Consider the following 57,671-nt stretch of genomic DNA (forward strand, 5'->3'; position numbering starts at 1 on the left):
CACGCGTTCCCATACCGAACACGACCGTTAAGCCTTCCAGCGCCGATGGTACTTGGACCGAAGGGTCCCGGGAGAGTAGGACGTCGCCAAGCGAAAAACCACTGTCGATGTAATCGATGGTGGTTTTTATTTGTTTTTTATGAGAATTTTTTTTGGATATTTAGATGAAATGCAGATTTAGAGATTGTCCGACTAAGGATATATGCTGTAGCGTGATGTCAGCAGCTTCTCTGTTATATAACATAATCATAAAATTGACGTAAACAGATGAAAATTTTGTTACCGATACCATGCCAAAAATCAGTATAATTGAATTAGGCAAAATCGGGTAGTGATTACCGATTTGCGCAGGCTGTAGGAAATAAGGCCTGATTGGAAGGTTCTCCATTAACCAACCAACTACGAATACTCATCTGGAGACCGGTTATTGTGGGGGAAGGAGGACAATTACATGTTGTGTAAACGTGGTCTGCATGTGGCAGAGATGATCTGTGCGGTTACGATATTGTTGATCGGATCCGGATGTGGGGCATCCGCAGAACCAAGCTGGGAAACCTTTGACGGCGCGGCGAATGTGAAGTCATTCCCGGTTCCGAAGGAAGCGAATAAAACGGAGCAAACAACAGGCAATAGTGACTTGGATTATGTACGGTATGCGCTTCCTGGCTTAAAGGGAGACGACAGCATCCCTGAAGCCTACCTGGAAGAGATTGAGTCCTGGGGATGGAAGCAGAAGGAAGTTGAAGATGAAGGTTCTTCGTTAGTATTTGAAAAAGGGAAAAGTATCGTCCACCTATCGGTGCATGACGATTTTCTTATAATTACGGTTCCGAGTCAGCTTAAAAAACAAGCCATACAAGGATTGGAAAGCAATAAAGCCAATAAATAAAGACCTCTTCCCGACTTCGGAATGAGGTCTTTATTCATTGATGAACGAAAAATAGGGTTTATAGCGCCATGTAGTGATGGACGCAGAACTCTAATATTATTGCTGGTAGTAGGAGATGTCCTGCTCATTCATTTTCAACATGCCATCTTTACGCTGGCCGCTTAGACGCAGCATGGTATAGCCGCGCGGGAGAAGGAACCACAGATGCCAGACCAGAAGCGCGATGGCAAAAGGCAGCGGTGACCAGAAGGCCATGATAGCGCTTAAGACAATCCCTACCCAACAGGTATAGAACTGCACTAAATTAAATACGCGACGGCTGACGTGTTGATCCGGTATATAACCAAGCCAAGGCAACCTCAGACGGAAGCGCCAACGTTTCCGGTAGCTTGTTCCCAATAGGACGAGCACGGTATGCCCGACGACATATTGGATCCATAACATAAGCGGAAAGGCGATTAGCAGATAGAGCAGGAAATACGGTGACACCCAAAATGTCCCTGCGGCCGCAGCAAGCCAAGGCAGAGTTAAGTAGAGGATGAGCAAGCTTTTGGAAAGTTGGATTTTCTTAATTAATCGATAGTGATAAAAGGTGGCTTGACCATGTGGATCTGCCATTGGGCTATACTGTCCCCCTTTAAGTAGAAGTAAATTACGATAGACGGGAAATTTAAGTCTTTTATGTTTTTATCGGACAAAATCATATTTTTATTAAGCTGAAAAAAAGGTACAGACACAAGGCCACCAAGGGGTACATATACATAAAGCGTAGACCGATATCCTATGAAAAGGTTTAAAATAATAGAAACTGTGTCATACTAATAGGAAAAGGATCAAGGTGGGATGGTTATGGAAGAATTGACCGAACACGTGTGTATCATATGCAATCAGACGAAGACAGAGGGGATTACCATTGTTTCGCAATTCGTATGTGAGGAATGTGAATCCGAAATCGTTCATACCAGCGCGGAAGATGCCAAATATCATTTTTTCATCCGTCAATTAAAACAAATTGCCATGCCGAAAAATGCATAGGCGCGGGTACACGCGTCAAATGGGCCTGAATAAAAGGCCTTTTTTTGTTTAGAGGGGACTTTCCGTGCTTGGAGACGTAGGCGTAGGTTTCAAATTGCGTTAAAATAGGTTAGAGAATGTAATCCGAAGGGATATATCGATGACTACACATAGAGAGCGTGCCCCACTAGCAGAGGCTATAATGTTGTATCGAGAACGTGGGGCTTCATCTTTTCATGTACCTGGTCATAAAAATGGCAGGGCATATGCGGGAGAAGGTAAGACTACGGAGATGCTGCGAGAGGCCATGCGCATTGATGTGACGGAAATTACCGGAACCGATGATTTATTTCATCCTGAAGGCGTTATTCAGGAAGCGCAGGAACTGGCCGCAGATTGTTTTGGTGCAGAGGAAAGCTTCTTCCTAGTGGGCGGGAGTACAGCCGGCAATTTGGCATTAGTTCTGACGGTTTGCCGTGAACCTGGCGATATCGTGCTTGTACAGCGGAACGTACATAAGTCCGTGTTGAACGGATTGATGCTGGCCGGTGCCAGGGCGGTGTTTCTTCAACCGGAGCTGGACAAGCAGAGCGGTTTAGCCGTTGCTCCCTCTGCAGCTACACTTGTAGCGGCTCTTGAGGCTTATCCAGAGGCCCGGGGGGCGATCATCACGATGCCGAACTACTACGGGATGGGGAGCGACTTAAAGCCGCTAGCGAAAGCTTGCCATGAGTTCGGCATTCCACTACTCGTGGATGAAGCGCATGGAGCTCATTACGGACAGCACCCCCAGTTGCCTATGAACGCTTTGTCATGCGGCGCGGATGGTGTGGTTCAATCCACACACAAGATGTTAGCCGCCATGACGATGGGAGCCATGCTGCATGTACAGGGCGGGCTGCTCGACCGCAGCCTGCTGCGCCAGCGGCTGGCTATGGTGCAGAGCTCCAGCCCCTCGTACCCGCTCATGGCTTCGCTGGACTTGGCGCGGCGCCTGCTGCACACACAGGGCGCAGCCGCCTTCACGGGTGGCCTGGCCGCCGTGAAGGCCTTCCGGCGCGGCCTCGCGAAGCTGCCGCGGTTCGGGCTGCTGCAGCCGCCGCAGCCCAGGGGCTACGCCGCGGGCACAGCCGCAGCGGCGTATACCCGCCAGGACCCGTTCAAGGCGGTCATATATGACCGCACCAAGTCCCTGAGCGGGTATGCACTCCAGCGCGAGCTCGAGGCGCGCGGCTGTGTGCCGGAGATGAGCGACGAGTTGCACGTCGTCTTATTGTTTACGCTGGGATCCACTCGGGAAGATGCGAATCACGTCTTATGGGCTCTTGTGCATATTGTAGAGCAGGGGGAGAAGACAGAAGGGATCGGAACCGAATCAGGCACTACGGCAGAGAGCACGGAATTACTGATCCGGACATTGCGGGATCAGGGGGATTTCGTGAATTATGAGCCGCGAGTAGACCACAAGAAAATGGATTCTATCCATTTCGATGTCGATTCTAAATTGTTAACTGAAGCAAGACCAGTCTCCGATGTTTCCACGTGGAACAATTTGCCCTCGGAGATTCCTTATTCGGCCCCAATTCCTTTCTCACTGAAGCCGATTGACAGGGAGAGGTTAGAATCGGTGCCGTTAGAGAAGAGTGCTGGGCGTAAGGCAGCGGAGATGGTTATTCCCTATCCGCCAGGTATACCGATCTTATACCCAGGTGAAGAAATCTCAGCGGGAATGAAACAGAGGCTCCTGGCATTAAGGAATGCAGGGGCGAAATGCCAGGGGATATCCGATCCAGCACTGGAAACCATTGTCGTTTATAAGGAAACGTGAAGGAAGAGACTCCACTATACGTTGGTAAATATACCGGAGCGTATAATATTGAGCTCCACGATCAACAAATGATGAAAGCAGGGTACGCTATGACTAATCGCAGACCACTATTTATTACCATCGAAGGAGGAGACGGATCCGGTAAAACGACTATGATGGGCAGACTCGCCGCTTTTATGCAGAATCATTCGATCCCGTATCTGATTACACGCGAGCCCGGCGGCATTGAGATTGCGGAGAAGATCCGCTCTATTATTCTCGATCCGCAGCATACCGCGATGGATGCACGTACTGAAGCATTGTTGTATGCGGCTGCCCGCCGCCAGCATCTTGTGGAGAAGGTGGAGCCAGCTTTGAGTCAGGGCTTGACTGTGCTGTGTGACCGATTCGTGGACAGCAGTCTGGTTTACCAGGGATATGCACGCGGACTGGGCATGGAGGAAGTATGGAACATCAATCAATTTGCGATCGATACCCGCATGCCGGATCTAACGCTGTTGTTCGATGTGGAGCCGAAGATTGGCATGGCACGGATCACGGCGAATGCAGAACGGGAATTAAATCGGCTGGATATGGAGAACATGGCATTTCACGAGAAGGTTAGGGAAGGCTATCTATTGGTAGCAGAGCGTAATTCGGATCGAATTCGCATTGTAGATGCTTCCAAGACGCCGGCTCAGGTGGAAAGAGAAATGATTCGTCACTTGGAAGACGCGATATTAAAGGATTTTTGAGGTTGTTTGTCAAATAAGTAGTGTTAAGGACATATGATGTCCAAATAAACAAGGAGGGTTTACCATGAAATTGATTGTTGCGATTGTCCAGGATAAAGATAGCAACCGTCTCTCCGCCGCATTGGTCAAAGCTAATTTTCGGGCAACAAAGCTTGCAAGTACTGGCGGCTTCTTGAAGGCGGGGAACACCACCTTTATGATCGGGGTAGACGATTCACAGGTTGAAAGTGTGCTCAGCGTCATTCGCACAAGCTGTAAGGTTCGTGAACAGCTGGTCACTCCGGTAACCCCAATGAGTGGTACAACCGATTCCTACTTGCCGCTTCCGGTCGAAGTACAGGTTGGTGGCGCAACGGTGTTTGTCCTCCCTGTAGAACGATTCGAGCATTTCTAAATTCATTTTCTGGATCTGCGATAGATACGTAACGGATGTTTTTATTGGGATATTTGACGGCTGTGTTCTCCTGTAACCCAAGTCTTCTGAAGCACTTCTGTATCATAATAAAAATAGTTACCGTAGATCGCTGCACTCGGGAGATGCTTTTAATAGATGGATGATCTCGATGGATTCCGGAAAATCGCCCAATTCATCGATAATTATCGATGAATCGCTTGACAAGCAAACCATTTCAAGGTACGTTCACGTGAGGCATAGGTTTGTTCGATATGAACGTACCAGGTGCCTCCGTTTTATTAGATGCAAAGAATACGCAACAGGCGGTGGATCAGATGAAAATCAATCCGGGCTTTCGGCCCATGAAAAGTGAACTCACGGTGCCGGATGGCAACGCCAGACCGATTCAGCAGCGATCGTTCTCGGATATGATGCAGCAGCAGGGAGAACGCGCGACCCATGAAGAGTTGAGTCGTCAAATGCGTGAAATTGCAATGCAAGGCGATCGTTTGGCAAAAGTGATGACCGTTCGGGAGCTAAAAGCGTATAAATTGATGGTTCGCCGATTCCTGGAGGAAACGGTTCGTCGCGGTGTGAAAATGAAGGAAACGCGCGGCTGGGACCGCCGGGGACGCGGCAAGCGTTATAATGTAATTGATGAAGTCGATTCTGCGCTGCTCGCGATGGCGGATGAACTGCTGGATACGGAGCAGGGGAGAATTGATCTATTGAACAAGGTTGGAGAAATTCGAGGCATGCTGATCAATCTTGTATTCTAATCGCAAGAAGCAAGGAAGCGGATCGTGATTCATGACTGCTAAGTCTGGAGGATCATGAGGATTGATAGAAAGTGAGGACTTATGTCTTTTAATGATATCGTAGGTCAAGAGACTGCGAAGCAACTGCTGCAAAATGCCTTGCGCCGTAATGCGGTCAGTCATGCCTATCTGTTTAGCGGCCCCCATGGTGCCGGACAGATGCAGACGGCGCTTACGTTTGCCAAGGCATTGTTTTGTACGGAACTTGAAGACGATGCCTGCGGGCAGTGTTTGGAATGCCGCAAGGTAGATCATGGCAATCATCCCGATCTGACGTTGGTTGAGCCTGATGGAGCCAGCATTAAGATCGATCAGATCCGTGATCTTCAGCGTATATTCTCCTATCGATCGGAGAATCGAAATCCCAAAGTCTATATTATTGACCGGGCGGAGAAGATGACCACGCAGGCAGCCAACAGTCTGTTGAAATTTCTGGAGGAACCCCAGGCGCCGGCTGTAGCTATTCTGATTGCCGAGAATGGACAAGCCCTTCTGCCTACCATTCAATCGAGATCCCAGCAGGTTCCGTTCCGGGCTTTGGATCCGCAGATGATGGAGAAGGTTCTTGTAGGGGAAGGTTATCCTGCCGCACTTGTACGCTGCGCAGTTCATCTTTCGTCAGGACTTGATGAGTGCAGGAAAATATTGAGTGAGAATTGGTTTGCAGAAATTAGAAACCTAGTGTTACAATTAGGTAAGGAGTCTTTGAACCGCAGTGGCTCAGCAATTATCACAGCGAGTCAAAAAGTGTTCAAAACCGAGCTCTCTGATCATCTGGACCTATTGTTCAGTATGTTTCATTTATGGTTTAAGGACATGATCCATGTCCAGTATGGAAGGAAAGAGTCTCTCGTTTTCATAGATCAGGCAGAGTATATCTCTGGTCATGCATCAGCCCGCAGCACAGCACAGTGGGTGTCATACATGGATTTGGCCGCAGAGTGTCAGAAGAAGTTACGCTATAATGTCAATGGACAGCTCAGTTTAGAGCAGTTATTGATGGGTTTGGGCGGTAACACTCCGGCGTGAGCACACCCCCAGGCCCGCAGAATGGCCATTATGTACAGGCACAAGGGGGTTTATTTTTGTACAGTGTAGTAGGTGTCCGCTTTAAGAAAGCGGGCAAAATATATTACTTTGATCCGCTCGACCTGCCCGTGGAGAAGGAACAATCCGTCATTGTGGAAACCGCGAGAGGCATTGAGTATGGTCAAGTTGTGATAGGAAAGAAGGAGGTCGGTGAATCGGACGTTGTCCTTCCACTCAAGAAGGTCATTCGGATCGCTGGTGATTCTGATGCCCGTGTGGTTGAAGAGAACAAACAAGCGGCCAAGGATGCATTCACCACCTGTTTAAATAAAATTCGGGATCACGAACTGAAAATGAAGCTGGTTGATGTGGAATTTACGTTTGACCGCAACAAAATCATTTTCTACTTCACGGCCGAAGGCCGTGTGGATTTCCGTGAACTGGTCAAGGATCTGGCCAGTATATTCCGTACAAGAATCGAACTTCGCCAGATTGGAGTTCGTGATGAAGCGAAAATGCTCGGCGGTCTTGGACCTTGCGGACGCGTACTGTGCTGTTCCTCATGGCTTGGTGATTTTGAGCCGGTATCGATCAAGATGGCAAAGGATCAAAGCCTATCGCTCAATCCGACTAAAATTTCCGGGCTATGTGGAAGATTGATGTGCTGCCTGAAGTTTGAGCATGATAATTATGAAAGCGTGAAAGAAGAGCTTCCATCCGCGGGAAAATTGGTCATTACTTCGCTTGGAGAAGGCAAAGTAGTCGGACTGAATGCGGATAAGCGGACGGTTCATGTTCAACTGTTTGAAATTGGAAAGGTTAAGGAACTTCCAATGGACGACGTTGTCATCAAGTAGTCCAATAGAATGTTTATTTTCGGGGTGTAGACTTGGAGAAGAAAAACATTTTTGTGCTCATTCAAGAGTTGGAAACACAGATGGGAAATATACACAGTGAACTGGGTGGACTTAAGCTGGTCATCAAGGAACTGCTGGAAGAGAACCATCGCCTCAGTCTTGAAAATGAACAGCTCCGGAAAATTTTAAAGCGGGAAGTCAATCCGGCAGAATTGGAAAACCCAGTGGCTTTACAACCTCAGCCTCATGTGAAGGATGAGGCACATGAAGATGTGGTCGGCGAGGGGTATGATAACCTGGCTCGGCTGTATCATGAAGGCTTCCACATCTGCAATGTCTATTATGGACATCTGCGGACGGAAGGGGATTGCCTGTTCTGCTTGTCTTTTTTGAATAAATAAGAAGCCGTAGGAGAAACTGCCTACGGTTTTTTTCTAGAATGGAAAGGTTATACTGTAAGGATCGCGATTGAACAAATACCGGCTGCTTGTCATGCAATGTGAAGAGCAGCCTTTTGTGTATTTCATTTTATCAGGTACTATGTAGAGAGCCGATACACCAAAAACGCGTGTTTGGAATTTTGGAGATAAAGGGTTGAAACTATGAAATTGAAAGAAGTGTTATTGCAATCATCCGAGCGGATTGATGATCTGCTCACCCATGAGCTTGGCATCATCCAGAGTGAGGAGGTATTCAGCTTTTCCATGGACGCCGTCCTGCTCGCCAGGTTTGCCAGCATACCGCGCAGGGGCCGTATTTTGGATATGTGCACGGGAAACGGGGTTGTTCCAATTCTGCTGTCGACTCGTACAGGTGCGCTGATCGAGGGGATTGAGATTCAGCCCAGACTTGCGGACATGGCCAGACGGAGCGTCGAGATGAATAATCTCCAGGACCAGATCACGATCCATGAGGGCGATCTGCGGGAACTATACAAGGAACAAGGATATGGAGCGTACGACCTGATTACGGTCAACCCGCCTTATATGCCGATGAATGGCAGCGACTTGAAGCTGAATGAGCACCAGGCGATTGCCAGACATGAAATCCACTGTACGCTTGAGGAAGTGATTGAATCCTGTGCAAAGCTGCTTCGCCAAGGCGGAAAGATGAGCATGGTCCACAAGCCCCTACGACTAGCGGAGATCATCACCTTGATGAGCAAATACCGGATTGAGCCCAAAGTCATCCGATTTGTCCATCCGCGCGTGAATATGGAAGCAAACATGGTGCTTATCGAGGGTATTCGGGACGGGAAGCCTGAGGTTCGGCTGAAGCCCCCGCTGATCGTATATGATGAGCAAGGAAACTACGGACCAGATTTTATGGAAATTTACTATGGAACACATAAGGATGAGACGAAAGAATGAGAAATCTTGTGCAACAGAGTTATGCCGATCAGGGAGAGGGAAGCCCGGGTTCTCTGTATTTGGTGGCAACACCGATTGGTAATTTGGAGGATATGACCTATCGCGCTGTACGCATTCTCCAGGAATGCGATATTATCGCGGCAGAGGATACACGGCAGTCACGCAAGCTGCTGACCCATTTCGAAATTCCGGCTAAGCCGCTGTTTAGTTATCACGAGCATAATAAGGCGGCTAGTGGACCTGAAATTATACGTTATATAATAGAAGGAAAAAATGTGGCACTCGTCAGCGACGCCGGTCTGCCGGCGATTTCGGACCCTGGCAGTGATCTGGTTTCACTTGCGATTGAGGCGGGAATTTCGGTCATTCCGATCCCGGGGGCCAATGCCGCCCTTTCCGCCTTAATCGTGTCGGGTTTGCCGACCGAACGATTCACGTTTATCGGCTTTTTGCCGCGGGAGCGTAAAGATATCATTCAGCAGCTGCAAGCTTTGCAAACGGCGCAGGGAACGCTATTATTTTATGAATCTCCGCATCGCGTGAAAAAGACGCTGGAGATCTTGCAGGAGGTACTGGGAAATCGGAAGGTGACCTTGGCTCGTGAACTGACTAAACGCTATGAGGAATTCTTGCGCGGGAGCATTTCCGAATGCCTGGACTGGCTCACGGAGCATCCGCCGCTGGGGGAATATTGTTTGGTGGTCGAAGCCGGTAGTGCAGAAGAGGAGCTGAAGGAGAAAAATGCCTGGTGGCAGGAGCTTTCGCTGGAGGAGCATGTGGAACATTATGAGCGGGAAGGACTAAGCCGCAAGGATGCCATGAAAAAAACCGCGGGTGATCGCGGTGTATCGAAGAGGGATATCTATAATGCGCTCCTGACGGAATAGTGATAATACTTAACTTGGTGCAGGGGGATAACAAAATAGCCCCACAAAGTGGAGCCTATGCTTCGATGTTTATTCCAAATACTTTGCGGGGACCCCCAAAACCAATAAATGAGAATAAAGAATGGCTTACGCTTCGCTGAAAACTTATAAATTCTTTAAGCTCAAAAAAAGACCCTCCTGCGGCCGGGTTCATAGCCGAGGAAGGCACCAAGGAGATATGAAAAAGGTTAGAATTAACAAAATGTAATAATGCTATTATATACTAAAAATCTTAATTTGTCACAGGTGTAGGGATTTCCGAGATACATTCATGGCAAACAATTTTACCTTTGAAGTAAGTGACATTCTCAGCGTTACCACAGAAGATGCAGGCAGGCTCATATTTCTTAAGCATGATGCGTTCGCCGTCTACATAAATCTCCAATGCATCTTTCTCACCAATTCCGAGCGTACGGCGTAATTCGATCGGAATGACGACCCGTCCAAGCTCATCGACTTTCCTTACAATTCCTGTTGATTTCATCATAACTTATAAATGCCCCTCTCGCCATAATTTAAAAAAGTCATAATTCGACATAGTTCTAGTTTTTATGTTATTTATAGTACCAACGATTCCCAAAACAGTCAACCTATATTTTTGAAAAATCGGAACCTGTTTACGAAAGTATAGTGAACAAAACCCTTGTATAGCAACGTAATTACCATAATCGAACCAATTTTTGCTGCGATTTTTGATTTGTCGATTTGGAAAGCGCAATTTCCCCTTATTCGACACGGTTCGACATTAGATGTCAAAAGAAGTGTTTATCGGCTAAAACCCAATTGAAACGATAAGGAGTTGAGATGGAATGTATTCACCAATTTCGGAAGAAAAAGTGTTTAAGGATCCCGTCCACAATTATATTCATGTGCAAGACGACATCATCTGGCGATTAATCGATACCCCGGAATTCCAGCGACTCCGCCGGGTTAGACAGCTTGGGACCTCTTTTCTGACCTTTCATGGGGCCGAACACAGCCGATTCTCCCATTCACTGGGAGTCTATGAAATTACGAGAAGAATCATCTCTCAATTCGAACGGAGGGGGTATTCCGATTGGCCTGCCGAGGAAAGGCAAGTTGCGCTCTGCGCGGCTCTGCTGCATGATTTGGGGCATGGCCCTTTCTCTCATTCTATAGAAGAAGCTTTTCATATGAATCACGAGGATTGGACATGCCGGATCCTGCTCGGGGATACTTGCGTCAATCAGGTACTGCGAGAGCTCGGAGCGGATTTCCCCGAGAAAGTGGCTTCCGTGATTAACAAAACCTACGATAAGCCGATTGTGATAAACCTGGTCACTAGTCCGCTGGATGCAGACCGGATGGATTATTTGCTAAGGGATGCGTATTATACGGGAGTTAATTATGGAACGATTGATATTGACCGGATCTTGCGGATGCTGCGGCCATACCGCGATCGGGTCGTTGTGAAGGAATCGGGCATGCACGCCGTGGAGGATTACCTGATGTCACGGTATCAGATGTACTGGCAGGTATATTTTCATCCCGTCACTCGAAGCTCCGAAATCATCCTGCGCCAAATCTTTCGCCGGGCAAAGGAACTGCATGACAGGGGATATGCCTTTCGGTTCATGGTCGAACCGCTTCCTGCGTTGTTTGCGGGCCATATTGACGTGAGTCAATACCTGCGTCTGGATGAAGCCCTGATCCAAACGGCCTTTCTGCAATGGACGGAGGAGGAAGACAAGCTCCTTAGCGAATTATGCGGTCGTTTCATGCACCGAAAGCTCTACAAATATGTAGAAATCGACAATATTGATCTGGAAACCATCGACCGGATACGCCAAGCGTTCCGTGCCGTGGGATTACATCCGGAATATGACCTGGAGATTGATTTCCCAACCGATCTTCCTTATGATAAAGTTCATTCCGATATGCCGCTTAATGAGAAACAGATTCTGCTTCTGGATCGGCATGATGAGCTGAAGGAAATCTCGGAGGTTTCCGATATTGTACGCTCGATCAGCGGTATTCATAAAGGACGGTACCATCTTTATTATCCGGAAGAGAAAGTGACTCCGCTGCTGGCTCAGATGCCGGAGAAGATAGCCGATGTTTTCAAGCAACAACATTAACCTAGAGGAATAGTCAAAGCTTGGTACATTTGCAATTTACCCAGCTAATGGAAGATATACGACACAGAAACGACAGGAAGGAGAGTGTGGATCTTATGTTATTCGACACGCACACTCATATGGACGCTCCCCAATTCGACGAAGACCGGGAGGAAGCAATTCAGAGGGCGCTTGAAGCCGGCGTGACCCGGATGATCAATATCGGATTTAACCGGGAGACGATCCCGACTACGATGAAGCTGGCAGAGACTTATGATTTTATATATGCGGCAGTGGGCTGGCATCCTGTAGATGCGATTACCATGGAGGATCAGGACTTGGATTGGATCGCCTCTTTATGCAGTCATGAGAAAGTGGTGGCTATTGGAGAGATCGGCCTGGACTATCATTGGGATACGTCTCCAAAAGAAGTGCAGCACCGAGTGCTTCGGCGTCAGATCGGACTTGCCCGGGAACTGAACATGCCGATTGTCATTCATAATCGGGATGCGCATGAAGATATTATCAAAATTTTACGGGAGGAAAAGGCCTCCGAAGTGGGCGGTGTCATGCATTCCTTCTCCGGAAGCTGGGAAACCGCCAAAATATGTCTCGATATGGGATTCCATATTTCGTTTGGCGGGCCGATTACCTTCAAGAATGCAAAGCAGCCCAAAGAGGTATTGGCGCAGGTTCCGCTGGATCGATTATTGATCGAAACGGACTCCCCTTACCTGACGCCTCATCCCTTCCGTGGGAAACGAAATGAGACCGCTTATGTGAAATTGGTGGCGGAGACCGCAGCCGAGATTAGAGGGTTGTCTTATGAGGAATTGGCCCAAATTACCACCAAAAATGCACTGGAACGATTTGGTATTTAACGAAAAAGAGAGCAAAAGCGATGAAAAAGGGAGCAATCGCGATTAATTAAAGTTTTTTAATCAGAAAAGGCGTCAATATTACAATATTTTAACCTTTTACATGAGAAAATGTGGTTGAATGTTGCTTTACAACCTGCATGTAAACAGGATATCATCTTTTCAGTGATAAGAAGCTGCGATGTGCAGATCGTAGCCGAATATTTCATGAACCGTCTCGCTTAATCTCCGGAATTCTGGAGAACGGGGGAACCGATACCGCCGTGCATACTGGTCTGAATGCACGCAGCTGTATTTGATTTCTTTTTCGGGTCTTTGGGGTGAATTTGAAGGATCTCGCCATGAGCGGGTATCCGGATCTAGGGCGTCTCTCTTACGTCCGAACCCGACAGCTAACTCCGTAAGCGAAATAAGAGGGGAAATCTCGTGCATACCATTTCCATGATTCTAATCATCAGGAAGCCACGTTAGAGCCTCTAGTACTCTTTCATTGGCTTTCTTTTATTTTTGAATAATGGAGAAGGGATCATCATACTCTTGGTAAACAAGGGGTGGTGGTAGATGGACGAAATGACGGGAATTGACGCAGGGTGTAGATAGATAGCAGGGCGCCTTGTGAGAAAAATTGCTATAGTCACGTCAAATGCATTCATGCGTTTACCTAGACGGCGGGACTATGAAGGAGGATGGAATAGTGGGCATTTTTCAACCTGAAGAAACCCATGAATCACAATCATCCAGCATGTCTTACGCATTGAGATGGAAGCATGACAATTTGCGTCAACTGATGTTGCTCGGTGCCATGGGTGCCGTTACGGTATCACTTCTCATATCGTTGGTCGTACATGATCAGGCAGGCAAGGAGGTTCAGCTTGTCGTCGATGGTCGTGTCACCACAGTAGAAACACGTGGATCATTGCTGCAGGAATTGCTGGATGAGCAAGCGATCACGTTGAGTCCTCAGGATCAGATTTCGATGCCTTTAAACGGCGCGATCCAGGATGGAGATCGGATCATCATTGAACGGGCAATTCCAGTTAAAGTTACAGTAGGCAGCACAACTAAAACCATATTTACATCCCAGGATACGGTTGATCATGTACTTAAAGAGGCTGGTATTACGATCCAGGGTGAAGATATAGTACAACCGGCACAGAACACGAAGCTGACCAGCAATATGAATATCCATGTCGTCCGCGTCACGAAACAAAAAGTTAAGGAGACGGAAGACCGGGAATTCCGTGTGATCAAAACAGCCGACCCATCGCTTGAAAGAGGGGATAACCGCGTGATTCAGCGGGGCGAGTCCGGTCTCATGGTGAACCATTATGAGAAGGTCTACCACAATGGCAAGCTGGTTTCGAAGACGAAGGTCTCCCAAAAAGTCGAGCGCAGAACGAAGGATAAAATTATTGCCGTAGGCACGAAAAAGGTGGAGAAGCCCGTCATTGTTCAGGCGGCCGCCACCGATGTGAAAGCCACACCGGCCAAATTGTCCGGCACGAAGAAAGTAACAACCGCCAAGGCTGTTGAGAACAACGTGGTTTCTCGGGCAGGCGTTGATTTTAAATACAACAAGGTATTGAACAATGTGTCGATGACGGCGTATTCTTCTGAGCAACAAGGAATCGGTACACGCACTGCATCCGGCACACGCGTTACAGAAGGGCGCACCATCGCCGTTGACCCTAATATCATCCCGATCGGATGGTGGGTCTATATCGAAGGCATTGGCTTCCGTCGTGCAGAAGATACGGGCGGCGCCATCAAAGGCAACAAAATCGATGTTTATTATGATTCACTCAAATCGGCCACGAGTTTCGGCCGGAAGAGCGGCCGCACCGTTTATGTGATCGGTCCGGTTAAACCTGAATTGAACTAGACGCATGAATTCCAATTTACAATGCCATTCTAATGCTATACTATTTAGCTTATAATATATAATGATGAAGAAGAGGGAGTATTTCCTCTTCTTTTGTTTTGTTAAGAACGGAGTATACAGAGCTAAGATGGTTGAATCTAAAGTTGTACAAGCGTGGCTTTGCTTGGGAAGGAAGAGAACAAACGCATGATTAAAGAAGTGATTGTTGTGGAAGGCAGAGACGATACCGTTGCCATTAAACGGGCCGTAGAAGCGGATACGATCGAAACGGGCGGATCAGCGATCAACAAGCAAATCCTGAAACGCATAGCGCTTGCTCAGGAGCGCAGAGGCGTCATTATATTTACGGATCCTGACCATGCAGGGGAGCGGATCCGCAAAATCGTGGATCAGGGCGTACCCGGCTGTAAGCATGCCTTTATCCCGGAGGCGGATGCTACCCGCAAAGGGGATATCGGCGTGGAGAATGCCTCGCCAGAGGCGATACGGCGTGCGCTGGAGCGGGTCCATACCTCCTTCGAGGGTGGAGAGAGCCTGATTAGTCTGGAGGACATGCTGGAGGCCGGATTATCGGCTCATCCGGAAGCGGCGGCAAGGCGTATGACGATGGGTAATCTGCTGGGGATCGGTTATTGCAATAGCAAGCAGTTCCATAAACGACTGGCCATGTTTCAAATATCACGTGAAGAATTTCTGGCCGCACTTGCACAGTTGGAAGAAGGGGGCGTAAGCCAATGAATCGGATCGAGGATATATCAACACCAAGACGGACGAAGGAGATCATCTCACGGCATGGATTCTCTTTCAAGAAGAGTCTGGGTCAAAACTTTCTTATTGATCAGAATATTCTGTATAAAATTGTGGAAGCTGCAGGACTGGATGAGGATAAGGGAGCCCTTGAGATCGGCCCTGGTATCGGTGCATTAACGGAGAAGCTGGCGCAGACGGCAGGGACCGTCACCGCGGTCGAAATTGATCAGCGCCTGATTCCCATCCTGAGGGAGGTCCTGGAGCCCTATGAGAATGTGAAGGTGCACCATGGAGATGTACTGAAGGTGGATCTTCATGAGCTGTTCCGTCAGGATTTTGCGGGCGTATCGAAGGTAAGTGTGGTTGCGAATCTGCCGTATTATGTGACGACGCCGATTCTCATGAAACTGCTGGAGGAAAAGCTGCCGCTGGAGAATATCGTGGTGATGATTCAGAAAGAAGTGGCAGAGCGGATGGCAGCGGCGCCGGGAAGTAAGGATTATGGCAGCCTTAGCATTGCCGTTCAATATTACAGTGAGCCTAAACTGGTCTGTATTGTGCCGCATACGGTGTTTATTCCGCAGCCGAATGTCGCTTCGGCCGTGATTCGCCTGGCGGTCCGGGAACAGCCTCCTGTTAGTGTAGAAGACGAAGGATTCTTCTTCGAGGTGGTTCAGGCTTCTTTCGCACAGCGGAGGAAGACGATTGCCAACAATCTGAAGAGCCGGTTCTTTCCGGGAGAAGGCCGTGAACGGCTGGAGCAGCTGCTGCAGGAAGCGGGCATTGAGCCCTCACGGCGCGGTGAGACCCTTAGTATTGAAGAGTATGCCCGGCTCAGCAACATATTGTACAACGCGGATATTCGTTAATACAGCCAATAGAGAGCCCATAGGGCCCGCGAAGGCCTTAACGCGATAAATTGATGTTTCGTAAGAACCAATAGTCACAGTGGCCCATACCATAGGGTAGGGGTGATGTTGTGATGAACTTGGGAGACTTGGTCGTTCGTAAATCCTACGGCGGCGATGTAACGTTCCGGGTAGAAGGCATGCGGCAAAATAATAATATCGTCATCAAAGGGACAGAATTTCGGTTACTTGCCGATGCTCCCATTGATGATTTGGTCACGGTCCCGCATCCCAACTTAAGCGAACGTACAAAGCAGGCGCAGATCAAAGCCAATGAGTCGCTGGACCGTCTGCAGAAGCACAGACAGGAGCAGAGTGAGCGTCAACTGGCCAGCCTGCGCAATATTGAAGGCGGACAGCTTGCGGATAAAGGATATTTTGACGTGCCGGGCAAGGTGCTTCATTTGGATGGAGATCCCCAATACCTGAAGAAGAGTTTGGCCTTGTACAATCAGCTTCGGGTCCCAGCGGAAGGCCATTATATCAATGAGTCGGGGATGGCCGATTCATTATATCGTCTTCTTCCGCGGGTAAGACCTGATATCGTGGTAATTACAGGTCATGATGGAGTTCTGAAGAGACGACAGCCATACGATTTATATAGCCTGGACAGCTATAAGAATTCACACAACTTTGTCACGGCGATTCAGGTAGCGCGTCAATATGAGCGGAATCTGGATTCCCTGGTCATTGTGGCTGGGGCGTGCCAGTCGCATTTTGAAGCTCTGCTGCAGGCGGGAGCCAATTTTGCCAGCTCGCCAGGGCGAATCCTCATCCATGCGCTGGATCCTGTCTACGTTGCCGCTAAGGCAGCCTATACGTCAGTCAGGGATACCGTCAACATCCATGATGTCGTTCATCATACGATCAGCGGCAGTCAGGGCGTGGGCGGAATCGAGACAAGAGGCAGTTACCGGATCGGTCTGCCAAAGCTGCAGGATTTGTCCACGTTGAAGGTTACGCCTTCGGTCAGTTAGCTCATATTGCGTTCTAAAAGAGGTGTAATAGGTCGTTGTAGAAAGAACAGAGAAGAACCCCACAAGTTGGGGTTTTTTTATTTTTTGTTTCAATTCTTTAAGAAAGTTGTCAAAAAAATACATAAAGCTTGTCAATTTAGCGCATATTAAAGCAAATGCACACGAGAAATCCAGGGTCAAAAAAAATACGTTGACAATATATTTTTGATGCTGATATAATTAATGTTTTTGAATTGACAAATGACTGAATCTTTTGTATAATGGACAAGGAAAGAGGTGGTCGTCGACAATGGCTAAAAACGCGCTGTTGGAAATCAAACGCAGTCTCGATGCCCATTTAGGGCAAAAAATTACGCTTCGGGCTAACGGTGGCCGTCGGAAGACCGTCGAGCGTACTGGTGTTTTGGAAGAAACGTACCCTTCTGTTTTCATTGTGAAGCTGGATCAAGACCAGCAAACTTTTAAACGTGTGTCCTACAGTTATGCCGATATTCTGACCGAAACCGTGGAAATCATGGTAACCGGTGATGACAACGAGATGCGAATCACCTATATCAAGTCATAACGATATGTCATGAGAGAGCAGTCTCCACTAACAGGGAGGCTGTTTTTTGTTGCCATCGATCCGGGGAATGACAAGCGGGGGTTGAACACATACTAAGGCTGCGCGAGGCCTTCTTCATTCGCATATGCGGTGAAGGAGGTTAGCTTGCAGGGGTTCGTAAAACGCCACTGCAATCGCGCCGGATGCTGTTCATGCCATACTCAATTACATTTTCCAAGGAGGCGGGATTGATGAGCAGGAGAAGACGAAGCATTATGTCCGATCAATTGAAGACCGAATTGGCTAAGGAATTGGGGTTCTACGATACCGTGGAAAAAGAAGGCTGGGGAGGCATTAAGGCCAAGGATGCCGGCAACATGGTAAAGCGGGCGATTGAGCTCGCCGAGCGGGCAGCCAGCAAATCCGATCTGTAAGAGAAAGACCATAATGCGGCAGGGGCTTCCGGTTAAGCGGAAGCCCCTGTTTGTTTACCCGATCAAACGGTCCCATGACTTCAAAGCCTGAGTTTGTTAATATAGAGGCATTAGATGTTTTTCCTCGAATATGTTAAGTTCAAGCATATGGGGAAGAGCTAAGGATAGGTGAACGTTCTTGAAAATATACGAAAAAGCACCGGCCAAAATCAATTTGATGCTGGATGTACTTCATAAACGTCCTGACGGCTTCCATGAGGTAGAGATGGTCATGACGATGATTGACCTCGCCGATCGGCTCGAAATGTCCGAACAGAAGCGGGACACCATCATCATCACCTCACAGGCAGGGTACATACCGCTGGACGAGAAGAATTTGGCCTTTCAGGCAGCAAGACTAATTAAAGAGCGCTATGACGTGAAAAAGGGTGTGCATATTCACCTGGACAAAAAAATTCCCGTTGCCGCTGGACTCGCAGGAGGCAGCAGTGATGCAGCGGCAACACTGCGCGGCTTGAACCGCCTCTGGGGACTGGATATCCCCCAGGAGGAGCTGCTCGCGCTGGGCGCAGAGCTCGGCTCGGATGTGCCGTTCTGTGTAACCGGCGGCACCGCACTGGCTACAGGGCGCGGCGAGGTACTCACGCCGATCCCAAACCCGCCGCAGTGCTGGGTGATCGTGGCGAAGCCGCCGATCAATGTGTCGACGGCGGAAGTGTACGGCCGTTTGCGCAGCGAGCAGATTCAGCACCATCCATCGGCTGAACGCATGGTCGAGGCGCTTACGCAAGGCAGCTTCCAGCAGATGTGCCAATCGCTGGGTAACGTGCTGGAGGAGGTTACCTTGAAGATGCACCCGGAAGTTCAGCAGCTGAAGGAAGGAATGCTCAAATTGGGAGCTGACGGTGCGCTCATGTCCGGAAGCGGTCCAACGGTCTTTGGTCTCGTCTCCAAGGAATCCAAGGTAGCCCGGATTTACAATGGCCTGCGGGGATTCTGTAAGGAAGTGTATGCCGTTCGCCTACTGACTTAGAAACGGTTATGTTTGACAATTCGGGGTCGAATTTCAAACAAAGTTGTATAAATACGTACAAAGGTGTTATATTTAACATATAATATTCGGATTTAGCGAGGAACCCTAGGTGAAAAAATTAAAACGAAGCGAACGATTGGTCGATATGACCCAATATTTACTATCTAAACCGCATACGCTGATTCCGCTGACAACGTTCGCTGAGCGATATGGAGCAGCCAAGTCATCCATCAGTGAGGATTTGGCAATCATTAAGGACGTGTTCGAGAGCGAGGGGCTCGGAGAGCTTCAGACGCTGGCCGGCGCAGCGGGAGGAGTCCGCCACATTCCGAAGCTGCGCAAAGATCATGCCTTGCGGTTTGCGGAGGAGCTGTGTCAGCAGCTTCAGCAATCGGATCGGATTTTGCCGGGAGGTTATTTGTACATGTCTGATCTGCTCGGACAACCTTCGCTGATGAATGAGGCGGGCAAGATCATTGCCACGGCGTTTGCCGACCGGGATATCGATGTGGTCATGACCGTGGAAACCAAAGGGATTCCGCTGGCCTATGCGACAGCGGCACAATTGAACCTGCCGGTCGTACTAGTTCGACGGGACCATCAAGTGACGGAAGGATCGGCCGTAAGCATCAATTATGTATCGGGCTCACATAAGAGCATTCATACCATGTCATTATCCCGCAGGGCGCTCAAGGAACGCTCTCGCGTGCTGATCGTGGATGATTTTATGAAGGCAGGCGGGACCATTCAGGGAATGGTCGATCTGCTTGGTGAATTTAATGCAGAAGTCGCAGGTGTCGGTGTGCTGGTAGAGTCAGGAGCGGTGGAAACCGAGGAAAGACTTCTGGAGGACTATATTTCACTAGCCATCTTAAGCGATGTGGACTCCAAAACGAAGAGAATTACCGTAAACCCTGGTAATTACTTCGAAAAATAGAGTCGCGATATTTGTCGATATAATAGCGTTTTCATTCGAATTAGCCCGAAGTCTGTCGAAAATATCACATTCTAAAAAAAATTCCTGTTTTTAGGACATTTTGTATTAGAAAAAAGAAGGATTTATGGTTTGCTGTGTGGAATTATACACCAAGTCTCTGATGGAAAAAGGTGGTGAACACATATGCAAATTACGGATGTCAGACTCCGCCGTGTTAACTCTGAGGGGAGAATGAAGGCAATCGCATCCATTACCATCGATAATGAATTTGTCGTTCACGACATTCGCGTCATCGACGGAAACAATGGAATGTTTGTTGCAATGCCGAGCAAACGCACTCCTGATGGAGAATTCCGCGACATTGCCCATCCCATTTCTTCCGGTACTCGCGAGAAAATTCAATCGGCTGTATTGGCCGAGTATGAGCGAGCGGCTACTGAAGAAGAAGTGATTGAAGAAGGCGCTTAAGATTTACAATTGGGGTTCAAGGAAAAGAGAGCCATACCTGTGGCTCTCTTTTCTTTTTTTGTAGAATGATATATATTCAGTAGTGAGTTCAAGAGGAGGAGGCATGGCCCTTGAAAAGATTTGCTATTGTGCTCGCCGCTGGGCAGGGCAAACGTATGAAATCCAAACTATATAAAGTGCTGCATCCTGTTTGTGGCAAGCCGATGGTCGGACATGTATTGCAAACTGTACAGCAGGTAAACTGTGAACGCAGTGTTGTGGTCGTAGGCCATGGTGCGGAAACGGTTCGCGCTTATCTGCAAGACGCAGCCGAGTATGTACTGCAGGAGCAGCAGCTCGGAACGGGTCACGCTGTGAAGCAAGCCAAGGAATTACTTGGTGGCGAAGAAGGGTCCACGATTGTCATTTGTGGGGATACTCCGCTGGTGACGTCCGAGACACTGGAAAATCTTTTGAAGCTTCATGAAAGCAACAATGCGGCCGCTACGGTGCTTACCGCGCATATGGATAACCCGAAAGGCTACGGCCGGGTCATTCGAGGCGAGGATGGCAGCGCACTTCGGATTGTTGAGCAGAAGGATTGCAGTCCGGAAGAGGACGCAGTCACTGAAATTAACACCGGTACCTATTGTTTTGACAATAAAAAGCTATTCGCTGCACTGGATAATGTAACCAACCAGAATGCGCAGCAGGAATATTACCTGACCGATTGCGTCGGCATTTTGAAACAAGCCGGCGAGACCGTGCTTGCTTATCAGACCGATGATTACGCGGAATCGATTGGCGTTAACGATCGCCTAGCGCTGTCGGAAGCTGAAGGCTTCATGAGAGAGCGCATCAACCGCAAGCACATGTTGAACGGTGTTACGATCATTGACCCGGCTTCAACCTATATCGGAGCTGATGTTAAGATTGGTTCAGATACAGTGCTTTATCCCGGTACCGTCCTGAAAGGGAATACAGTGATCGGTGAAGATTGCGTGATCGGACCGGATACCGATATCGAGGACTCTGTTATCGCGGATGGCGCAAGCGTCAAACATTCGGTGCTCAGCAGCGCTGAAGTCGGCACCCGGACCTCCGTAGGACCGTTTGCTTATCTTCGTCCAGGCGCCAAGCTGGGGGATGATGTAAAGGTGGGCGACTTCGTCGAAGTGAAGAACGCCACGATTGACAACGGCTCTAAAGTATCCCATCTCAGTTATGTTGGTGATGCCAAAGTCGGCAAAAACGTTAATATCGGCTGTGGTGCGATTACAGTCAACTATGATGGTTATAATAAGTCCATTACCGAAATTGAAGATGATGCATTTATCGGCAGTAATGTGAATTTGATTGCACCGGTGAAGGTGGGCAAGGGCGCATTCGTTGTTGCAGGCTCTACCATTACGCATTCCGTTTCGGACAATGATCTGGCCATCGCCAGACAGCGTCAGGAGAACAAGCCAGGGTACGCAGAGAAGATCCGGGCACGCGCCATCGCCAAAAAGAACAAGAAATCGTAATTATCCCTGCTTCCTTAACCAAGATATGAAGCGGTGATCGGATACCTAATTCAACGAACCAGCACGGAGGGTTTTTATTCTATGACTTATCTTGATTCTAAATTAAAAATATTCACGTGTAATTCCAATCCTAAACTTGCCCATCAGATCGCCGATTATATCGGCATTCCGATGGGGGAATCGCATACAACCAGCTTTAGCGACGGCGAGATTCAAGTAAAGCTCTCCGAAAGCGTACGGGGCTGCCATGTTTATATTGTGCAGTCCACTTGTTTGCCGGTGAATGATAACTTGATGGAGCTGCTGGTTATGGTGGATGCGCTCAAGCGGGCATCCGCGAAGAGCATCAACGTGGTTATTCCGTATTACGGATATGCCCGTCAAGACCGCAAAGCGCGTTCGCGGGATCCGATCACCGCTAAGCTGGTTGCGAACCTGATTGAAAAAGCAGGAGCTCATCGCGTCATTACGATGGACCTGCATGCGATGCAGATTCAGGGATTTTTCGATATTCCGGTGGATCATCTGCTCGGCGTACCGATTCTTGCCCAATATTTCCGTTCAAAGCAGATCGAGAACCCGGTCGTTGTATCTCCGGATCACGGCGGTGTGGTTCGCGCGAGAAAGCTTGCTGATTTCCTGAATGCGCCGCTGGCGATTATCGACAAACGCCGACCGGAGCCGAACGTCAGTGAAGTCATGAACATTATCGGGAATATCGAAGGCAAGACCGCTATTCTGATTGATGACATTATCGATACCGCCGGTACGATTGTGCTGGGTGCCAATGCGTTGATGGAAGGCGGCGTGAAGGAAGTCTACGCGTGCTGTACACATCCGGTTCTCTCGGGCCCTGCCCATGAGCGACTGGAAAACTCCCCGCTGAAGGAAGTTGTTGTAACAGACACCATTCCGATCACCAATCCGAACCCGAGCAGCAAGCTGACGGTGTTGTCGGTTGCTCCGTTGATGGGTGAAGCCATCATCCGGGTTCATGAGGAATTGTCGATTAGTAAATTGTTTGAAATAGAATAATAAACCGTGTAAAGGCAGGGTTACATCTCCTCATGAGGAGATGTAACCCTTGTCGGCTATAACGACTTTGCCGTTTTGGTTAGCAAAAAGCAGAGGAACAGTCAGAAAGAAAACGTTTTCATAAGTCCAGCCTATTAATAGAGATCAAGCTTGTTAATATCCGGGCCTAGAGATAAAAGTGAACGTACTCCGGTTGTACAGCGTTCCCTCAAGCTCGACAAAGTAGGCGTCGACTGCCGTGATCAGACCCACGTCTATGTGACAACCCAGTTCATAGACTTGAACAGGGATGCCATGCTTCATATGGTATTGAAAATGGCTGTGGTGCGTTAATTTCTGTTCGAAAGCTTTCAATGCCGATTCACCTTCTTATGAGGCATAACGCCGATAGGTTTTGTTCATATTGTACTCAGAAATGCGCAAAGAAGAAAGTATAAATCGTGAAAGGAATCAACCTGTGATGAAATGGATTGTCGGACTGGGCAACCCCGGTTCAAATTATGAGAAGACACGCCATAATGTAGGATTCATGGCGCTGGATGCACTGGCAGAGCGACACGGCATGAAGTTCAACCAGAATAAATGCAAATCGGTCATCGCCGAAGGGATGATTGGCGGCACCAAAACCGTCCTGATCAAACCGATGACGTTCATGAATCTTTCGGGCGAGGCCGTGCGTGCTTATATGGATTATTATAAAGTGAGTCTTGAGGACATGATTGTGGTCTATGATGATTTGGATACCGTGGTCGGTAAGATCCGCCTGCGGTATCAGGGCAGTGCCGGAGGACATAATGGCATTAAATCCATTATTCAGCATACCGGGACTCAGAGCTTCAACCGTGTTCGTATGGGCATATCGAGGCCTGAGCCGGGTTATGCGATTGTGGATTATGTGCTCGGTACTTTTCCGAAGAAGGAACGCGAACAGCTGCAGAGCATGGTAGAGGAGACCTGTGACGCGCTGGAATTCAGTCTGGATCATACCTTTGAACAGACGATGGCGAAGTTTAACAAGTCTTAGAAAAGCATCATAGAATGGAAGTATCCAAAGAGATGATTCCTAAGTCATAGGGCAACCGTAACATCGAAGTCTTAAACGAGGAAAATCCGGGCATACTGAAGGTATACACGACCTTCAGGAGGCATATGATGGCGATAACCTATGTTTGCAGACATTGTCGGGCGTTTCAAGGCCGCATCGATTCCAATTACGTATCCGAAGCTCGTCTCGGATTTGATTCCTTGACCCCTGAGGAACGCAAGGATATAATAGCCTATGATTTTAACGGAGAAATGATGGTCCGGGTAACCTGCGATCATTGCAGAGAAGCCCTCGAAGCCAATCCGGAACTTAGCCTTTTGGCAAATCCCCTGCAATGAGCGTATAATGGGGTACACGACGTTTTTTTGGTAGAAGACATACAGCGGCAGGCTTTGCCGCTGCTCTAGCCTTGGCAGTTTTGCTCAAGGCTTCTTTTCGGTTATAATTTTTTGGCAATCGTCTAAAATTCCATGAGAAATAGAGTCTAGGAAATTCATTTCTTTTGCATAAGAGAGGTGCCCCTTTTGTTACAAGCACTTATTGATGTATTTTCGAAGGATTCGGACTTCAAATCCATAACCGCTGGCGTCCAAGCCGGCATGAGGGAGCAATTGATCTCCGGTCTTTCTGGGTCGTCCAGGCAGATCTTAATGGCCGCATTGCACCAGGACCAGCAGCGACCGCTGCTCGTTGTCACTCATAATATGTTTTCAGCCCAGAAAATTGCGGATGATCTACAGGAAGCGCTCTCACCGGACCAAGTATTGTTATACCCGGCGAATGAACTGGTAGCGGCCGAATCGGCCGTTTCAAGCCCCGAGACTCTGGCGCAGCGGATTGATGTACTCGTCCGTTGTGCCAGAGGCTTCCGGGGTATTGTCGTTGCGCCATTTTCCGGCGTGCGTCGTCTGCTTCCAGCTCCTGAAGTGATGTCCGATGCCCGAATTGTACTTCATGACGGCGGGACACTCGTGCTGGATTCCTTCCTGAACCAGATAATCGAGATGGGATATGAACGGGTGGAGCGCGTCGAGAGCCGCGGCGAGATGAGTGTCCGCGGCGGTATCATCGATTTTTATCCGATGACAACGACCATGGCGTATCGCGTCGAACTGTTTGATGAAGATATCGACTCCATTCGTACCTTCGACCCGGCAGATCAGCGCTCGATTGACAAGGTCCGGGAAGTCACCATTACACCATGCAAGGAAATTATTGCAGATTCAGAGCGGCTAAGCCGTACAGCGGATACGGTGGTCCGTCTGCTGGAGACGCAGCTCGAGCGCATGAGTGATCGTCAGGCCAAGCTCCGTCTGCGGGATGAAATACACCGGGAAGTTGAGATGCTGCGCGAGCGGATATATTTCCCTGAAATCTATAAATATATCTCCCTGTTGTATCCGGAGAAGACCAATCTATATGATTACATGCCGAAGGATACGATTCTGATTATGGATGAGCCTGCTCGTCTGTTAGAAACAGCCAAGCAGCTGGAGCGGGATGAAGCGGAATGGAATTTGCATCTGATGCAGAATGGCAAATCGCTGCCGGATCTGCCGCTTTCACTGGATACGGAAGAACTGATCTATCAGCACCCCTATCAAAGTCTACTGATCTCGATCTTCCTGCGTCAGGTGCCAAGAATGCAGCCGCAGAATATCGTCAATGTGATTACGCGCGGCATGCAGGATTTCCATGGCCAGATGAATGTGCTCAAGGCTGAGATGGAGCGCTGGAAGAAGTCGGGTGTTCAGGTCATGATGCTGGCAGGCGATGCGGAGCGGATGGACCGCATGCGGCGGGTACTGCTGGACTATGGTATCGAAGAACCGGTTATGTTTGAGGGGCATCTGCAGAATGGCTTCGAGATGCCTTCGGTTCATGCTGCCATTATTACAGAGAGCGAAATGTTCTCCTCGAAGCAGCGCAAAACACGCAAAACCACAAAGAATATGGACAACGCCGAGCGCATCAAGAGCTATACGGAGCTCAAAGTCGGCGATTATGTGGTGCATCAAAACCACGGTATCGGGAAATATATGGGGATCGGGACGCTCGAAATCAACGGAATCCATAAGGACTACATGCATATTCTGTATGCCGGGGGCGATAAGCTGTCCGTTCCGATTGAGCAGATCGATCTCATCCAGAAATATGTCGGTTCGGAAGACAAGGAGCCGAAGGTTTACAAGCTGGGCGGAAATGAATGGACGCGGGTTAAGAACAAGGTTCGCTCTTCCGTTCAGGATATCGCCGACGATCTGATCAAGCTGTATGCCGAGCGTCAGACTGCGCCTGGGTACGGATTTGAGAAGGATACGTCGGAGCAGCAGGAATTCGAGGACATGTTCCCATATGATGAAACACCTGATCAGCTTCGAGCGATTACCGAAATCAAAAAAGACATGGAGCAGAACCGGCCGATGGATCGGCTGCTGTGCGGTGATGTCGGTTACGGGAAAACGGAAGTGGCCGTTCGCGCTGCGTTTAAAGCAGCGATCGAAGGGAAGCAGGTTGCGGTGCTGGTACCGACGACGATTTTGGCCCAACAGCATTACGAGACGTTTCGGGAGCGTTTTGCCAATTATCCGATCAACATTCAGGTGCTGAGCCGTTTCCGGAGCCGTAAGGAGCAGAATGAGACGATCAAGAAAGTAAAGCAGGGCTCTGTCGATATTTTGATCGGGACGCACCGATTGCTGTCGCAGGATATTGTGTTCAAGGATCTGGGACTGCTGATTGTGGATGAAGAGCAGCGGTTTGGCGTTACGCATAAGGAGAAATTGAAGAAGCTGAAGACCAATGTCGACGTACTGACGCTGACGGCAACGCCGATTCCGCGTACGCTGCATATGTCGATGCTCGGCGTTCGGGATTTGTCCGTGATCGAGACACCGCCGGAGAACCGTTTTCCAGTGCAGACTTATGTCGTAGAGCATAGCCAGACCCTGGTGCGGGAAGCCATCGAGCGAGAGCTGGCCCGGGGAGGACAAGTTTACTATCTCTACAATCGGGTTCAGGGCATTCAAGAGATGGCAGCCCAGATATCCATGCTGGTACCGGAGGCCCGAGTGGGTGTGGGACACGGGCAAATGTCGGAAACGGAACTGGAGAAGACCATTCTCGACTTTCTGGACGGCGAACACGACGTATTGGTTAGTACGAGCATTATTGAGACGGGTGTGGATATCCCGAATGTAAATACGCTTATCGTGCATGATGCGGACAAAATGGGCCTCTCCCAGCTGTATCAGCTGCGCGGACGCGTCGGACGTTCCAACCGGATCGCTTATGCTTATTTCACGTACCAGCGGGATAAGGTGCTGACCGAAGTGGCCGAGAAGCGGCTACAGTCCATTAAAGAATTTACGGAGCTTGGCTCCGGATTCAAGATTGCGATGCGGGACCTGTCGATTCGCGGCGCGGGCAATCTGCTCGGAGCGGAGCAGCATGGCTTTATTGCTTCCGTCGGGTTCGACCTGTATTCACAGATGCTGGCGGAGGAGATACAAAAACGCAAAGTCAGCATGCTGGGCGAGCCGCCATTGCCATCGAAGGACTGGAACACTTCCATCGATCTTGGGATCGATGCTTACTTGCCGTCAGATTACATTTATGACAGCATCCAGAAGATCGAAATTTATAAAAAAGTGGCTGTCGTTTCGTCTATCGACGAATCGGCGGAGCTTGAGGATGAACTGCTTGACCGCTTTGGCGAGCTGCCGCTTGCGGTAAGTAACCTGCTTGCTGTATCCCGCTTGAAGGTATATGGTCGTACGTACGGGATCGACTCCATTATCCAGCGCGGCGACGATGTGCTGCTGCAGTTTTATGAAGGGCAGGATAAGACGGTTGATACAGCAGGACTTGCGCAAATTGGAAATATGTTCGAAAGACGTGTACAATTTGAACAAGGGCCGACGATGGCCATTCGAATCAAAGGCAAGGGACTTTCCGATCAACAACTGTTAGAATTGCTGGAGCAATTCCTGGAGGCCGCAAAAGGGCCATTCAACCTGAAGGGAGAACTACAAAATGCCGTCAAGAAATAACAAGGCATGGAAGACGTTTATGGTATCCATCACAGCAGTGCTATCCATGTCGATGATCGCTGCGTGCGGAAACGACAAGACTAAGGGAACCGAAAATGATAATAGCAAAGTTATTGTCAAATATAAGGGTGGAGAGATTACCGAGAAGGAATTTGATCTGGAACAGCGCATGATTCAGTTCATGTCCCCAGAATACGCCCAATTTTTACAAATGGATGAATTTAAAGAGTATTTGGCGAAACAGGGGGTAGCCTACGAATACCTGTACGCCAAAGCTGACGATAAAGCGAAGGAAGCTGCCGGGAAGCAAGCGGACGATTTGCTAAAGCAGCAGAAGAGCGGAATGGGCGAGGAGCAGTTTAAAGCTGCTCTAGAATCGCAGAAATTGACGGAAGACGATCTCAAAAATTATATGCTTCGCGTCATGACCGTTATGGAATATGAGAAGAGTCAGGTAACCGAAGAGAATATCAAGAAGGAATTCGAGGCGAACAAGAAGGATTACACCAACATTAGCGTTCGTCATGTCCTGATTGGTTTTAAGGATGCGGAAGGCAAGGAAAGAGCGGAAGGCGAGGCGCTCAAAATTGCCAAGGAAGTACAGTCCAAGCTGAATAAAGGCGAGGACTTTGCTGCGGTCGCTAAGAAATACTCCGAGGATCCGGGCTCCAAGAACAGCGGAGGCCTGTATGAGAACAAACCGGCAGGCACTTGGGTACCGCAGTTCAAGGAAAAGGCGCTAACGCTCGAGCTTAATAAGATCAGCGATCCGGTAGAAACTGACTACGGTTACCATGTCATGAAAGTAGAGAAGCGCGAGGAAGTGTCTTACGACAAGCTGCCTGCCGATCAGAAGGAAGGCATTCGTAATGAACTTGCCTCGGCGAAGATCGACAACTTTATGCAGAATGAGCTCAACGACCTGATTGAGAGCATGAATCTTCCGAAGAGTGAGAACGCGGACAAGCCTGCCGAAGGCACAGGAGACCAGAAGAAAGACGGTACCACTGACAAACCTGCGGAAGGTGATCAAACACCGGATGCAGGCAAGGAAGACACGGGTAAATAAGCCCGCAGACAAGGTCCGGCAATTGATATTGTAATGCGCTGCGGGTAATGCTGGATGTTACGGCTAGCGCATGATGAAATGGTGGGATCTTCGAATCCATAACGTGCGAAATCGCGCGTTATGGATTTTTTCTCCCCTGACATCCGTCTCTTTCGAATGATATTTATTTTTGGATTTCGCAACCAACAGAGGGTAGATGATGTATAAGGAATTGGGAATGGATGAATACTATGGTCAGACATTAACTCTTATATACCTGGGGACATCCTCTTCCCGAATGGAACAGTAGTTGAAAAATCTTCTTATGAAAGTGGGGCAACAAGTGACATGAAAGCTACTGGTATCGTCCGCCGTATTGATGACCTCGGGCGCGTGGTCATTCCAAAAGAAATTAGACGCACACTGCGGATTCGCGAAGGTGACCCGCTGGAAATTTTCGTTGACCGGGATGGAGAAGTCATTCTGAAGAAATATTCACCGATCGGTGAATTGGGCGATTTTGCGAAGGAATACGCAGAGTCCCTTTATGAGAGCACAGGTCACATCACGATCATATCGGACCGTGATACATTTATCGCCGTAGCAGGCGGCTCCAAGAAGGAGTATTTGGACAAGCCGATTGGCAACCTTCTGGAAAACTGCATGGAAAATCGCAAGACGGTGCTGGAAAGCAACAGTGGTACGTATGAGATCAGCAAAGACAATCCGGAAACTTTATCCGCTTTTGTCGCTGCGCCTATCATTGCTGGAGGAGACCCGATTGGCAGTGTTGTGCTGCTGAACAAGGACGAATCCGTGAACATGGGTGAGATGGAAGTGAAGATGTCTGAAACCGCCGCAGGCTTCCTGGGCAAGCAAATGGAACAATAAGACAAGGACATGAATCCTTGGATGGAGACTCCCGCTGAACGTTGATCACAGGGTCAATCGGCAGCTGGGAGTTTTTGTTGTCCGGCTTCTCTTTTTTGTACCCCTCTCCCGCCCTTGGTTATAATGGAGGTACACATGGCAGCATCTACGCAGATGTTTGGTCTGTGATACGAAAAAAAAGAAACTAGGGGATTGGAAGAGGATATGAAACCAGATCAAACAGGGGCAAGGCTTCTACAGGGAGCGTTTATTCTCAGTGCGGCCGCACTTCTGTCCAAGCTGATTGGCACACTGCAAAAAATACCGCTGCAAAATATGGGTGGGGATGCCGTCTTTGGCATCTACAATACGGTTTATCCGTTCTATATGATGATCATTACGATAGCGGCGGTTGGCTTCCCCGCGGCGGTCTCCAAATATGTGGCAGAATATGAGGCCGAAGGGCGCACTGAGGACGGCCATCGCCTGCTGCGCCTGTCTTCCGTCTCGTTGGTGCTGTTCGGTCTATTTCTCGGCTTCCTGATGTATGTCTGTGCTCCGTGGATCGGGATGTGGATCGGAAGCAGTCAGGTTGTGCCCGCCCTCCGCGCAGGTGCGTTGGCGCTGGTATTCGTGCCTTGGATGTCAGTCCTGCGCGGTTATTTTCAAGGGCTGCACAATATGGTGCCAACGGCAATCTCCCAGATTACGGAGCAGGTTGTCCGTGTTGGGGTCATGATTGTGCTGCTGCTTTACATGATCCGTGCCGGTGCCGATCCCGACGTAATTGCCGCCGGAGCGCTGCTTGGATCTGCTGCCGGTGGCGCCGCCGGTCTATTGGTGATGGGACTATACTGGCGCAAGCATGTCCGGTCAACTCGGGGTGAAATACAAGGAGAAGTAAGTCAAGGATTCGGAGCGGCGGGTATGAACGAAACGGGGATGCGTGCCGATGTAACTAGAGAGGGAGCAGGTGTTCTACTTGGCCGCCTGCTTGCTTATGGAATCCCCGTCTGTCTTAGTCTGCTCGCTGTTCCACTGATTGGACTGGTGGATACCTTCACGGTGCCCCGGTTATTGACATCCGGTGGGCTGGGCGAAGCAACGGCCATGGCGGAGTTTGGGGTCTATAACCGCGGATTGCCGCTTGTCCAGTTGGTTACGATGCTGGCTGCTTCGTTGTCGGTTCTGTTTATCCCTGCGCTGGCGGAGGCCAAGTTCAAAGGAGAGTCCGCCCGGGTTGCAAGCCAAACCCGCATGGCCCTCCGTTGGTTTTGGCTGATTGGAATGACGGCCTCCGTAGGCCTGGCAGTGCTGGCTGAGCCGATTAACGTCATGCTGTACGAGGATGCTGCTGGGACGGTGACGATGCAGGTGATTGCCTTTACGGCTGCTGGGGGTACGCTAAGCACGATTACGGCTGCGCTGCTTCAAGGGATCGGTATGGTCAAAGCACCGGCGGTTCATCTGCTGGCTGCGGCTGGGCTCAAGCTGCTGCTCAACCTGCTGTTGGTGCCGCAGTTCGGCATTACCGGCGCAGCCATCGCCGGCGTGGCTGCGCATCTGACCGCCGCCGCGCTCAACCTCGCGCTGCTCTCGCGAAGCGCTGGCGCCCGCCTTGACGTCGGCGGCATGTTCGCAAGGACGCTGCCGGTCCTCGCCGCGGTGGCACTGGCTGCCTGGGGCGCAGGTGAGGCAGCCGGCAGCATCCTGGCGGCTGCCGGCTTCTCCCCGGGCCGCCTCACCCACGCGGCTGCGAGCCTGAGCGGCGTCGCGGCTGGCTGCGGCGCCTTCCTTATCGGCGCCGCACTCACGAAGCTCCTCACCGAGGAGGAGCTTCGGATGCTGCCAAAGGTCGGAAGACCGCTGGCGGCCTTCTTGCGGGCCCTGCGAGTGCTGCGCTGACCCGGGCTGACGTGAGATGTTTGATCTTCTGTGTTATAGTAGTGTACGATAATGACGTCGACAAGGCGGACGAAGACGAAAGGAAGTAGCGTATGAGTGCATCCATTACGGTGGTCGGCTTGGGTTCTGGCAACCCAGATCGATTGACGATAGGTATCATAAAAACCATGCAGCGGGCATCGAAGGTGTATGTGCGTACATTATCTCATCCCGTCATCGCTGCGTTGAATGAGTTCCAGATTCACCCGGAATCGTTTGACCATGTGTATGAAGCGCATGACACCTTTCCCGAGGTGTACGAATCCATTGCATCCGCGCTAATCAACTTGGCTAAGGCTGCTGAGGATGATCGTGAGCTTGTCTACGCGGTGCCCGGGCATCCGATGGTAGCGGAGGCAACGGTTCGATTATTACGGGAGCGCTGCCCGGGAGAGCATGTGACGCTTACGGTGCTCGGCGGTGAGAGCTTTCTGGACGAGGCCTTCGTTCGCCTTGGTTTCGATCCCATTGAGGGCTTCCAGCTTCTCGATGCGGCTGAGCTACGTGCAAGTGTCATCCAGCCGCAGCTCCATACCCTGATCGGCCAGGTGTATGACATGTTTACCGCTTCGGAAGTTAAACTGGCGCTGATGGAACTGTATCCGGACGAATATCCGATCATTGTCGGCCATGCGCTGGGCGTTGAGGGCGAGGAAGTGATCCAGCGCGTGCCGCTCTACGAGCTTGATCGCATCGACGGATATGGGAATCTTTCGCTGGTCTACGTACCCCGAAGCGATGACAGCCTGCTTCGACAGCGAACGTTTGCCAGACTCCATGAGATCGTTGGCATTCTGCGCAGTCCTGAGGGCTGTCCATGGGACCGTGAGCAGACCCATGAATCCATCCGCAAAAATCTGATCGAAGAAACCTATGAGGTATTAGAGACGATTGATGAGGATGATCCTGAGCATATGCAGGAAGAACTCGGCGATCTGCTGCTGCAGATTATGCTGCATTCTCAGATGGAAGAGGAGCTCGGTACCTTTACGGTGTATGATGTCATTCAAGCGTTGAATGACAAGTTGATCTTCCGTCACCCGCATGTCTTTGGCGAGAGCAGCGCCAAAGATGCGGAATCTGCCCTGCAGAACTGGGAGCAGATGAAAGCGGAAGAGAAGCGCCGCAAAGGGCTCTCCCCAGAGAAAGCTTCGGCACTGGATGGCATTCCGCGGGATCTTCCCGCCTTGATGAAGGCGTACAAGCTCCAGAAGAAGGCATCCAAGGTTGGTTTCGATTGGGATAATATCGAGGGCGTGTTTCAGAAGATTGAAGAGGAACTCGGTGAACTGAGGCAGGCGGTGACCGAGGGCCAGTCTGATGAGGATACGGCGCTTGAGCTCGGCGATCTGCTGTTCGCGGTCTCCAATGCGGCAAGATTTATTGGGGCGGACCCGGAAGAGGCGCTTTCGAGAACGAACCGGAAGTTTGTCAGTCGCTTCAGCTACATAGAGGAGCATCTTGCCGCCCAGGGGAAAACCTTGCAGGAAAGTACCCTGGACGAGATGGAAGCCCTATGGCAGGCAGCTAAATCGGGATCGACACAAAGCGGCGGTATCGATGTGTGAAAAAGGCAACTTTTCACGTAAAAAATAAAAAAATAGGGATTTGCGGCAGGAATTCCGCAAGGCATCCAGAATAATCATTAATGGTGAAATCTTGCAGATTGCAAGGCGGTTTAACCGAATAACCGTAAAATCTTATATTTTTCTGATAATTGGGAGGATTTAATTCATGAACAAAACAGATCTGATCAACAACATTTCCGGTAAAAGTGGATTGACAAAAAAAGACGTAGAGAACGTCTTGAACGGCTTCCTTGGTGAAATTACTGAAGCTTTGGCTAATGGCGATAAAGTTCAATTGATCGGCTTTGGTACATTCGAGACTCGCAAGCGCGCTGGACGTACAGGCCGCAACCCGCAAACAGGTAACACAATCGAAATTCCAGAATCCAACGTTCCTGCGTTCAAGGCAGGTAACAAGCTTAAAGAAGCCGTAAAATAATGCGTGTCGATAAATTCCTGAAAGTATCGAGGTTAATCAAGCGGCGTACCGTAGCGAAAGATGTATCGGATCAAGGTCGGGTGCTGATCAATGGCCGTGAGGCCAAGCCGAGCAGCACGGTTAAATTGGGCGACGAGATCACCGTCCAATTTGGTCAGAAGCTGGTGACCGTCCGGGTCGAGCGTCTTACCGAGACAACCCGTAAAGATGAGGCGACCAGCCTCTATACCTTGGTCAAGGAAGAACCGATCGTTAAAGATCGCGGATTGGACTGGTAATCAGCCCGAGCCGTTCCATCAAACGTCCCTCTCACCATATGGTGTGGGGGACGTTTTTTATGTTTATCATGGGTGTATAAACGTTGGACCTCCCGCTCTCGTTCTTTCTCCGTGCATTCCTTGCAGCATCACGCTCATTCCTGAAGCGGTTGCTCTTCTTCCGGTTCTAAAGGCAGGCGCCTTCCCATAAGCTATTGTTAAAAGGAGGGGTACATGCCATGATCGACCAAGGGAAGGGCAAGTTTCATGACCTGCGGATGCAGAACCGGAAGCTGCTGGACATTACGGGTGTCCAAAATGTGGAGAGCTTTGACAGTGAAGAATTTCTGCTTCAAACCGAGCTTGGGCATCTCACCATTCGGGGGCAAAATTTACATATTAAAAATCTCAGCCTGGAAGAGGGGCTTTTGTCGATTGAAGGTCAGGTGCATTCACTGATTTATTTGAATCCCGGTTCGCAGACCAAGAACAAGAGTCTGCTAGGTAAGCTGTTTAAATGAACCCCAGCGTACAATGGATCACGCTGCTCTGGATGCTCTTCTCCGGAGCAGCGATGGGAGTCGCCTTCGACAGCTACCGGGTGCTGGCAGGGCAGCTCCGTTTCCCGCAATGGTCCAAGCATACCCTGGACTTCCTTTACTGGATTGCGGCAGCCTTCTTCATTTTTCGCATGTTGTATGTGACCAATGACGGTCAACTGCGTTTTTATGTGTTTGTGGGCCTGTTTATAGGGGTTTGGATCTATTTTTTATTATGGAGTGTCATAACCCAGCGTTTTGTGGTAATGTTAATTCAAGTGACAAAAGGCTTGCTGTCCTTTTTGTACAAGCTGTTCCGTATATTATTGTGGAATCCGATCAAAGGAATCCTGATGCTCATCTTAGGATTGTTAAGGTTTCTATGGAAGTTTCTCCTGTCGCTGTTGCGTTTAGTCCTTAAATGCCTCATGCCTTTTTGGCGACTCTTGAAATGGATGCTGAGACCGATCACATCCAGAGTCAGGCTGCCGGCATGGTGCAAGCAATTCGCGGACAAGGTTATCAAGGCGTGGAAGCGCTGGTTTTAGGAGGTATGGTCATGGGAAGATTTGCTGATCCATCGAAGCAGGCTCCCCAACAAACCAAGACAAAGAACAAAGGCGCACGCCGGCGTAAAAGAATGTTTGTGGCGATGATGGCGCTGTTTTTGATCTGGGCAGTTTCAACGCTCTGGTCCCAGAATGACCGCATCCGTAATCAGAACGAAGCGCTAGCTCAAAAGCAAGAGGATTATAAGTCCGTTGAACAGTCGCTAATCCAGATTACTCATGAAGTGGAGCGATTGAAGGACCCTGAATATATTGGGCAGATTGCCCGCAAGAAGTTTGGACTGTATCTGCCAAATGAGACGCCGATCATTCAGCCCCAAAATTCGGGCGAAGAGCCGTAATTAGGCATGACAGACGTCTGTTGACCTTGTTTAGGTCATTATCGTATAATCAAATCACCGCAGCGCGATTTATAAATCGGACTGTATATTTTTAAGGGAGGATCATTTTATTCTATGGCAATTGAAGTGGGCACCAAGTTAGAGGGCAAGGTGACAGGCATAACGCATTTTGGAGCATTTGTGGATCTGTCAGGAGGTGTCACGGGTCTCGTTCACATCTCGGAGATCGCCGACAACTACGTTAAGGATGTCAACGATCATTTGAAGATCAACGATGTCGTTACCGTGAAGGTGATTAATGTCGACAAGGACGGCAAGATCGGTCTTTCGATCAAGCAGGCTGTCGACAAGCCGGCTTCCGAAAGTCGTCCACCCCGCGCACCGAGACCGGAACGCAGTGGAGGCGGTGGAGAACGATTCGGAGGTGGCGGTGGTGGAGGATTCAACCGTGAACGCGGTGGACGCCCGTTTAAGCCTGCGGCCAACAAGCCTTCATTTGAGGATAAAATGTCACGCTTCCTGAAAGACAGTGAAGAACGAATCTCTTCGCTTAAGAAGAATACGGAAGGCAAACGCGGTGGACGCGGAGCCAAACGTATGTAATTCGATAAAATATAAACTGACCGCAGGAGGGAAACCGCCTTCTGCGGTTTTTTTGTCGTTGTATCCAAGGGTACGACAGGTTCCTACGCAATTTACGGCGCTTCCGTGTGGAATGAGCACGGGATGTCTGCCTCAATTCGGGAAATGATCTGCAAGAATGCTCCAGGTTTGAGGCGTGTAAACACCGCTGGGCGTGGGGGATGAAGGCTCTTTTCCCGAACGTTCGCAAGGCCCGTTGATTTTGTCGGAAATTTCTTTGGGGCTTGTCCGGTGTTCTGACAAACTTTCCTGAACAGGGGTTTTATAATGGGACCAACAAATTCGTGAAGAATGGGGTGCCAGCGTAATGGATAAAAGAAATCTGGTGATGTTTCCGGGTACTGAGGCAGTTAAAGGGGGAGCGGGTTCCATTCGTGCCCGTGTAACAGAACGGTTAGGGCAGCTGCCTTTTCTACAGCGTCCCATCCACTTCCTGGCCGCTAAGAAGTGGATGATCCTGCTAACCTTCATGGGTTTTCTGCTCGGACGAGCGATGATTCTGGGAGAGCTGTCTCCATTTGCAATCGCTTATTTTGCAGTCATTGCCTTTATGCGCCGTGATTATTTGCTGCCGGTAGGCGCCGCTATCGTTGCAGGAAGTTTATTTGCGTCCTTTCCGGTGGCATGGATGGTACCGGCAGAAATCTTGATCTTTTACTTTATGATGCGGGGATTGGAGACCTATGATCGGGCAGAATTGTCGTATGCACCGCTGATGGTATTTGTCTCCACCTTCTTCGTGAATCTGTTCAGTGTTCTCATCGGACCGAGCATTACCTGGTATTCCATGATGATGCTCACCTTGAATGCCGTGCTCAGCTTTGTCCTGACATTGGTCTTTATTCAAGCGATTCCCGTACTGACGCTTCGTAAAAAAACGCATGCTCTTCGAAATGAAGAAATTCTATGTATTATCATTTTGCTGGCGTCGGTCATGACAGGTGCCGTTGGCTGGACGATCCAATCTCTGTCGGTAGAGCATATCTTATCCCGATACTTAATTCTGCTGTTTGCCCTAGTCGGGGGAGCTCCGCTAGGCGCCTCGGTTGGCGTAGTAACGGGCCTCATCCTCAGTCTTGCCAACATTTCGGCATTCTCCCAGATGAGTTTGCTCGCCTTTTCCGGGATGCTCGCAGGTATGCTGAAGGAAGGGAAGAAAGGCGGTGTTTCGCTGGGAATGCTGCTGGGGGCAACTATTCTCTCCATCTATTTCAGCAATCCTGGAGAAGTGATGATCTCCACTTGGGAAACCTGCGCGGCTATCGTGTTATTCCTCATTACGCCCAAGAGTGTGATGCAGGCTATAGGCAAATATGTGCCTGGCACGCAGGATCATACCCGTTCACAGCATGAATACGCCAAGCGGGTCCGGGATCTTACAGCGGACCGTGTGACCCAATTTTCCCGGGTGTTCCGGCAGCTCTCGCAAAGCTTCGGACAGACGTCCGGGGTTATACAGCCTCCGGGCAAACAAACGGAGGAGATGAATCATTTCATGAATGCCGTGGCGGAGGGAAGCTGTGCCACATGCTTTAAACGGAATCAGTGCTGGGATATGAAGTTTTACCAGACTTATAAATATATGACCGATATGATGACCTCGATCGAGGAGAATCCTGAGATGGAAGCAGACGATCTGCCGCCGGAATGGAGCCGGATCTGTGCCAAGAAGGAGGAGGTGCTTGGCATCCTCAAGCAGCAGTATCATCTTTACCAACATGATATGCAGTGGAAACGCCAAATATACGATAGCCGTCATCTGGTAGCGGAACAATTATCCGGGGTTTCGCAGGTCATGGAAGACTTGGCCCGAGAGATTAAGCGGGAAAGCCAGACCATGCACATTCAAGAAGAACAGATTCGGGAAGCGCTTCAGCAGCTGGGCTTATCGGTTCAAGGCATCGATATCATCAGTTTGGATTCCGGGCAGGTCGAGATTGAGATCATTCATGCATACACCCGGGGTTATGACGAATGCAGGAAGATTATCGGACCGCTGCTGTCCGACATTCTCGGGGAGCATATCGCCGTAATGGAAGAGACCTTGACCCATCCAAGAGATGGATTGGCCACCGTGCGATTCGGCTCAGCGAAAACATATGAAATTATGACGGGCGTAGCCGCAGCGGCTAAGGGAGGGGATATTTTATCAGGTGACAGCTTCAGTACGGTCGAGCTGGGCAACGGGACGTTTGCGGTAGCGCTTAGTGATGGTATGGGCAACGGGGAAAGGGCACGGCTCGAGAGCAGCTCGGCTCTGAATATATTAGAACAGCTGCTTCAATCCGGGATGGATGAGAAGCTGGCAATCAAATCGGTCAACTCGATTCTAATGCTGCGTTCGCCGGATGAAATCTATGCTACGGTCGATATGGCCCTAATCGATCAATATACGGCTCAGACCACCTTTATGAAGATCGGTTCGACGCCAAGCTTTATCAAACGAGGCAATGATGTCATACCGGTCTCGGCCAGCAATCTTCCGATTGGGATCATTCAGGATATCGAAGTGGACCTAGTCTCATTACAGCTGCAGGCCGGTGATGTTCTCATTATGATGACGGATGGCATATATGATGCGCCGGGTTATGCGGTAAACAAGGAGCTATGGATGAAACGAATGATTCAGGAAGTGAACAGTGAGGATCCGCAGGAAATTGCCGATTGTTTGTTGGAGAAGGTGATTCGTTACCAGCAGAATCAAATTCATGATGATATGACGGTGGTGGTCGGGCGTGTGGATCACTTTCATCCGGAATGGTCGAATGTGCATGTTCCGGGCTTTGCCCGAATGGAGCGGCCGCGAACGGTTAGCTGATGCGTTAGATAAATCAAGCGATTACCCGGGAAATGGAGGCCCCCGGAGATGGTAAATCTTTTTACGTCTATTCTTCCTATATATCGTTTGAACTCTCTTGAATGTGGAAATGATAGAGATAGAAGTCAAATCGATAGGAATGGATGAGACGGAGGCGATCATTTATTATGAAGCAAATTCTACTGATTACGGACGGGTGCTCTAACGTTGGGGCCAGTCCAGTTCTGGCCGCAGCCCATGCGCTCCAGGATGGTATTGTTGTGAATGTGGTGGGGGTTCTTGATTACGGGACGATCGGTGAGCTAGGGGGATTGGAAATTCAGGAGATAGCCAAAGCGGGAGGAGGCATACACCGGATCGTAGGCACACCGCAGCTGGCGCAGACGATACAGATGATGACTCGGAAAACGGTGGTTCAGACGATCCAACAAGCGGTAAATAAGGAGATACAGCATATTCTGGGGGGCGGGTCGCTGGAGGAGCTTCCGCCGGACAAGCGTTCGCAGGTCGTGGAAGTGGTGGATGAGCTGGCTGAGACATCATCGCTGCAGGTCGCGCTGTTAATCGATGCAAGTGCAAGTATGAAACCCAAGCTGGCTGCCGTTGAGGAAGCGATACGTGATTTGATGCTGAGTTTGAAAGCGCGCGCAGGCTCAAGCGAATTGTCCGTATTCCATTTTCCTGGAAAACACAGCGGCGAGGATATCGTGATGGACGTGAATTGGACCTCAGATCTTGACGGCGCCCGGGGAATGTTCAGCCGCCTGCAGATGAGAGGGGCGACGCCGACTGGACCTGCCTTGTTAAAGGTGATTGAATTTTACCGATATGGTACACTAGAAGGTAATCAATCATGGCAGGGTCATTCCAGCCAAGAGGAAGGGATGCTCGGTGACTACGTTGTCTAACCCGGGTTATCCGCCAGGAACCGTAATTAAAGGCAAGTGGCGGAACAGCCGGTACATCGTGGAACGTATGCTCGGCAAAGGGGCTAACGGCAAGGTGTATCTGGTTCACCGGGCAGGAGTACGCGGGCGTTATGCTTTGAAAGTAGGGTATGACGCTCTGGATCTTCAATCCGAAATTAATGTGCTGAATGCGTTGAAAGAACAGATGCCGGACCCGTATCTCGTGGAGGCGGACGATCATCATGACGGCAGTGGCGAAGTGTCCTTCTATGTTATGCGTTACATTGAGGGGAGTCCGCTGCATCATTTTATTCGCAAACGCGGTGCCGACTGGATCGGATTGATCGGACTGAAGCTGCTCGAGAAGCTGTCCGTTCTGCATGCATCCGGTTATGCATTCGGTGATTTGAAGCCGGATAATGTGATGGTCTCCGCATACGGAAGAGTGGAACTGATCGATTACGGAGGCGTCAGCCCTTTCGGACGCAGCGTAAAGCAGTTTACGGAATGGTATGATCGGGGATACTGGAATGCCGGAAGCCGGACTGGCGACGTAACCTATGATTTGTTCTCGTTTGCCGTGATGTGTATCGGCCTGCTGGATGAGAAATCATTACGGGAGGCGTCTTGTCAGCTTCCCCAGACCCGTAGTGTTGCAGATCTGCAGCTGGTGCTGCGAAGAAACCTTGTGTTCAAACCATACGCTGTTTGGCTGAACAAGGCTTTATCGGGGGACTTCGCGGATTCACGGGAAGCGTTGAACGAGTGGAGAAAACGAATATACGAAGGTTCGGGCAGGAACGTGCGTCCTAATCCAGGACGAACTCCACGTTGGCTGAAGAACGCGTTTGGTTTATCGTTAGTCATCATGGCCTTTGCTGTTTATTTTTTCTTCCGCTCATGAAGCTGAATTGTTACCTTGTTACTGGGAGTTCATAAAGGGGACCTGGAAGTGAAACAGGATTATTTACGGACATTCGTCCAACATGTCGAGCGTACAGCCGCAGAGTTTGATCTGTGGTCAGAAGGCGATAGCATCGTGGTCGCTGTTTCCGGCGGGCCTGATTCCGTTGCGCTCCTGCACGTGCTGCATGAAATTTCTTTGCACCGGACACCGCTCCGATTGATCTGCGCCCATGTGCATCATGGGTTTCGGAAAGAGTCGGACCAAGAGGCGGAGATGGTGCGTGAACTGGCGGAGCGGCTCGGACTTCCATTTGAAACGGCGTTCATCGATATTCCTGCTTATATGGAAGAGAGCGGTAAGGGTGGGCAGGAGGCTGCAAGAGAGAAGCGTTATGAATTTTTGCTGCAAACGGCTCATAAATACAACGCGCGCTCCGTGGCACTGGCTCATCATGCTGACGATCAAGCCGAGACGGTGCTCATGAGGCTTCTGCGCGGGAGCGGCGTGTCCGGACTTGCCGGAATAAAATTTAAGCGCACGGAAAAAAAAGTGGAACTTATCCGCCCGTTCCTTCGTATGTACAAGGCGGATATCGTAGAGCTGTGCCGCGTATGCGGATTCCAGTATGCGGTGGATCACAGCAATCTACAGACGAAGTACCGCCGTAATGCGATTCGCCTGGAAGTATTGCCTTTTCTGGAACGATATAATGGGCAGTTCTCCTCCTCACTCAATCAGCTGGCCGAAATAGTCCAGCAGGAGGATGATTTTGTGGAGCTTGAAGCTGCGAAGCAATTTCGGAGTATGGTACAGGAGAACGATGGGAGGCTCGCTTTCGACGCGCCTTCCTTTTTGGGCTTACATGTCGCTTTACAACGGCGTTTGATTAAACTAATATTAAATTACCTGCCCTCAGACCAGGAAAACACCGATTTTGTCAAGATTGAAATGGTGCGCCATGGCATTCTTAACGATCAGCGAAGCAACTGGCGTCTGGATCTGGGTGACGGCATTACCTGTGTTCGTGAGTATGGAGTGATCCAGTTTGGGCCTAAGCCTCCGAATGAACAGGGACAGTACATATACATTCTTGATTCTCCTGATGTTTCGCAGCAGTATGTTAAGGAAATCGGAAAAATGCTGAAATTGTCGTCAATGACAGGAAGCGAAAGCCGGAACGGCTCCAGACCATCAGCCTTTGTGGCGGATTTTGATGCGGATGAGCTGAGGTTTCCCTTAACCTTGCGTAACAGACAGCCGGGGGACAAGATGAAGATCATGGGATTAAACGGAAGCAAAAAGGTGAAAGATATTCTCATTGATGAGAAAATCCCACCGTCTGTCCGTGCCCGGATTCCTATTCTTTGTGACGGTTCCGGCAGCATCGTGTGGATTCCAGGTGTACGACGTTCCGTTCACGCCGCTTGCGGGCGGCACACATCACGAGTTCTCCGGATGGAGCTATCGGATGCTTAAGGCAAGTGTAAAACGAAGAATGGCCCGTTTCACGCTTTCATAGTATAAACGTAGGAGGTCCACTTAAGTTGCAGAATGACATTCAGGAAATACTCATCAGTGAAGAAGAGATTCACGCAAAGATTAAGGAACTTGGTTCCAAACTCAGCGCCGAATATGTGGGACGCAATCCACTCGTTATTTGCGTTCTTAAAGGTGCATTTATTTTTATGGCCGACTTGGTCAAATCCATAACAGTACCTCTTGAGTTGGATTTCATGGCTGTATCCAGTTATGGGGCATCAACCAAATCCTCCGGCGTGGTGAAGATCATTAAAGATCTGGACGCATCCGTTGAAGGCAGGGATGTGCTGATTGTGGAGGATATTATCGACAGCGGTCTTACGCTGAGCCATTTGATTGAGCTTTTGAAGAGCCGTAAGGCAAACTCGGTGCGCGTTGTCACGCTGTTTGACAAGCCGGCACGCCGTACGGTGGATTTGCAGGCCGATTACACCGGATTCGTGCTGCCGGATGCTTTTGTTGTCGGATACGGGCTCGATTATGCCGAGCATTACCGGAACCTCCCCTACATCGGGATTTTGAAGCCGGAAATCTACAGCAGTTAAACCGCGGCAATGGGCTGCTATCAGAGTTCAGGGCCCTTTGTTGAGATGGCCAGACAGGCTGTGGTAAAATATCTTATGTGTCTTGAGAGGAGGTAGGGGATGAGTCGGTTCATCCGGAATTCTGGTTTTTATTTGATTCTATTTTTAGTCGTGGTGGGCATAGTACAATTCGTTACTAATGGCGGCGAGCAAGCCGATGCCCCTAGTTATAATCAACTGCGGCAGGAAGTCAAAGCTAACAACATAGAGGAAATGACGGTACAATTTGACGGTTACGCTTATCTGGTGACCGGTAAGTATAGGGAGATTTCCGAAGAGAAAAAATCGGAGAATTTCTCAACCTATATTCCTGCCACGGATGCAGCGATGCAAGAGCTGACTGCAGCCAGTGATAGCAACAACGTCAAACTGTCCGTGCAGCCAATGGAAGGCCAAAGCATTTGGCTGACATTGCTTTCATCCTTTATTCCGCTCATCATTATGTTTGTTCTGTTCTTCTTCCTGTTTAATCAGGCCCAAGGCGGCGGCGGCAAAGTGATGAACTTTGGTAAGAGCAAAGCCCGCTTATATAATGAAGAGAAGAAACGGATTACATTTGAGGATGTAGCCGGAGCAGATGAAGAGAAGCAGGAACTTGTTGAAGTTGTTGACTTCTTGAAAGATCCGCGCAAGTTTAACACGGTTGGCGCTCGCATTCCGAAGGGCGTTCTGCTTGTCGGTCCTCCGGGAACAGGTAAGACGCTCCTAGCTCGTGCCGTTGCTGGTGAAGCAGGAGTGCCATTCTTTAGTATTTCCGGTTCCGACTTTGTTGAGATGTTTGTCGGTGTCGGTGCTTCTCGTGTACGTGACTTGTTCGAGAACGCGAAGAAGAATGCACCATGTATCATCTTTATTGATGAGATTGATGCTGTGGGTCGTCAGCGTGGCGCCGGACTTGGCGGCGGTCATGACGAGCGTGAGCAGACACTCAACCAGTTGCTGGTTGAAATGGACGGTTTCGGAGCGAACGAAGGCATTATCATCGTTGCTGCGACCAACCGCCCGGACATTTTGGACCCGGCGCTTCTTCGTCCGGGACGTTTTGACCGTCAGATTACCGTAGATCGCCCGGATGTGAAGGGCCGTGAAGCCGTACTGAAGGTTCATGCACGCAACAAACCATTGACGAAGGATGTTAAACTTGACATCATCGCCAAACGTACAACCGGTTTTACAGGCGCCGATCTGGAGAATCTCCTGAACGAGGCCGCCTTACTTGCGGCTCGCCGCAACCGTAAAGATATCTCCATGCGAGAAGTGGATGAGGCGATTGACCGTGTTATCGTCGGTACGGAGAAACGCAGCCGCGTGATCAGTGATCGCGAGAAACGTATCGTAGCTTACCATGAAGCAGGTCACACCATTGTGGGTTACTTCCTTGAGCATGCGGATACGGTGCACAAGGTAACGATTATTCCTCGTGGCCGTGCCGGTGGATATGTCATCATGATGCCGAAGGAAGATCGGATGCTCGTGACGAAGCAGGAATTGCTGGATCGCGTAACCGGTTTGCTTGGCGGCCGTGTTGCTGAGGAACTGTTCATCGGTGAAATCGGAACCGGAGCATATAGTGACTTCCAACAAGCGACGGGCATTATCCGCAGCATGGTTGTGGAATACGGTATGAGTGAGAAGCTCGGACCGATGCAGTTCGGTACATCCCAAGGACAAGTGTTCCTTGGACGTGATATCGGACATGAGCAGAACTATAGTGATCGAATCGCTTATGAGATCGATCAGGAAATGCAGCGATTCATTAATGATTGCTATGAGAAATGTAAAGAGATCCTGAATAAGCATGCTAAAGAGGTTCACCTGATTGCGAACACGCTCCTCGAGATGGAAACGCTGGAGCTTGAGCAAATCAAGAATCTCATTGAGACCGGATCAGCTGAAGGCAACGGCAGTGGCGACGGTGAAGGAGAAGGTTCTACCGAGAATGGTGAACCGATCATCGACAACATTGGCGACGTGAAAGTTCGTATCCAAGGGAAAGAAGACGGCGAGCAGCCGACTTCCACGGAAGAAATTCCGAACAACCCGATGGATTCGAATGATCCAGGGCCGGAGCGAAAAGATTCCGAGCGCAAGGATCCTCCAGGCGGATCGGACAACGGTAACAGCAGCTTAACGTAATATTCGCTGATAAAACATCGAATACCGAATAAAATTGAAGAACCGGAGAACGATAATTCGTTTTCCGGTTCTTTTTGTGCTTTCTATCACATTGACAGGGGGCAGAACGAACGTGTACATTAGTTGTTAAATAAGGATGCGCATCCTTTCACAAAGGTGGAAACCATCCTGAAAGTCACATGGTCATCAGCGGCGAACCGCCGGACTACATAAAGGGAGAGGGTCGATCATGGAAGCTTTGGCACTGGAGCGTAAAGCAGAACAGAACCGTGAACTGCGTGAGCGGTTAATGCAATTGAAGAAGGAACGTAATGCAATCATTTTGGCTCATTATTATCAACGGGACGAAATACAAGAGGTCGCTGATTTCCGGGGGGATTCCTTCCTGCTCGCGCAGAAGGCAGCACAAACCGATGCTGAGGTCATCGTATTTTGCGGTGTGCATTTTATGGGCGAGAGCGCTAAAATTCTGGCACCGGGCAAGACGGTTCTTATACCGGATGAGCGGGCTGGCTGCCCTATGGCGGATATGGTGAACGTGGACGGACTTCGGAAGCTGAAAGCGCAGCATCCGAATGCGAAAGTGGTCACATACATCAATTCATCGGCTGAGATCAAAGCCGAAACGGATATCTGCTGTACGTCATCCAATGCCGTTAAAGTGATTCAGTCGGTGGATTCGGATGAAATTATATGGGTGCCTGATAAAAACCTGGGACATTATGTTCAGCAGCATACCGACAAGAAGCTTATTATCTGGGAAGGGTATTGCAACACGCATGACATGCTGACGGTTAAGGATGTTGTCGAGATGAAGGCCAAATATCCTCATGCGGAATTTGTGGTGCACCCGGAATGCCGTCCTGAGGTTGTAGCGATGGGCGATTTTGTAGGGAGTACCACCGCTATCCTGGAATATTGTAAAAATTCATCTGCCAAGGAGTTTATTGTAGGCACAGAGGATGGAACCGGATATCAGCTTCGATTGGATAGCCCGGATAAATCGTTCCACTTCGCTACGAAGTTCCTGGTGTGTCCGAATATGAAAGTGAATAACCTCAAAAAGCTGGTTAAAGCGTTGGAAACGATGAAGCCGCAAATTTATGTGCCGCCGGTCGTTGCAGAGAAAGCCAGAACTTCATTAGAGCGCATGTTACAAGTTAAGTAGCATGCGCTACTCTTTCGTGAAAAGACAGGTGAGGCATCGTGATACCGCAGTATTTAATTGATTTTGAGCTGAACGATCTTCCGGTCATTGAGACGGATGTCATCGTGATCGGTTCAGGCATTGCGGGTTTATATACGGCGATCATGGCAAGCGCGACTCAGAATGTGCTATTGATTACGAAGAAATCGCTGCTTGAAAGCAACACGCGTTATGCACAGGGAGGGATTGCAGCCGTAACAGCCGAGGATGACTCTCCGGCCTACCACCGGCAGGACACCCTCCTGGCAGGGGCGGGCCTATGTTCTTCTACCGCGGTGGATGTGCTTGTCAACGAGGGTCCGGTTGGTGTTCAAGAGCTGATTCGGCTCGGTACGATGTTTGATGTGGAGAATGGCGAGCTCGCACTCACCCAAGAAGGCGCGCACAGTCATCGCCGGATCCTTCATGCCAACGGGGATGCAACCGGATATGAAATCGTGCGTGCCCTTTCCATTCAGGTTGAAATGCTTCACAATGTAGAGGTGTGGGACGATCATTTTGTCATTGACCTGATTACCGAGCAGGGAGAGTGTCATGGCGTTTTAGTACAGATGCCGGACGGCAAACGGGTATTCGTACGTGGACGGGCGACGGTGATGTGTTCCGGCGGCGCCGGTCAATTGTACCGGTATACGACCAATCCGGAGGTTGCCACAGCGGATGGCGTTGCCATGGCTTATCGGGCAGGCGCAGAAATTCGGGATATGGAATTTATACAGTTCCACCCGACGGCGCTTAGTTATCCGGGGGCGCCCCGATTCCTTATATCAGAGGCGGTTCGGGGTGAAGGTGCCGTTCTTCGGAATATACGAGGGGAACGGTTCATGCCCAAATACCATGAATTGCTGGAGCTGGCGCCACGGGATATTGTAGCACGGGCCATTGTCAGTGAGATGGAAGCAACGGGGTCTACCTTTGTTTATCTGGATATTACCCATGAGTCGCCGGAGATGGTCAAACATCGATTCCCAACGATTTATGAAACCTGCATGCAATATGGACTCGATTTATCGTCAGATTGGATTCCGGTCTCCCCGGCTGCGCATTATATGATGGGGGGCATCAAAACCAATCTGCATGGCGAGAGCAGCGTGAAGCGTTTATTTGCTTGCGGGGAGGTATCGTCTACTGGTGTTCACGGGGCGAACCGTTTGGCCAGCAATTCGCTGTCGGAGGCGATTGTGTACGGCAGTCGTATTGTCGAGCGCATTAAGAGTCTGCCGGAACCCTCAGGAGATCCACTTCATGTATCATTCCATCTCGGTCGCAAGGACACCCCGTCCCAGGCAATGGTGGAAAAGCGCTTGAAGCTTCAGAAGGTGATGGTACGTTATGCAGGACTTCGGAGAAATCGGGATACTCTATTAAGAGCAGCAGAAGAGCTCGGCCGTCAGCTGCCATTGTTCCATTCGATGCTTTCCAAGCGTGAGGAATACGAGTTTGCCAACATGCTCACAGCATCCTTACTCGTGGTGCAGGGTGCGCTGGGTCGTGAAGAAAGCCGGGGAGCCCACTACCGTGAGGATTTCCCGGAGCGGAATGACAGCGTATGGCAGAAACATATTGTCCATACACGGGATCAAGAAATGACGGAGGAATTAAGCGATGATGTTTAACGGATACAACGATGGCCTTCTCCAGAGTATACGGACTTGGCTGCAGGAGGATATTGGGTCGGGGGACATTACGACTCTTACCACCATTGAGCCGGGTCATGAATCCAAGGGCGTTATCCATGCCAAGGAGGCTGGAATCGTGGCAGGGATGCCGGTAGCAGAGCTGGTATTCGAAACGGTTGATCCGTCGCTGACGTTTACGGCATTGGTTCGGGATGGGGACGAGGTTGAAAAAGGAACGGTTCTCGCTGAGGTGGAAGGAAGCACTCATCGTATTTTGACAGGCGAGCGTCTCGCTTTGAATTTGCTTCAGCGTATGTCGGGTATTGCAACAAGAACACGTTCATTTGTAGATGTACTCGAGGGATTGCCGACAAGATTGGTGGATACCCGCAAAACGACACCAGGCCACCGAATGCTCGAGAAGTATGCTGTTCGGGTTGGCGGCGGCGCGAACCATCGTTTCGGTCTGTACGATGCCGTTATGATTAAGGATAATCACATTAAGGGTGCAGGAGGAATCGCGCAAGCGGTCAGCCGGGCAAGAGCCCATATTCCACATACCATGACGATAGAAGTTGAAACCGAGAGCTTGGCGCAGGTGGAGGAGGCACTGGCTGCAGGCGCAGATATTATTATGCTGGATAACATGAGTCATGACATGATGGCGGAGTCTGTTCGAAGAATCAAGGCCAAGGCGCCTCATGTGCGGGTCGAAGCATCAGGGAACGTGACGCTGGAGACCGTACGCGGGATTGCCGAGACCGGGGTCGACGTGATATCCGTTGGTCGGCTTACTTATTCTTTCCATAGTCTCGATATCAGTCTGGATCTGAATGCGAAGAAAGGAGGGACAGAAGGTTGATTCTAGTTGTGGATGTAGGGAATACCAATATTGTACTGGGTGTGTATCAGGGGAAGAAGCTGCTGCATGATTTTCGAATCAGTACATCGCGTCAGTCCACCGTGGATGAATACGGTGTACTGATTCACAATTTGTTTCAAATGTCCAATATATTGGTAAGCCAAATAGAAGGCGTAATTGTTTCTTCCGTAGTTCCTCCTCTTGTACGTGTGGTCGAGGAGATGTGCAATAAATATATTGGCAAGACGCCCCTGATTGTAGGACCGGGGATCAAAACAGGACTGAATCTGCGGTATGAGAATCCGCGCGAGGTTGGCGCTGACCGGATCGTGAATGCAGTAGCAGCCGTCGAGCAGTACGGGGGGCCGCTGATTGTGGTGGATTTCGGTACGGCGACGACGTTTGATTGCATTGATGAGGCAGGCAATTATCTTGGCGGAGTGATTGTGCCTGGTATTGGCATTGCTACTGAGGCTCTGGTACAGCGTGCTTCCAAGCTTCCTCGCGTAGAGCTCGAAAAGCCGAAAAAAGTAATTGGGCGCAATACCGTACATGCCATGCAGGCAGGCATCGTTTTTGGTTATGCGGGACAGGTTGATGGCCTGGTCAAGCGTATAAAAGCCGAGATGGGTACGGACAATGTTAAGGTTATCGCTACCGGGGGAATGGCCGAGCTGATTGCCAGCGAAACGGAGTCCATTGAAGAGATTTCTCCCCTTCTGACATTAGAAGGCTTGCGTATTATTTATGAGCGTAACTAGAACCGCTATAAAACCGTTAGATATTACAAACAACTAGAAAGACAAGGAGGCCTCAAGATGGGTAATCAAAAAGACCGTTTGCTGCGGGGAACAGCATTAAACGGGAAAGTGCGGACATTTGCCGTTCGGACAACCGATTTGGTTGAAGAGCTTCGCCAAAGACATGATACGTTTCCTGTCGTCACAGCCGCTTTGGGCCGCACCGTGTCAGCAGCAGCGATGATGGGAGCTATGCTAAAAGGAGACGAGCGTCTTAGCATTCAAGTGCGAGGCGACGGACCGATCGGTTTGATTGCGGCGGAGAGTAATGCCAACGGCGAGGTCCGCGGATATGTCAAAAATCCGCATGTGGAGCTGACGAATATCCGTCCGGGTAAGATGGATGTTGCCGCTGCTGTAGGGACCACCGGCCATATTGATGTGATCAAGGATTTCGGGTTGAAGGAGCCTTACCGTGGCAGCGTACCGATTATTTCGGGCGAGCTCGCTGAAGACTTCACATACTATTTTGCCGTATCCGAACAGACCAACTCGGCGGTAAGCCTAGGCGTGCTGGTTTCACCGGATTATTCCGTGTCGAATGCGGGCGGCTTCATCATTCAGCTTCTCCCCGGCGTTACCGAGGATGAGATTGCGGAGCTTGAGCTTGCGCTGAGCAAGATTCCACCGATCACCGAGATGCTGGAAGAAGGACTGGAACTGGAAGACATCCTGAAACGAGTAGTTCCGGATGTGACCATTTTGGAGGAAATGGACGTGTACTTCAGCTGTGACTGCTCGCATGAGCGAGTGGAGCGCGCTTTGATCAGCTTGGGGCAGGAAGAGCTTGAGCAGATGATCGAAGAGGATGGCAAGGCCGAAGTTTCTTGTCATTTTTGCAATGAAAAATATACGTTCGATAGAGAACAGCTAAAATCCGTGCTAGAGCGGGCCAAATCTTAACGTTGGGATGAGCGACCGTGATGACGAGACAAGAGAAGGGATTGTGGGCGACCGTCATTGTCTTGACAGCATGCGTATTGGGTATGGGCGCCTGGATGCTGTTTTCCGGGAATTTATCGCAAGAGGCTTCACCACCTTGGAAAGATGGCTCCCAACCAGTTGCATCCATCCAGGACAGGGCGATTACCGAAGACGAGTGGGTTGACGAGCTAAAGAAGCGTTATGGCCGCGAAATGCTGATGACCATGCTGAATCGGCACGCCGTGGCTCTGGAGGCCAAAGCGAAGGATATTGATGTTATGCCGGCGGAAGTCGATGCAGAAATCGAAGTCATGAGCCACAGCTACGGTTCTAAGGAACGTTTCTTATCGGAAATGGAAGATCAGCTTGGCATTACGGAGAGTGAATTAAAGACAGAGACGATGTATCGGCTGCTGCTTGAGAAAATTGCGACTTCCGACGTACACATCGAAGAGCAGCAAATCGATTCGTATCTGGAACAGTACCCTGACCAATTTCGCCCCAAGAAGCAGTTGAATTTATCCATGATCGAGGTCGCTTCGGAAGATGAGGCAGAACGGGTCATGGATCGGCTGGAGAATGGAGAAGCTTTTGCGGATCTCGCGGCTCAGGTATCTCTCGATGAGTATACTCGCGAAGACGGCGGGCAGATCGGCTTGGTCGAGGAGGATGATCCCTTCTTGCCGCCGGCACTGCTGGATGCAGCTTCAACGCTTGAGCCCGGGGATATTGCGGGACCGATCTCACTCACAGACACCTATGCCATTGTTTATGTGAAGGAAATTATCGAGCCTAAGGCCCCGAGCGAGGAAAGTGTCCGCGAGGCGGTTCGTAAGCAGCTGGCCCTAGAGCAGTCGGTGTCTTTATCCGAACTGGAGCGTCAGCTTCGCGAGAAATACGAGGCCCGGATTAGCGCTGGTACGGTCACGTTGTAAATAGAAGAAGAACATGGAGAAAGCTCGCTGTGGCGGAGTAAGATGTGGCTGCAGGAGCTTTTTTTGCGTTGAAGGTTGCAAAAGGTTTTATTCACTGAGGAATGGTGGCTTTCTGAGCGTGCATGGCTAGAGACGAATTCGCGTTTCCTCGTTCGGGAGGCGGAGGAAAATCCACCTAGAAATGTTGATTTTCGAGGTGTGGGATATTGACAATGACACGTAACGTTGTTAAGATGAAGGTATAAAAACCTACCTTTTTACTCGGATATCAACAACCTCAATAATCAAGAATTAGAGTCTATATGCTGGCTCTGCTTTTCTTTCAACATCCAGACACCACAAATTTAATGATTCGACATTAGAATGTATAACACCATTATGGATTTACTAGTTTATTCAGATTCATATTTAGAGGAGGGCTTCATTCATGGCAAAAGTCGTAAACAATGTGACAGAATTAATCGGTGGAACTCCACTCGTCCGTTTGAACCGGATCGTACCGGAGGATAGCGCAGAGATTTATCTGAAGCTGGAATACCAGAACCCGGGTGCAAGCGTTAAAGACCGGATCGCGATCAGCATTGTGGAAGAAGCGGAGAAGGACGGGCGTTTGAAGCCGGGCGATACCATTATTGAAGCAACAAGTGGTAATACAGGTATTGGTCTAGCTATGGTGGCAGCTGCCAAAGGCTACAAAGCGGTTATCGTTATGCCTGAAACCATGAGCTTGGAGCGCCGCAACCTGCTGCGTGCCTATGGCGCGGAACTGGTACTGACACCGGGATCGGAAGGAATGAACGGTGCGGTTAAGAAGGCGGAAGAAATTCTGAAGGAAAATGCCGGATTCTTTATGGCCGATCAATTTAATAACCAAGCCAACGTGAAAATCCACCGTGAAACAACAGGTCCGGAAATCGTTGAAGCGATCCAATCCATCGGCGGTTCCTTAGATGCGTTCGTGGCAGGTATCGGAACAGGCGGAACGATTACAGGGGCGGGCGAAGTGCTGAAAGAGCAATTCCCTGATATTAAGGTCATTGCAGTTGAGCCTGCTGCATCGCCAATCCTTGCCGGAGGCAAACCAGGTCCTCACAAAATCCAGGGCATTGGCGCAAACTTCATTCCTGAAATTTTGAACCAAGAAGTCTACGATGAAATCGTTCATGTCGAGAATGACGATGCCTTTGAAACCTCCCGCCGTGTGGCGAAGGAAGAAGGCGTTCTTGGCGGTATTTCCTCTGGTGCGGCTGTATATGCGGCATTGAAGGTTGCCAAAGAGCTTGGTAAAGGCAAGCGGGTGGTAGCCGTGATCCCAAGTAATGGAGAACGTTACCTGAGCACGCCGCTCTATAACTTCGAGTAACGAGTAAGATGATATTGTAATATGCGCGCATGGCCTCACCTCATCTGTGTGAAATAATGCGTGACAAGGAAGGAGCCTTCAATGTGTTTTTATAGCATTGAGGGCTTTTTGCGTATACTATTCCCTAAGATAACGCTTTATTGGAATCCACGGGATGACCGCTCCAAAAATTATTGTTGGACGAGCTTCTATTTAGGGTTTTCAAGAGAAGCGGGATACAGTATACTGACAGGCAACAGTAAGGCTTTTGATGACTAAGGGAGGATCGGCATGGAGAGAAGAGTGGAGCTGGCCCAGTGGCAGGTATGGGCTAAAGAGGGCTGGTCCGTCGTTCCCTATCTGGTTCAATATAAAGGAGCAACAAGAGGGTTACCCCTGTCATGGAGACATGCATGGAAAGCGGCATCGCCGTATGCCTTTGTGCTGGAGAGCGGTAAGGGCGGACGCTATACGTATCTTGGATTGCGGCCAGTGTCCATTCTGCAGGGGAAGGGAAGCTATGGAGAGATCATAGAGCTGTCGGGGGATTCGCGAACGCAGGTAACGGGAAAGCCGCTGCATCTGTTAGAGCAGTGGATGAAAGAATGGCGGGCTCCCCGTGTTCCGGGCTGGCCGGACTTTCGCGGAGGCTGCGCCGGTTTTCTAAGCTACGATGTAATCCGATCGATTGAGCAGCTCCCCAAGATAGCCAAAGATGAGCCGGGGTTCCTGGATTATATGTGGATGCGCATGGAAGAGATCTGGATCTATGATCATACAGATGACAGCATCTACTGTTCGGTACATGTCCCTCTGCCTTGGGCATTCGGGACCGGGGAAGTTTCGGAGGAAAAGGCGGCATCCGGTGCTTCTGTTGATGCATCCAGAGGTTCGGTGCTTTCAACCGATCAAGAGAAGCTATTGCAGGAGTTATATGATCGGGCTGTCGTAAGGGCTGAATCGATGCTGTTCCAATGGAATCAAATGTTTGGAACAGTCGTAGGGAACGGCTCGGAGTCCGAAGATGAGCACGTACGGCAGGAACGATGGAAGAAAGCGCAAGAGCTGTCAGGGCCGAATGTCGAGATTTGGGATCGGCTGGAGATTGATTTTACGCAGGAAGCGTTCGAGCAGGCGGTACGCTCGATTCAAGAATATATTCGGCAGGGTGATGTATTTCAGGTCAATTTGTCTCTGCGCCGTCATTTGCAACTGCATGCGGACCCCGCGGATATTTATGAGTGGCTGCGTATCCTGAATCCGTCGCCGTATATGGGGTATTTATCCTCGCCGGGCTTCAGCTTGGCTAGCGGCTCACCGGAATTGCTGGTGAAGCTGGATGGCGATGTCGTATCTGCACGACCGATTGCGGGAACTCGGCGCCGGGGAAGCAATCCGGAAGAGGATGCGGCAATGGAAGCGGAACTGCTTGGCAGCGAGAAAGAACGGGCGGAGCATATTATGCTGGTCGATTTGGAGCGTAATGACATTGGCCGCATTGCCGCATACGGATCCGTGCATGTTCCGGAGCTGATGACTGTCGAGAGGTACTCTCACGTGATGCATCTGGTGTCACAAGTAGAAGGGCGGATTGCAGAGGGCAACCATGCACATGATGTCATTGCGGCAGCGTTCCCCGGCGGCACCATTACAGGCGCACCCAAAATCCGGACCATGGAGATCATCGAAGAGCTGGAGCCCGTGACGCGGGGGCCCTATACCGGCTCCATGGGCTGGATCGATTATAATGGTGATATGGAGCTCAACATTATTATTCGGACCCTCGCCGTAAAGGATGGGGTCGGCTATATTCAGACGGGTGCGGGGATTGTCATTGACTCCGATCCGTACCGGGAATACAGGGAGTGTCATAACAAGGCAAAGGCTTTGATTGCTGCACTGATATGCAGTGAAGAAGAAGCGGCAGTGTTGTCCGCGAATATAGGGGGGAACTAATATGATACTTGTCATCGACAATTATGATTCGTTTACGTATAACCTGGTTCAATATTTGGGTGAGCTCGGCGAGGAAGTGAAGGTTTACCGGAATGATGAGATCGACATCGCTGGCATCGAGGCATTGGCCCCGGACCATATCCTGATATCTCCGGGACCGTGCACGCCGAATGAAGCCGGCATCAGTCTGGATGTTATTTCGCATTTCAAGGGTGTGATTCCGATCTTCGGCGTCTGCCTCGGCCATCAGGCGATCGGGCAAGCCTTTGGCGGCAACGTGATTCGTGCGGAGCGCCTGATGCACGGGAAAACATCCGCGATCCAGCATACGGGCGGCTCGGTCTTCGAAGGCTTACCGGTTCCGTTCACCGCAACGCGCTATCACTCGCTGATCGTTGAGAAGGAAACTTTGCCGGATGAGCTGGAGATTACCGCCTGGACCGAAGAGGGCGAAATCATGGGGCTTCGGCATAAACAATATCCCATAGAAGGGGTGCAGTTCCATCCGGAATCCATCATTACGGACCATGGCCATCAAATGCTGCGCAATTTCTTGAAGCGTACAGCTGGCACCAAAGCATGAAGTATATTGGCATGAACGGCGGCATCGTTGAAGCTGCCGAAGCTGTCATACCTGTAATGGATCACGGTCTTCTGTACGGAATGGGGTTATTCGAGACCTTTCGCACTTACGAGGGGAAGCCTTTTTTAATAGAGCGGCACTTGAGCCGGCTCATGAACAGCTGCCGGGAGCTCGGGATCGTCCACAGGGCGGATGCTGAGAGGATCAGCCGCTGGATATCGGAACTGATGGAGGCCAATGGTCTCCAGGATGCTTATATCCGGTATACTGTAACGGCAGGAGAGGGATTGCTCGGTTTGCCTGCTGGCGATTATTTGAAGCCTTCCGAGATTTTATTCGCCAAAGAGCTGCCGGCCGCAAACGAAATGCTTTACGAGAAAGGCAGAGCCATGCGGAGGCTGTCCCTTCCGCGAAACACACCGGAATCCTCGGTTCGGCTGAAATCTCTGCATTATATGAACAATATACTCGCAAAGCGGGAATCGGCCGAATACCCCAGCCACTCGGATGGTCCGACAGAGGGGCTGATGCTAACGGCGGCCGGGGAAGTGGCGGAGGGCATTGTCAGCAATGTCTTTTTTGTCAAAGCGGGTCGTGTATATACGCCTGACGTAAGTACGGGCATTTTGCCGGGGATTACCCGGGCGGTGGTGATGGAATTGGCTGCCGATCTTGGGATGGAAGTCGAAGAAGGCCGTTACAGCTGGGAGTTTTTCACTGGAGCGGATGAAATATTTACGACCGGTTCTGTGCAGGAGATTGTTCCGGTTACGACGTTGATTGGAGCTGAAGGCGAGACTCTAGTTATTGGACAAGGATTGGCCGGTCCGATAACCCGTACATTTCTGAGCGCATATAGAAGGAAAGCAGGGCAAAAGGCATGAAAACAACGATTTACGAACGTGAATATCGGCTGAGCAAGGATGCTGTGTTAAAGCTCGGTCAATCCACGCTCATTATGGGCATATTGAATGTGACACCGGATTCGTTCTCCGACGGAGGTCGTTATCACGACACGGAGCGGGCGGTCGAGCACGCGCTTCAACTGGTGGAAGAGGGAGCTGACATCATCGATATCGGCGGAGAATCGACGCGTCCAGGCCATGAGCCGGTTGGAACTGAAGAGGAGCTCGCCCGCGTTATCCCGGTTATAGAAGCCATCCATCGGCATGCGCCGCATATTCCATTATCAATTGACACGTATAAAGCGGAAGTTGCGCGTCAGGCTATTGGAGCGGGCGCTCATATCATAAATGATATTTGGGGCTTTAAAGACGACGCGGATATGCCCAAGACAGCGGCAGAACTCGGATGTCCCGTGATTTTGATGCACAATCGCCGCGATCGGAATTACATCAATCTTATCGAGGACGTAAAGCGCGATTTACTGGAAAGTGTCGAAATTGCGAGGGCTGCAGGTGTGCAGGATCAGCATATTTTGCTCGATCCGGGTATCGGGTTTGCCAAGGACTATGACGAGAACATGAAAGTGATGGCCTCCCTCGATCAGCTTGTAGGGCTTGGGTTTCCGGTGCTGCTGGCTACCTCCCGCAAAAGGTTTATCCAGACCACACTTGGCGCCCCGGCGCAAGATGTACTCGAAGGAACGGCCGCTACGGTGGCTTACGGGATTGCGCAAGGCTGCCAGATCGTTCGTGTGCATGACGTGTTGCATATGAAACGGACAGCGAAGATGTGTGATGCCATGACTTACGCTTCAACGGAGCTTACACGTATATAATTTTTTCGGGACAAAGGATGGAAGGGCGGAGTACGAGATGGATAAAATGATACTGAGCCGCATGGAATACTACGGCTACCACGGTGTGTTTGAGGAAGAGCGCAAGCTGGGTCAACGATTCTATGTGGATCTGGAGCTGGAGATGGATTTGAGCAAAGCTGCGAAGACGGATGACCTGACGTTAACGGTAAATTATGCCGAGATTCAT

58 protein-coding genes, 1 rRNA gene and 1 riboswitch (1 of these 60 running past the window's edge) are annotated in these 57,671 nt (G+C 50.0%); of the genes, 56 read left to right on the forward strand and 3 right to left on the reverse strand.

Annotated features, from left to right (window positions below; all coding sequences use genetic code 11):
- A 5S ribosomal RNA gene (gene rrf, locus ACOZB4_RS31630) occupies positions 1-92 on the forward strand; the annotation flags it as partial.
- 359 nt (positions 93-451) lie between these two features.
- Positions 452-889 carry a hypothetical protein gene (locus tag ACOZB4_RS31635; RefSeq protein WP_379415581.1) on the forward strand — a complete coding sequence of 146 codons (438 nt, stop codon included), beginning with the start codon at positions 452-454 and terminating at the stop codon, positions 887-889.
- Between the two features lie 96 nt (positions 890-985).
- Here the strand turns inward: ACOZB4_RS31635 and ACOZB4_RS31640 are convergent, their stop codons facing one another.
- Positions 986-1,507 carry a hypothetical protein gene (locus ACOZB4_RS31640; protein WP_339292086.1) on the reverse strand — a complete coding sequence of 174 codons (522 nt, stop codon included), beginning with the start codon at positions 1,505-1,507 and terminating at the stop codon, positions 986-988.
- A 231-nt stretch (positions 1,508-1,738) separates the two neighbouring features.
- Between ACOZB4_RS31640 and ACOZB4_RS31645 the strand changes: the two genes are divergently transcribed.
- The 10 genes from ACOZB4_RS31645 to rsmI all read left to right on the forward strand — a co-directional run bounded on the left by ACOZB4_RS31645 (position 1,739) and on the right by rsmI (position 9,820).
- Positions 1,739-1,924 (forward strand): sigma factor G inhibitor Gin, encoded by a 186-nt coding sequence (locus tag ACOZB4_RS31645; protein ID WP_071221101.1) that lies wholly within the window; start codon positions 1,739-1,741, stop codon positions 1,922-1,924.
- Positions 1,925-2,063: 139 nt separating this feature from the next.
- The gene (locus ACOZB4_RS31650; RefSeq protein ID WP_379415577.1) at positions 2,064-3,731 is read left to right on the forward strand and encodes an aminotransferase class I/II-fold pyridoxal phosphate-dependent enzyme; all 1,668 of its coding nucleotides are present in this window, start codon (positions 2,064-2,066) and stop codon (positions 3,729-3,731) included.
- Positions 3,732-3,820: 89 nt separating this feature from the next.
- The gene (gene tmk, locus ACOZB4_RS31655; RefSeq protein ID WP_379415575.1) at positions 3,821-4,465 is read left to right on the forward strand and encodes a dTMP kinase; all 645 of its coding nucleotides are present in this window, start codon (positions 3,821-3,823) and stop codon (positions 4,463-4,465) included.
- 64 nt (positions 4,466-4,529) lie between these two features.
- On the forward strand, positions 4,530-4,859 hold the full coding sequence (locus ACOZB4_RS31660) for a cyclic-di-AMP receptor (protein WP_006207400.1): 330 nt from the start codon (positions 4,530-4,532) through the stop codon (positions 4,857-4,859).
- A 335-nt stretch (positions 4,860-5,194) separates the two neighbouring features.
- Positions 5,195-5,638 (forward strand): YaaR family protein, encoded by a 444-nt coding sequence (locus ACOZB4_RS31665; protein ID WP_076326561.1) that lies wholly within the window; start codon positions 5,195-5,197, stop codon positions 5,636-5,638.
- 81 nt (positions 5,639-5,719) lie between these two features.
- Entirely contained in the window at positions 5,720-6,706 is a 987-nt protein-coding gene (gene holB, locus ACOZB4_RS31670; protein ID WP_076326557.1) for a DNA polymerase III subunit delta', read from the forward strand.
- Positions 6,707-6,762: 56 nt separating this feature from the next.
- Positions 6,763-7,563, forward strand: coding sequence for a PSP1 domain-containing protein (locus tag ACOZB4_RS31675; RefSeq protein ID WP_076326556.1), 801 nt, complete (start codon positions 6,763-6,765; stop codon positions 7,561-7,563).
- A gap of 32 nt (positions 7,564-7,595) precedes the next feature.
- Complete coding sequence (gene yabA / locus ACOZB4_RS31680) at positions 7,596-7,964, forward strand: DNA replication initiation control protein YabA (protein WP_076326555.1); 369 nt, start codon at positions 7,596-7,598, stop codon at positions 7,962-7,964.
- Positions 7,965-8,165: 201 nt separating this feature from the next.
- On the forward strand, positions 8,166-8,933 hold the full coding sequence (locus ACOZB4_RS31685; RefSeq protein ID WP_076326554.1) for a tRNA1(Val) (adenine(37)-N6)-methyltransferase: 768 nt from the start codon (positions 8,166-8,168) through the stop codon (positions 8,931-8,933).
- Complete coding sequence (gene rsmI / locus ACOZB4_RS31690) at positions 8,930-9,820, forward strand: 16S rRNA (cytidine(1402)-2'-O)-methyltransferase (protein ID WP_379415569.1); 891 nt, start codon at positions 8,930-8,932, stop codon at positions 9,818-9,820. Before ACOZB4_RS31685 ends, rsmI begins: the two co-directional genes overlap by 4 nt.
- A gap of 271 nt (positions 9,821-10,091) precedes the next feature.
- Here the strand turns inward: rsmI and ACOZB4_RS31695 are convergent, their stop codons facing one another.
- Positions 10,092-10,346 carry an AbrB/MazE/SpoVT family DNA-binding domain-containing protein gene (locus ACOZB4_RS31695; protein ID WP_006207408.1) on the reverse strand — a complete coding sequence of 85 codons (255 nt, stop codon included), beginning with the start codon at positions 10,344-10,346 and terminating at the stop codon, positions 10,092-10,094.
- Between the two features lie 322 nt (positions 10,347-10,668).
- Here ACOZB4_RS31695 and ACOZB4_RS31700 point away from each other — a divergent pair, with 322 nt between their 5' ends.
- The 13 genes from ACOZB4_RS31700 (at position 10,669) to ACOZB4_RS31760 (ending at position 23,288) form a co-directional block, all read left to right on the forward strand.
- Positions 10,669-11,958, forward strand: a complete 1,290-nt coding sequence (locus ACOZB4_RS31700; protein WP_379415566.1) for an HD domain-containing protein — start codon at positions 10,669-10,671, stop codon at positions 11,956-11,958.
- Between the two features lie 95 nt (positions 11,959-12,053).
- A complete protein-coding gene (locus ACOZB4_RS31705; RefSeq protein WP_098741212.1) occupies positions 12,054-12,818 on the forward strand; it encodes a TatD family hydrolase in 765 nt (254 codons plus the stop codon).
- A gap of 205 nt (positions 12,819-13,023) precedes the next feature.
- A riboswitch (cyclic di-AMP (ydaO/yuaA leader) is annotated at positions 13,024-13,238 on the forward strand.
- 271 nt (positions 13,239-13,509) lie between these two features.
- Positions 13,510-14,697, forward strand: coding sequence for a 3D domain-containing protein (locus ACOZB4_RS31710; RefSeq protein WP_098741213.1), 1,188 nt, complete (start codon positions 13,510-13,512; stop codon positions 14,695-14,697).
- Between the two features lie 186 nt (positions 14,698-14,883).
- The gene (gene rnmV, locus ACOZB4_RS31715; RefSeq protein ID WP_379415563.1) at positions 14,884-15,435 is read left to right on the forward strand and encodes a ribonuclease M5; all 552 of its coding nucleotides are present in this window, start codon (positions 14,884-14,886) and stop codon (positions 15,433-15,435) included.
- Positions 15,432-16,316 (forward strand): 16S rRNA (adenine(1518)-N(6)/adenine(1519)-N(6))-dimethyltransferase RsmA, encoded by an 885-nt coding sequence (rsmA, locus tag ACOZB4_RS31720; RefSeq protein WP_098741215.1) that lies wholly within the window; start codon positions 15,432-15,434, stop codon positions 16,314-16,316. The genes rnmV and rsmA overlap by 4 nt, the downstream gene beginning before the upstream one ends.
- 113 nt (positions 16,317-16,429) lie before the next feature.
- A complete protein-coding gene (gene yabG / locus ACOZB4_RS31725) occupies positions 16,430-17,332 on the forward strand; it encodes a sporulation peptidase YabG (RefSeq protein WP_339292092.1) in 903 nt (300 codons plus the stop codon).
- A 289-nt stretch (positions 17,333-17,621) separates the two neighbouring features.
- Entirely contained in the window at positions 17,622-17,897 is a 276-nt protein-coding gene (gene veg / locus ACOZB4_RS31730; RefSeq protein ID WP_006207415.1) for a biofilm formation stimulator Veg, read from the forward strand.
- 230 nt (positions 17,898-18,127) lie between these two features.
- Positions 18,128-18,310, forward strand: a complete 183-nt coding sequence (locus tag ACOZB4_RS31735; protein ID WP_076326546.1) for a small, acid-soluble spore protein, alpha/beta type — start codon at positions 18,128-18,130, stop codon at positions 18,308-18,310.
- 178 nt (positions 18,311-18,488) lie between these two features.
- Complete coding sequence (gene ispE, locus ACOZB4_RS31740) at positions 18,489-19,343, forward strand: 4-(cytidine 5'-diphospho)-2-C-methyl-D-erythritol kinase (protein ID WP_379415558.1); 855 nt, start codon at positions 18,489-18,491, stop codon at positions 19,341-19,343.
- Positions 19,344-19,452: 109 nt separating this feature from the next.
- On the forward strand, positions 19,453-20,280 hold the full coding sequence (gene purR / locus ACOZB4_RS31745; RefSeq protein WP_339269195.1) for a pur operon repressor: 828 nt from the start codon (positions 19,453-19,455) through the stop codon (positions 20,278-20,280).
- A 183-nt stretch (positions 20,281-20,463) separates the two neighbouring features.
- Positions 20,464-20,748 carry a septation regulator SpoVG gene (gene spoVG / locus ACOZB4_RS31750; protein WP_006207419.1) on the forward strand — a complete coding sequence of 95 codons (285 nt, stop codon included), beginning with the start codon at positions 20,464-20,466 and terminating at the stop codon, positions 20,746-20,748.
- A gap of 110 nt (positions 20,749-20,858) precedes the next feature.
- Positions 20,859-22,253 (forward strand): bifunctional UDP-N-acetylglucosamine diphosphorylase/glucosamine-1-phosphate N-acetyltransferase GlmU, encoded by a 1,395-nt coding sequence (glmU, locus tag ACOZB4_RS31755; protein ID WP_379415554.1) that lies wholly within the window; start codon positions 20,859-20,861, stop codon positions 22,251-22,253.
- An 81-nt stretch (positions 22,254-22,334) separates the two neighbouring features.
- Positions 22,335-23,288 (forward strand): ribose-phosphate diphosphokinase, encoded by a 954-nt coding sequence (locus ACOZB4_RS31760; RefSeq protein WP_006207421.1) that lies wholly within the window; start codon positions 22,335-22,337, stop codon positions 23,286-23,288.
- Positions 23,289-23,441: 153 nt separating this feature from the next.
- On the opposite strand, the gene ACOZB4_RS31765 is transcribed toward ACOZB4_RS31760, so the two are convergent.
- Positions 23,442-23,642 (reverse strand): hypothetical protein, encoded by a 201-nt coding sequence (locus tag ACOZB4_RS31765; RefSeq protein WP_006207422.1) that lies wholly within the window; start codon positions 23,640-23,642, stop codon positions 23,442-23,444.
- 106 nt (positions 23,643-23,748) lie between these two features.
- Here ACOZB4_RS31765 and pth point away from each other — a divergent pair, with 106 nt between their 5' ends.
- The 31 genes from pth to folB all read left to right on the forward strand — a co-directional run.
- Complete coding sequence (pth, locus tag ACOZB4_RS31770; protein WP_076326543.1) at positions 23,749-24,312, forward strand: aminoacyl-tRNA hydrolase; 564 nt, start codon at positions 23,749-23,751, stop codon at positions 24,310-24,312.
- A 128-nt stretch (positions 24,313-24,440) separates the two neighbouring features.
- On the forward strand, positions 24,441-24,671 hold the full coding sequence (locus tag ACOZB4_RS31775) for an anti-sigma-F factor Fin family protein (RefSeq protein ID WP_339269200.1): 231 nt from the start codon (positions 24,441-24,443) through the stop codon (positions 24,669-24,671).
- Positions 24,672-24,857: 186 nt separating this feature from the next.
- On the forward strand, positions 24,858-28,385 hold the full coding sequence (gene mfd, locus ACOZB4_RS31780; protein ID WP_379415550.1) for a transcription-repair coupling factor: 3,528 nt from the start codon (positions 24,858-24,860) through the stop codon (positions 28,383-28,385).
- Entirely contained in the window at positions 28,369-29,454 is a 1,086-nt protein-coding gene (locus ACOZB4_RS31785; RefSeq protein ID WP_339269204.1) for a peptidylprolyl isomerase, read from the forward strand. Before mfd ends, ACOZB4_RS31785 begins: the two co-directional genes overlap by 17 nt.
- 327 nt (positions 29,455-29,781) lie before the next feature.
- Complete coding sequence (gene spoVT, locus ACOZB4_RS31790) at positions 29,782-30,324, forward strand: stage V sporulation protein T (RefSeq protein ID WP_071221080.1); 543 nt, start codon at positions 29,782-29,784, stop codon at positions 30,322-30,324.
- Positions 30,325-30,528: 204 nt separating this feature from the next.
- Entirely contained in the window at positions 30,529-32,208 is a 1,680-nt protein-coding gene (locus ACOZB4_RS31795) for a putative polysaccharide biosynthesis protein (protein WP_379415546.1), read from the forward strand.
- 92 nt (positions 32,209-32,300) lie between these two features.
- The gene (gene mazG, locus ACOZB4_RS31800; RefSeq protein ID WP_379415544.1) at positions 32,301-33,815 is read left to right on the forward strand and encodes a nucleoside triphosphate pyrophosphohydrolase; all 1,515 of its coding nucleotides are present in this window, start codon (positions 32,301-32,303) and stop codon (positions 33,813-33,815) included.
- A gap of 166 nt (positions 33,816-33,981) precedes the next feature.
- Positions 33,982-34,254: an HU family DNA-binding protein gene (locus tag ACOZB4_RS31805; RefSeq protein ID WP_009591918.1), complete on the forward strand. Its 273-nt coding sequence runs from the start codon at positions 33,982-33,984 to the stop codon at positions 34,252-34,254.
- On the forward strand, positions 34,254-34,532 hold the full coding sequence (locus tag ACOZB4_RS31810) for an RNA-binding S4 domain-containing protein (protein WP_076326537.1): 279 nt from the start codon (positions 34,254-34,256) through the stop codon (positions 34,530-34,532). Before ACOZB4_RS31805 ends, ACOZB4_RS31810 begins: the two co-directional genes overlap by 1 nt.
- A 218-nt stretch (positions 34,533-34,750) precedes the next feature.
- Complete coding sequence (yabP, locus tag ACOZB4_RS31815; protein ID WP_009591926.1) at positions 34,751-35,032, forward strand: sporulation protein YabP; 282 nt, start codon at positions 34,751-34,753, stop codon at positions 35,030-35,032.
- Complete coding sequence (gene yabQ / locus ACOZB4_RS31820; protein WP_098741226.1) at positions 35,029-35,598, forward strand: spore cortex biosynthesis protein YabQ; 570 nt, start codon at positions 35,029-35,031, stop codon at positions 35,596-35,598. Before yabP ends, yabQ begins: the two co-directional genes overlap by 4 nt.
- A gap of 11 nt (positions 35,599-35,609) precedes the next feature.
- The gene (locus tag ACOZB4_RS31825; protein ID WP_379415539.1) at positions 35,610-35,960 is read left to right on the forward strand and encodes an FtsB family cell division protein; all 351 of its coding nucleotides are present in this window, start codon (positions 35,610-35,612) and stop codon (positions 35,958-35,960) included.
- A gap of 114 nt (positions 35,961-36,074) precedes the next feature.
- Positions 36,075-36,563: a S1 domain-containing RNA-binding protein gene (locus ACOZB4_RS31830; RefSeq protein ID WP_009591896.1), complete on the forward strand. Its 489-nt coding sequence runs from the start codon at positions 36,075-36,077 to the stop codon at positions 36,561-36,563.
- 346 nt (positions 36,564-36,909) lie between these two features.
- Positions 36,910-39,420: a stage II sporulation protein E gene (gene spoIIE, locus ACOZB4_RS31835; RefSeq protein WP_379415536.1), complete on the forward strand. Its 2,511-nt coding sequence runs from the start codon at positions 36,910-36,912 to the stop codon at positions 39,418-39,420.
- A 167-nt stretch (positions 39,421-39,587) separates the two neighbouring features.
- Positions 39,588-40,328: a vWA domain-containing protein gene (locus ACOZB4_RS31840; RefSeq protein ID WP_076326532.1), complete on the forward strand. Its 741-nt coding sequence runs from the start codon at positions 39,588-39,590 to the stop codon at positions 40,326-40,328.
- The gene (locus ACOZB4_RS31845) at positions 40,312-41,232 is read left to right on the forward strand and encodes a serine/threonine protein kinase (protein ID WP_379415532.1); all 921 of its coding nucleotides are present in this window, start codon (positions 40,312-40,314) and stop codon (positions 41,230-41,232) included. The genes ACOZB4_RS31840 and ACOZB4_RS31845 overlap by 17 nt, the downstream gene beginning before the upstream one ends.
- A gap of 48 nt (positions 41,233-41,280) precedes the next feature.
- Positions 41,281-42,711, forward strand: coding sequence for a tRNA lysidine(34) synthetase TilS (gene tilS / locus ACOZB4_RS31850; protein WP_379415530.1), 1,431 nt, complete (start codon positions 41,281-41,283; stop codon positions 42,709-42,711).
- Positions 42,712-42,779: 68 nt separating this feature from the next.
- Entirely contained in the window at positions 42,780-43,319 is a 540-nt protein-coding gene (gene hpt, locus ACOZB4_RS31855; RefSeq protein ID WP_076326696.1) for a hypoxanthine phosphoribosyltransferase, read from the forward strand.
- Between the two features lie 99 nt (positions 43,320-43,418).
- Complete coding sequence (gene ftsH, locus ACOZB4_RS31860) at positions 43,419-45,494, forward strand: ATP-dependent zinc metalloprotease FtsH (RefSeq protein ID WP_076326695.1); 2,076 nt, start codon at positions 43,419-43,421, stop codon at positions 45,492-45,494.
- 229 nt (positions 45,495-45,723) lie between these two features.
- A complete protein-coding gene (nadA, locus tag ACOZB4_RS31865) occupies positions 45,724-46,662 on the forward strand; it encodes a quinolinate synthase NadA (protein ID WP_098741232.1) in 939 nt (312 codons plus the stop codon).
- Between the two features lie 38 nt (positions 46,663-46,700).
- Positions 46,701-48,317, forward strand: a complete 1,617-nt coding sequence (gene nadB, locus ACOZB4_RS31870) for an L-aspartate oxidase (RefSeq protein WP_379415523.1) — start codon at positions 46,701-46,703, stop codon at positions 48,315-48,317.
- Positions 48,307-49,182 (forward strand): carboxylating nicotinate-nucleotide diphosphorylase, encoded by an 876-nt coding sequence (nadC, locus tag ACOZB4_RS31875; RefSeq protein ID WP_076326692.1) that lies wholly within the window; start codon positions 48,307-48,309, stop codon positions 49,180-49,182. Before nadB ends, nadC begins: the two co-directional genes overlap by 11 nt.
- The gene (locus tag ACOZB4_RS31880; RefSeq protein WP_379415519.1) at positions 49,179-49,943 is read left to right on the forward strand and encodes a type III pantothenate kinase; all 765 of its coding nucleotides are present in this window, start codon (positions 49,179-49,181) and stop codon (positions 49,941-49,943) included. The genes nadC and ACOZB4_RS31880 overlap by 4 nt, the downstream gene beginning before the upstream one ends.
- Positions 49,944-50,000: 57 nt before the next feature.
- Complete coding sequence (hslO, locus tag ACOZB4_RS31885) at positions 50,001-50,885, forward strand: Hsp33 family molecular chaperone HslO (protein WP_379415517.1); 885 nt, start codon at positions 50,001-50,003, stop codon at positions 50,883-50,885.
- Positions 50,886-50,905: 20 nt separating this feature from the next.
- On the forward strand, positions 50,906-51,841 hold the full coding sequence (locus tag ACOZB4_RS31890) for a peptidylprolyl isomerase (RefSeq protein ID WP_379415583.1): 936 nt from the start codon (positions 50,906-50,908) through the stop codon (positions 51,839-51,841).
- 427 nt (positions 51,842-52,268) lie between these two features.
- Complete coding sequence (gene cysK, locus ACOZB4_RS31895; RefSeq protein ID WP_076326688.1) at positions 52,269-53,204, forward strand: cysteine synthase A; 936 nt, start codon at positions 52,269-52,271, stop codon at positions 53,202-53,204.
- Positions 53,205-53,474: 270 nt separating this feature from the next.
- Positions 53,475-55,139: an anthranilate synthase component I family protein gene (locus tag ACOZB4_RS31900; protein ID WP_379415513.1), complete on the forward strand. Its 1,665-nt coding sequence runs from the start codon at positions 53,475-53,477 to the stop codon at positions 55,137-55,139.
- A 1-nt stretch (position 55,140) separates the two neighbouring features.
- Positions 55,141-55,722, forward strand: coding sequence for an aminodeoxychorismate/anthranilate synthase component II (gene pabA / locus ACOZB4_RS31905; RefSeq protein ID WP_098741239.1), 582 nt, complete (start codon positions 55,141-55,143; stop codon positions 55,720-55,722).
- Positions 55,719-56,606, forward strand: coding sequence for an aminotransferase class IV (locus ACOZB4_RS31910; protein WP_379415509.1), 888 nt, complete (start codon positions 55,719-55,721; stop codon positions 56,604-56,606). Before pabA ends, ACOZB4_RS31910 begins: the two co-directional genes overlap by 4 nt.
- The gene (gene folP / locus ACOZB4_RS31915; protein ID WP_379415507.1) at positions 56,603-57,463 is read left to right on the forward strand and encodes a dihydropteroate synthase; all 861 of its coding nucleotides are present in this window, start codon (positions 56,603-56,605) and stop codon (positions 57,461-57,463) included. The genes ACOZB4_RS31910 and folP overlap by 4 nt, the downstream gene beginning before the upstream one ends.
- A 37-nt stretch (positions 57,464-57,500) precedes the next feature.
- Positions 57,501-57,671, forward strand: the beginning of a protein-coding gene (folB, locus tag ACOZB4_RS31920; protein ID WP_006207454.1) for a dihydroneopterin aldolase. Its footprint extends 192 nt past the window's final position; the window shows 171 of its 363 coding nt (coding positions 1-171); the start codon lies at positions 57,501-57,503; the stop codon falls past the right edge of the window.

Origin of the sequence: Paenibacillus sp. NPDC058898, assembly GCF_049316025.1 — a bacterium.
Classification (GTDB): Bacteria; Bacillota; Bacilli; order Paenibacillales; family Paenibacillaceae; genus Paenibacillus_AQ.

What these genes read in the sequence shown, in the direction of transcription:
- ACOZB4_RS31635 (WP_379415581.1), top strand. Translation starts at nt 452, where the DNA reads ATGTTGTGTAAACGTGGTCTGCATGTGGCAGAGATGATCTGTGCGGTT.
- ACOZB4_RS31640 (WP_339292086.1), bottom strand. Translation starts at nt 1,507, where the DNA reads ATGGCAGATCCACATGGTCAAGCCACCTTTTATCACTATCGATTAATT.
- ACOZB4_RS31645 (WP_071221101.1), top strand. Translation starts at nt 1,739, where the DNA reads ATGGAAGAATTGACCGAACACGTGTGTATCATATGCAATCAGACGAAG.
- ACOZB4_RS31650 (WP_379415577.1), top strand. Translation starts at nt 2,064, where the DNA reads ATGACTACACATAGAGAGCGTGCCCCACTAGCAGAGGCTATAATGTTG.
- tmk (WP_379415575.1), top strand. Translation starts at nt 3,821, where the DNA reads ATGACTAATCGCAGACCACTATTTATTACCATCGAAGGAGGAGACGGA.
- ACOZB4_RS31660 (WP_006207400.1), top strand. Translation starts at nt 4,530, where the DNA reads ATGAAATTGATTGTTGCGATTGTCCAGGATAAAGATAGCAACCGTCTC.
- ACOZB4_RS31665 (WP_076326561.1), top strand. Translation starts at nt 5,195, where the DNA reads ATGAAAATCAATCCGGGCTTTCGGCCCATGAAAAGTGAACTCACGGTG.
- holB (WP_076326557.1), top strand. Translation starts at nt 5,720, where the DNA reads ATGTCTTTTAATGATATCGTAGGTCAAGAGACTGCGAAGCAACTGCTG.
- ACOZB4_RS31685 (WP_076326554.1), top strand. Translation starts at nt 8,166, where the DNA reads ATGAAATTGAAAGAAGTGTTATTGCAATCATCCGAGCGGATTGATGAT.
- rsmI (WP_379415569.1), top strand. Translation starts at nt 8,930, where the DNA reads ATGAGAAATCTTGTGCAACAGAGTTATGCCGATCAGGGAGAGGGAAGC.
- ACOZB4_RS31695 (WP_006207408.1), bottom strand. Translation starts at nt 10,346, where the DNA reads ATGATGAAATCAACAGGAATTGTAAGGAAAGTCGATGAGCTTGGACGG.
- ACOZB4_RS31700 (WP_379415566.1), top strand. Translation starts at nt 10,669, where the DNA reads ATGTATTCACCAATTTCGGAAGAAAAAGTGTTTAAGGATCCCGTCCAC.
- ACOZB4_RS31705 (WP_098741212.1), top strand. Translation starts at nt 12,054, where the DNA reads ATGTTATTCGACACGCACACTCATATGGACGCTCCCCAATTCGACGAA.
- rnmV (WP_379415563.1), top strand. Translation starts at nt 14,884, where the DNA reads ATGATTAAAGAAGTGATTGTTGTGGAAGGCAGAGACGATACCGTTGCC.
- rsmA (WP_098741215.1), top strand. Translation starts at nt 15,432, where the DNA reads ATGAATCGGATCGAGGATATATCAACACCAAGACGGACGAAGGAGATC.
- yabG (WP_339292092.1), top strand. Translation starts at nt 16,430, where the DNA reads ATGAACTTGGGAGACTTGGTCGTTCGTAAATCCTACGGCGGCGATGTA.
- veg (WP_006207415.1), top strand. Translation starts at nt 17,622, where the DNA reads ATGGCTAAAAACGCGCTGTTGGAAATCAAACGCAGTCTCGATGCCCAT.
- ACOZB4_RS31735 (WP_076326546.1), top strand. Translation starts at nt 18,128, where the DNA reads ATGAGCAGGAGAAGACGAAGCATTATGTCCGATCAATTGAAGACCGAA.
- spoVG (WP_006207419.1), top strand. Translation starts at nt 20,464, where the DNA reads ATGCAAATTACGGATGTCAGACTCCGCCGTGTTAACTCTGAGGGGAGA.
- ACOZB4_RS31760 (WP_006207421.1), top strand. Translation starts at nt 22,335, where the DNA reads ATGACTTATCTTGATTCTAAATTAAAAATATTCACGTGTAATTCCAAT.
- pth (WP_076326543.1), top strand. Translation starts at nt 23,749, where the DNA reads ATGAAATGGATTGTCGGACTGGGCAACCCCGGTTCAAATTATGAGAAG.
- ACOZB4_RS31775 (WP_339269200.1), top strand. Translation starts at nt 24,441, where the DNA reads ATGGCGATAACCTATGTTTGCAGACATTGTCGGGCGTTTCAAGGCCGC.
- ACOZB4_RS31785 (WP_339269204.1), top strand. Translation starts at nt 28,369, where the DNA reads ATGCCGTCAAGAAATAACAAGGCATGGAAGACGTTTATGGTATCCATC.
- spoVT (WP_071221080.1), top strand. Translation starts at nt 29,782, where the DNA reads ATGAAAGCTACTGGTATCGTCCGCCGTATTGATGACCTCGGGCGCGTG.
- ACOZB4_RS31795 (WP_379415546.1), top strand. Translation starts at nt 30,529, where the DNA reads ATGAAACCAGATCAAACAGGGGCAAGGCTTCTACAGGGAGCGTTTATT.
- mazG (WP_379415544.1), top strand. Translation starts at nt 32,301, where the DNA reads ATGAGTGCATCCATTACGGTGGTCGGCTTGGGTTCTGGCAACCCAGAT.
- ACOZB4_RS31805 (WP_009591918.1), top strand. Translation starts at nt 33,982, where the DNA reads ATGAACAAAACAGATCTGATCAACAACATTTCCGGTAAAAGTGGATTG.
- ACOZB4_RS31810 (WP_076326537.1), top strand. Translation starts at nt 34,254, where the DNA reads ATGCGTGTCGATAAATTCCTGAAAGTATCGAGGTTAATCAAGCGGCGT.
- yabP (WP_009591926.1), top strand. Translation starts at nt 34,751, where the DNA reads ATGATCGACCAAGGGAAGGGCAAGTTTCATGACCTGCGGATGCAGAAC.
- yabQ (WP_098741226.1), top strand. Translation starts at nt 35,029, where the DNA reads ATGAACCCCAGCGTACAATGGATCACGCTGCTCTGGATGCTCTTCTCC.
- ACOZB4_RS31825 (WP_379415539.1), top strand. Translation starts at nt 35,610, where the DNA reads ATGGGAAGATTTGCTGATCCATCGAAGCAGGCTCCCCAACAAACCAAG.
- ACOZB4_RS31830 (WP_009591896.1), top strand. Translation starts at nt 36,075, where the DNA reads ATGGCAATTGAAGTGGGCACCAAGTTAGAGGGCAAGGTGACAGGCATA.
- spoIIE (WP_379415536.1), top strand. Translation starts at nt 36,910, where the DNA reads ATGGATAAAAGAAATCTGGTGATGTTTCCGGGTACTGAGGCAGTTAAA.
- ACOZB4_RS31840 (WP_076326532.1), top strand. Translation starts at nt 39,588, where the DNA reads ATGAAGCAAATTCTACTGATTACGGACGGGTGCTCTAACGTTGGGGCC.
- ftsH (WP_076326695.1), top strand. Translation starts at nt 43,419, where the DNA reads ATGAGTCGGTTCATCCGGAATTCTGGTTTTTATTTGATTCTATTTTTA.
- nadA (WP_098741232.1), top strand. Translation starts at nt 45,724, where the DNA reads ATGGAAGCTTTGGCACTGGAGCGTAAAGCAGAACAGAACCGTGAACTG.
- nadC (WP_076326692.1), top strand. Translation starts at nt 48,307, where the DNA reads ATGATGTTTAACGGATACAACGATGGCCTTCTCCAGAGTATACGGACT.
- hslO (WP_379415517.1), top strand. Translation starts at nt 50,001, where the DNA reads ATGGGTAATCAAAAAGACCGTTTGCTGCGGGGAACAGCATTAAACGGG.
- ACOZB4_RS31890 (WP_379415583.1), top strand. Translation starts at nt 50,906, where the DNA reads ATGACGAGACAAGAGAAGGGATTGTGGGCGACCGTCATTGTCTTGACA.
- cysK (WP_076326688.1), top strand. Translation starts at nt 52,269, where the DNA reads ATGGCAAAAGTCGTAAACAATGTGACAGAATTAATCGGTGGAACTCCA.
- ACOZB4_RS31900 (WP_379415513.1), top strand. Translation starts at nt 53,475, where the DNA reads ATGGAGAGAAGAGTGGAGCTGGCCCAGTGGCAGGTATGGGCTAAAGAG.
- pabA (WP_098741239.1), top strand. Translation starts at nt 55,141, where the DNA reads ATGATACTTGTCATCGACAATTATGATTCGTTTACGTATAACCTGGTT.
- ACOZB4_RS31910 (WP_379415509.1), top strand. Translation starts at nt 55,719, where the DNA reads ATGAAGTATATTGGCATGAACGGCGGCATCGTTGAAGCTGCCGAAGCT.
- folP (WP_379415507.1), top strand. Translation starts at nt 56,603, where the DNA reads ATGAAAACAACGATTTACGAACGTGAATATCGGCTGAGCAAGGATGCT.